Origin of the sequence: Thalassobaculum sp. OXR-137 (assembly GCF_034377285.1) — a bacterium.
Taxonomy (GTDB): domain Bacteria; phylum Pseudomonadota; class Alphaproteobacteria; order Thalassobaculales; family Thalassobaculaceae; genus Thalassobaculum.
Genome location: NZ_CP139715.1, coordinates 4,080,104 through 4,134,910, shown reverse-complemented (window position 1 = coordinate 4,134,910; position 54,807 = coordinate 4,080,104). Strand labels below are relative to the sequence as shown.

The following is a 54,807-nucleotide window of genomic DNA, read 5'->3' as shown; positions in this document are numbered from 1 at the left end:
AGGTCGGCCGCGAGATGTTCGACCGCGAAGCGTTCCAGGAACTCGACTATCGCCGCATGTTCGGCCAAATGGCCAAGTGGGTGGCGCAGATCGACGATCCGGCGCGCATTCCGGAATATGTCAGCCGTGCCTTCCACGTCGCCACCTCCGGCCGGCCGGGTCCGGTCGTGCTGGCGCTGCCCGAGGACATGCTGACCGAGCGGGCGGAGACCGGCGATTTCGACCGCTACAAGCGCACCGAGCCGCATGTGGGCGCCGACGACATGGCCCGCTTCCGCGATCTGCTGTCCAAGGCGAAGAAGCCGCTGGTGATCGTCGGCGGCGGCGGCTGGGACGCCGGCGTGGCAGCCGACGTGGCGCGGTTCGCCGAGGCCAACAACCTGCCGGTCGGCGCCTCTTTCCGCTGCCAGGACTATCTCGACAACCGGCATCCGAACTATGTCGGCCATGTGGGCATCGGCATCGATCCGAAGCTCGGCGCCCGGGTCCGGGATTCCGACCTTCTGATCGTCGTCGGCTCCCGCCTGGGCGAGATGACCACCAGCGGCTACACGCTGCTGGAGATCCCGCGTCCGCGCCAGGGCCTGGTCCATGTCCATGCCGGCTCGGACGAGCTGGGACAGGTCTATCAGGGCGATCTGCTGATCAACGCCAGCCAGCGCAGCTTCTTCAAGGCGGCCGCCGCCATGGAGCCGGTCGACAGCTCTGCCTGGGCCGAGGATACCAAGGTCGCGCGCTCGGAATACGAGGCCACCCGCGCCGTGCTGCACGGGCCGGGCGACGTGCAGATGTCGGAAATCGTCAAGTATCTCGACGAGAACCTGCCGGAGGACTCGATCGTCACCAACGGCGCCGGCAACTACGCCACCTGGGTTCACCGCTACTACGGCTACAAGGGCTGGCGGACCTGCCTGGCGCCGACCTGCGGCTCCATGGGCTACGGCGTGCCGGCCGGCGTGGCCGCCAAGCTGGTGCATCCGGAGCGCACGGTGATCTCGTTCAACGGCGATGGCTGCTACATGATGCACGGCCAGGAGCTGGCGACGGCGGTTCAGTACGGCGTGAACACCATCTTCATCGTGGTGAATAACGGCATGTACGGCACCATCCGCATGCATCAGGAGCGCGAGTATCCGGGCCGCGTCAGCGCCACCGGGCTGAAGAATCCGGACTTCGCGGCGCTTGCCCGCGCCTACGGCGCACACGGCGAGACCGTGACCCGTACAGCCGATTTCGCCGCGGCGTTCGAGCGGGCCAAGGCGGCGGGGACTCCGGCCCTGATCGAGATCCAGGTCGATCCGGAAGCCCTCACCATCGCCAAGTCGCTCTCCTCGATCCGCGAGACTGCCCTGGCAGACGGGCGCTAACTCCCTATTTCTAATACGTCATCCCGGCTCCCGGATCTGATCCGGGGCCGGGCTCTACCCGGGGTGCGGCCGGGACCGCGTACAGAACGGCCCCGATAATCCCGGGAAGCGCCCCGATCACGTCCGGGATCTGCGGGGATGACGGAGAAAATTTCACGGGAGTTCCCATGCGCCTTGCCAACCGAACCGCCATTGTCACCGGTGCCGCCGGCGGTATCGGCAAGGCGATCGCGCTCCGCCTAGCCCAGGAAGGGGCGAGCGTGATCATCGCGGACGTGACCGAGGAACCCCGGGAGGGTGGCCTGCCGACCGTCGATGCGATCTTCGAGGCCGGCGGTACGGCCGAGTTTCTCAAATGCGATGTCACCAGAGCCGAGCACTTCGAGGCCGCCGTCGCCCGCGCCGTCGAGCTGGGCGGCCGGCTCGACATCCTCGTCAACAATGCCGCCATCGGCATCGACAAACCTCTGCACGAGACCTCCGAGGAGGAGTTCGACCGGGTCATGGCCGTCAACGCCAAGGGCGTGTTCCTCGGCTGCCGTGCCGCCGTGCGCCAGATGATGCGCCAGGCGCCGCAGGGCGACGGAGAGGTGCGGGGACGCATCGTCAACATCTCCTCCCAGCACGGCATGATCCGCGCGCCCCACGACTTCGCCTATGGGGTCGGGAAGGCGGCGGTGGTCTACATGACCCGGCAGATCGCCGGCGACTACGCCGAGTACGGCATCGTCTGCAACGCCGTGGCGCCCGGTAAGATCCTGACCGGCAAGTCCGGCCGCGCCATCGCCCCGGAGATGCTCGAATACTCCCACAGCCGCGCCCCCTGGCCGCGTCTCGGCCGGCCGCTGGACGTGGCGAACGCGGCCCTGTTCCTCGCCAGCGACGAGGCGAGCTACATTACCGGCGAGAACCTGATGGTGGACGGCGGCTGGATGGCAAACTGACGCCGCCGACCCACATACCCTGTTCCAACCGACTTGCCTGAACCCCCGAGGATCCCGATGGACCGCGCCGACGCCGCCGTGAAGACCGAACCGAGCACGATCTTCCTGAAGGACTACACCCCGCCGACCCACCTGATCGACACGATCGAGCTGACGATCCGTCTGAACGACGACGTCACCACCGTGTCCAGCAAGCTGGTCGGCCGGCGCAACCCGGCCTCGGGATCGGGTCCGGCGGATCTGTATCTCGACGGCGAGGACCAGGAGCTGGTGTCGCTCACCCTGAACGGCCGGGCGCTGGAGACGGGCGAGTGGCGGCAGAAGCCGGAGGGGATCGTGATCCCCGGGCTCGCCGGCGACTTCACGCTCGAGGTGGAAGGCCGGATCAAGCCGCAGGACAACACCCGCCTGGAGGGCCTGTACAAGGCCGGCGGCATGTACTGCACCCAGTGCGAGGCGGAAGGCTTCCGCCGGATCACCTATTTCCCCGACCGGCCGGACGTGATGGCCGTCTATACGGTGCGGATCGAGGCGGACAAGGCGCGCTATCCGGTGCTGCTGTCCAACGGCAACCGGATCGAGACCGGTGACCTGGACGAGGGGCGCCACTTCGCCGTCTGGCACGACCCGTTCCGCAAGCCGGCCTATCTCTTCGCCATGGTGGCAGGCGACCTGATGGTCGACCGGGACAGCTTCACCACCCGCTCGGGCCGCGAGGTCGCGCTGGAGATCTATGTCGAGCCGGGCAACGAGGGCCGCACCGGCCACGCCATGGATTCCCTCAAACGCTCGATGGCGTGGGACGAGGAGGTCTACGGGTTCGAGTACGATCTGGACATCTTCATGATCGTAGCCGTTTCTTCATTCAATATGGGAGCAATGGAAAATAAGGGATTGAATATATTCAACGATAAATTCATCCTGGCCGATCTCTCCACGGCGACGGACGCCGACTTCCAGCGTATCGAGGCGATCGTCGCCCATGAGTATTTCCACAACTGGACCGGCAACCGCATCACCTGCCGCGACTGGTTCCAGCTCTCCCTGAAGGAGGGGCTGACGGTCTTCCGCGACCAGGAATTCTCCGCCGACACCCATGACCGCGGCGTGAAGCGGGTCAGCGACGTGCGCCTGCTGCGCGCCGCCCAGTTCCCCGAGGATGGCGGCCCGACCGCCCACCCGGTGCGCCCGGACAGCTATATCGAGATCAACAATTTCTACACCGTCACGGTCTACGAGAAGGGGGCCGAGGTGGTGCGGATGATCCACTCCCTGCTCGGCGCCGAGGCCTACCGCAAGGGCATCGACCTTTATGTCGAGCGCCATGACGGCCAGGCGGTGACCTGCGACGATTTCGTCGCCGCCATGCAGGATGCCAGCGGCGTCGACCTGACCCGCTTCAAGCGTTGGTATTCCCAGGCCGGCACCCCGCGCGTCTCCGCCGACTGGACGTATGACGAGGGCGCGCGGACCCTGACCCTCGACCTCGCCCAAGTCACCGACCCGACCCCGGGCCAGCCGGACAAGCAGCCGGTGGTGATCCCGGTGCGCACCGCGCTGATCGGCGAGAACGGCCAACGCCTGCCGCTGACCGTCGACGGGGATGAGGCCGGCGACGAGACCGTGCTTGTGCTGGACGAGGCCGAGCGCAGCGTGACCTTCAGCGACGTGCCCAAGGGGGCAGTGCCCTCGCTGCTGCGCGGCTTCTCCGCCCCGGTGAAGCTGACCGCCGCCTGGAGCGATGCCGATCTCGGCTTCCTGGCCGCGACCGACGACGACCCGTTCTCGCGCTGGGAGGCGCTGCAGACCCTCGCCACCCGCGCCATCCTGGCTATGGTCGAGGCGCATCGCGCCGGCCGGGCGATGTCGCTCGACGCGGCGGTGGTCTCCGCCGTGCGCGACGGGCTGGAGGATGCGCGGCTGGAGCCGGCCTTCCTGGCCGAACTGCTGGCCCTGCCGGGCGAGTCGATGCTCGGCCAAGCCATGGATGTCTGGCATGTGGACGCGGTGCACGAGGCGCGCGAGGCAGCGATCCGCACCCTGGGCGACACCCTGTTCGACACCTGGCTGACGCTGTACGACCGGCTGTCCGGCGAGACCGCGTCCGACGATCTCTCCACCGCCGCCATGGGCCGCCGGGCGCTGCGCAACCGGGCGCTCCAGTATCTGGTCTCCTCCGGCCGGCCGGAGGGACTGGCGCGGGCGGCGGCGCAGGCCAAGGCCTCCTCCATGACCGACGTCATGGGCGCGCTGGTGGCGCTGAACGACACGGACTGCCCGGAACGCACCGAGGCGATGCAGGCGTTCCACGACCGCTGGCAGGACAACCCGCTGGTGCTGGACAAGTGGTTCACCCTGGAGGCGTCCGCCTCCCTGCCGGGCACCCTGGACCGGGTGAAGGAGCTGCAGTCCCATCCGCGCTTCGATCCGAAGAACCCGAACCGGATCCGCGCCCTGGTCGGCGGCTTCACCATGGGTAACCCGGTGCGCTTCCATGCCGGCGACGGCTCCGGCTATGCCTTCCTGGCCGACGAGGTGCTGCGGATCGATGCGCTGAACCCCCAGATCGCCTCGCGCCTGTGCCAACCGCTGGTGCGCTGGCGCCGGTTCGACGGCGAGCGGGCCAAGGCGATGACCGGTGCCTTGCGCCGGATCGTCGAGCAGCCCACTCTGTCGAAGGACGTCTTCGAGATCGCCTCGAAGGGCCTGTCCTGAGATCCGCTCTCCCGTGAGGACCCCGCCATGACCGGACGCATCATCGTCATCAATCCGAACTCCACCGACGCCGTGACGCAGGCGATGGACCGGGCGCTCGATCCGTTACGTATGGCCGGGGCGCCGGAGATCGAGAGCGTGACCAACACCAACGGTCCGGCCGGGATCGAATGCCAGGCCCATGCCGACGACGTGTCCCGCGACATCCGCCGGATCATCGCCGAGCGCGACGCCGACGCGGCCGCCTTCGTCATCGCCTGCTTCTCCGACCCGGGCATCTACGCCGCCCGGGAGGCGACCAGCCGGCCGGTCTTCGGCATCGCCGAGAGCGGGATGCTGACCGCCATGTCCCTGGGGGCCAAGGTCGGCGTCATCGCCATCCTCAGCCGCTCGGTGCCGCGCCACATGCGGTATTTCCGCGGCATCGGCGTGGAAGGCCGGGTCGCCGGCGACCGGGGCATCGAGCTCGGCGTCGTCGAACTCTCCGACGAGGCAAAGACATTCGAGCGGATGGTTCAGGTCGGCACCACCCTGCGCGACACCGACGGCGCCAATGTCCTGGTCATGGGCTGCGCCGGCATGGCCCGGTACCGCGAGCGCTTGTCCGACCGGCTCGGCATCCCCGTGGTCGACCCGACCCAGGCGGCGGTCTCCATGGCGATCGGAGCGGTGATGCTGCGCCAGACCAACGGTCTCGCCGCCGCCCCGGCCATGGCCGCCGAATAAGGATCGGCGCCCGGTGCTCGCCGATCACGGCCGCTACGCCTATTCCTCCATCGAGACCCGCGACGCCCCGGACTGGCCCGGCGGCAAGCGGCTGGCCGTCTATATCGCGCTCAACGTGGAAGTCTTCGGCTTCGGCGAGGGGCTGGGGGCGGAGCTGGCGCCCGGCGCGTCTGCCGGCATCCCCCAGCCCGACGTCCTGAACTACGCGTGGCGCGACTACGGCAACCGGGTCGGCGTGTGGCGGCTGCTGGACGAGTTCTACCGGCTGGAGCTGCCGGTCAGCGTGCTGGCCAACAGCGAGACCTATACGGCCGCACCGGGCATCATGGAGGCGTTCCGCAAGCGCGGCGACGAGGTGGTGGCCCATGGCCGCACCAACTCGGAGCGCCAGGGCGTGCTGGACGAGGCGGGCGAGCGGGCGCTGATCGCCGAGACCACGCAGGCGATCGAACGCGAGGAGGGGCAGCGGCCCAAGGGCTGGCTCGGCCCCTGGATCTCCCAGAGCCGCACCACCCCGGATCTGCTGGCCGAGGCGGGCTACGACTATCTGCTGGACTGGTGCCATGACGACCAGCCGGTCTGGATGGCGACCCGCGACGGCGGTCGGATCCTGTCGGTGCCCTATCCCCAGGAACTGAACGACATCCCGGCCGTGGTCGCCCGCAAGGTCGAAGGCCGCGCCTTCGCCGAGATGATCATCGACGGGTTCGACGAGCAGTTGGAACAGTCCAGGAAGCAGCCGCTGGTGCTCGGGATCGCGCTGCACCCGTATATCGTCGGCCAGCCCCACCGCCTGCGGCCGCTGCGCGCGGCGCTGGAGCACATAGCCCGGCATCGCGACGACATCTGGCTCTGCGAGGCGGGAGAGATCGCCGCCCATTGGCGGGAGCACGCGGGGTAAATAAACCCTCGACCTCGCCCTGAGCAGCGCCCCGGCGTAAAGCCGGGGAGCGTGTCGAAGGGCATTGAGGCCACGCGCGAGGTCCCGGCCCGCCCCCGGATCAAGTCCGGGGCCGTCCGGGATGACGGGATTGGACTTTCATTTTCATCGTCATCCCGGCGAACTCCGGGCTCGACCCGGAGGTCGGCCGGGACCCAAAGACGCGCAAGGCCCTTCGACACGGGCCTCCGGCGCTGCTCAGGGCGAGGTCAACAAGCGGGAAGGGGCCTAGGGGCGTGCGCTACCCGAACGCCTTGAACGTGATCAGCGTGAAGGTGTCCTTTACCCCGGGCAGGGTCTGGACCTGTTCGGTGACGAAGCGGCCGATATCGTGGTCGTCGCCGAGATAGCACTTCATCAGCAGGTCGTATTGGCCCGAGGTCGAATACACCTCGGAGACCTCTTCCACGTCGAGCACCGCCGCGTCGGCCACGTCATAGGCCTTGCCGAGCTCGCATTTGACCTGGATGAAGATGGTTTGCATGTCGGGTCACCGCGCGTTGCCGTCCGCCGTCGAACCGGGGCGACCGCAGGATCGGTCAGCGGCCGGTTCGAATCAAGGGGCGGAACGGAAGAGGCCGTCTTGACGGGAGGACAGGGAAGGGCGGCTCAGCCGCCCATCGCCTTCTTGGGCACCGGGCGCAGCAGGAACGCCGGCACATCGTCGCCGAATCCGACCACGCGGGAGCTGTCGTCCCGGCCGCCGCGACGGCGGTTGTCCGGGAACTGTTCGACCACGCCGCCACCGGTGACCGCGTTGGACGGCGTCCGGCCCTTGGCCGCGACGGGGTCCTTCACGCCAGAATCCCTGGTGCCATGGTCCCTGGCACCGTGTTCCTTGCCGCCGTGCTCCTTCGCGACGGGGGCTTCCCGGGCGGGAGCCGCCTCGCGCTGGGGAGCGGAGTCCTTCGCCCCGGACTTGCGCCCGCCGCGGGACCGGCGCGAGCGCTTCTCGCCCTCGGCCTTTTCCTCCGGCGCGCCCGCATCCTGGACGGCCTCGGGCTTCGCCTTGGCGCCGCCGCCGGACCGGCCCTTGCCACCCTCGACCGGGTTGCCGTCGGCATCGATCTCCGGAATGTCCTTCTTGATCAGGCGCTGGACGGCGGCCAGGAACTTGGCGTCGTCCGACGTGGTCAGCGTGAAGGCGCGTCCAGTCATCCCGGCCCGGCCGGTGCGGCCGATCCGGTGGATGTAGTCCTCGGCATTGGAGGGGACGTCGAAGTTGAAGACATGACTCAGCCCCTTGATGTCCAGGCCGCGTGCGGCGACGTCGCTGCACACCACCATGCGGGCTTCGTTGTTCTTGAACTTCTTCAGCGTCTCCATGCGGGCCGGCTGGGTCATGTCGCCATGCAGCTGAACCGCATCGAAGCCATGACGCACCAGCGAGCGGTGCAGGACGCCGATGTCGCGCTTCCGATTGCAGAAGATCAGCGCGCTTTCGACATTCTCGCGGTTGATGATGTTCCGCAGAACGTCCCGCTTGTCCTTGGGATCGCAGCGCACCAGGTGCTGCGCGACCGTGTCCGCCGTGGAGGTCGGCGGGGCGACGGTCACTTCCTTCGGGTTCATCAGGAACTTGTCGGCGATCCGCTTGATCTCCGGCGCCATGGTGGCGGAGAAGAACAGCGTCTGCCGGATGGTCGGCAGCAGCGACACGATCCGCTCGACATCGGGAATGAACCCCATGTCCAGCATGCGGTCGGCCTCGTCGATCACCAGGACCTTGACGTCGGTCAGCAGCACCTTGCCGCGCTCGAAATGGTCGAGCAGGCGGCCTGGGGTGGCGATCAGCACGTCGACGCCGCGATCCAGCTTGGATTCCTGGTCGTCGAAGGAGACGCCGCCGATCAGCAGCGCCATCGTCAGCTTGGTGTTGGCGCCGTATTTCGTGAAGTTCTCCGACACCTGGGCGGCGAGTTCACGGGTCGGCGCGATGATCAGCGACCGCGGCATGCGCGCCTTGGCGCGGCCTGCCGACAGGATGTCGATCATCGGAAGGGTAAAGGACGCCGTCTTCCCCGTACCGGTCTGCGCGCATCCGAGGACGTCGCGGCCCATCAGGACATAAGGGATCGCCTTTTCCTGGATCGGGGTCGGGGTGGCGTAACCGGCGGCTGTAACCGCCTCAACGATCTCGTCCGAGAGGCCGAGATCGGCGAAAGTTTTTTTTGTATCTGACATGTCGGCTTAGGTTGTGGACTCTTCCGGTATAACCCCGGTCGAGATGCGAGCGGACTATAAGGACAAAACCTTTCATGTCAATCCAAGAGACGCTGAAAGGCGCGGATTCACTGGACATTGTCCGATTTAGTCATCGGCGATGCCCGGCTGAGTCTTGTTTCGTTCTTCTCATCGACGCTCAGGCCCGTTTGGTTCCGGCGATTTCGCAGGGCGAGGCCGTGGTTTCGGCCATGGATCGCCTGGTCCGTGCCGCCGGGATTCTGGGCGTCCCGGCCTATGCCACCGAGCATTGTGCGGACGCCATCGGGCCCACGGTTCCGCTGCTGGCCGACCGGATCGGGCGGGAGCGGATGCTGGCGAAGCGTCACTTCGACGCGACCCGGGCGCCCGGCCTGACGGACCGCCTGGCGGAGCTGGAGCGCCCGGTCGCCGTCGTCGCCGGGGTGGAGGCGCATGTCTGCGTCGCCCAGACCGCGCTCGGGCTCGGCAGTCTGGGCTGGCGTGTGGCGGTGGTTGAGGACGCCTGCGGCAGCCGCCGGCAGGACGACAGGGAGGTCGGACTGGCCCGGCTGCGGGCGGCGGGGGCGGTGCCGGTGACGGTGGAGGCGCTGATCTTCGAATGGCTGGGGAGTGCCGATCACCCCGCCTTCCGCGAGGCGCTGGGGATCGTCAAGGAGGGCTGAGTCAGAGAACCCCCGCCTCCAGGCCGGCGGCCAGGTACAGGCCGAGCTCGCGGGCCTGGTCGAGGAAGGTGTCGTCCCAGTCGCCGCGGCACAGCAGCGGCTCCTGCACCGCCTTCCAGCGCAGCCCGGTGACGATCGTCTCCACCCCACGCCGCGTGCCGGTCCCATCATGGCCGGCGCGGATATACAGCGCGTAGGGCCGGCCCTGGGTCTCCTCCAGGCAGGGGTAGTAGCAGCGGTCGAAGAAATCCTTCAGGGCGCCGCTCATGTAGCCCAGGTTTTCCGTCGTCCCCAGGATGATCGCGTCGGCGGCCAGCACATGCTCGGGCGTGGTGTCGAAGGGGGAGAGAACCACCACCTCGACCCCGTCCACCTCCTCGCTGCGCGCCCCCTCGACCACGGCATCGCGCAGCCTCCGGGTGTTCGGCGAGGGGGCATGGGCGACGATCAGCAGGCATTTGCGGTCGGTCATGGTCGACGGCATTGCATCACAGGGCCCGGAAGGTCAACGTGTCGTCGCCCGGTTACCCGAAACGGGATCATCGCTCGGGCGCTGGGGGGAGATTCTCACCATGACATACTGCCTTGGCATCCTCCTGCCGGAGGGCCTCGTGCTCGCTTCCGATTCCCGCACCAATGCGGGGGTCGACCAGATCGCCACCGTGCGCAAGCTGTCGATCCTGGAAGATCCGGACAAGGCGGTCATCGCCCTGCTGTCCGCCGGCAACCTCGCCACCACCCAGACCGTGATCACCACGCTGAAACAGGCAGCCGGCACCGGCACGCCGGAGCGCGACCTGTTCCTGCACAATTCCATGTTCGACGTGGCCCAGACGGTGGGCAACCTGCTGCGCCGGATCCTGGAGCGCGACGGGCCTTATGTGGAGCGGTTCGGCGATCCGAACGGGACGTTCCTGCTGGCCGGCCAGATCCGGGGCGAGCCGCCGCGGCTGTTCCAGGTCTACTCCGCCGGCAATTTCGTGGAGGCGACCCCGCGCAACCACTATCTGCAGATCGGCGAGACCAAATACGGCAAGCCGATCCTCGATCGCGCCCTGCGCTTCGACAACAGCCTCGCCCGGGCGGCCAAACTGGCGCTGGTGTCCTTCGACGCGACGATCCGCAGCAACCTGTCGGTCGGCGCGCCGATCGATGTGCTGTGCTACCACACGGACAGCTTCTCGACCCGCAACCTGATGAAATACAAGAACAGCGACCCGTATTTCCTGGATCTGAAACAGCGCTATTCCGACGGCATCCAGGCAACGGTCGATGCCCTGCCGGAGCCGAGGCTCTGCCCGGATCCGTGACGGGAGCGCCATTTACCTTTTTCTCATCGTCGTCCCGGGTCGGCGCGCAGCGCTGAGCCCGGGACCTGGGTCCACGCGGATGAGCCCTGGTCCCGGCCAGCGCTCCGCACTGCCGGGATGACGGGGTAAAAGGTGAGGGCCTGTACACCAACGAACGAACACACCTCCCAGACTGGTTTGGCTTCCTGGACCGCCGGCGTTATTGTCCCGCGCTGCGTAACCTGACGGGCTTTCCCACGTGCCGACCGATCCTTCGTCCGAAACGCTCGTCGCCGAGCCCTGGAGCGACTACGCCCTGCTGGACAGCGGCGAGGGCCGCAAGCTTGAGCGCTTCGGGTCGCGCATCCTCGACCGGCCGGACAGCCAGGCGCTGTGGGCGCGCAGCCAGCCGGCCGATGCCTGGGCCGCCGCCGATGCGCGGTTCACCGGCGGCAAGGACGAGGAAGGCCAGGGCAACTGGGACATCCTCAAGCGCCATGCCGACAGCACCTGGCCGCTGACCTATGGGGAGGTGCGCTGCGAGGCCCAGCTCTCCGGCTTCCGCCATGTGGGCATCTTCCCCGAGCAGCGGGTGCATTGGGACTTCATGGCCGAGCGGGTGGGGGCCGAGTTCAGCCTGCTGAACCTGTTCGGCTATACCGGCCTCGCCTCGCTGCTGCCGGCGGCGAAGGGCGCGAAGGTCACCCATGTGGACGCCTCGAAGAAGGCGATCGCCTGGGCCCGCGCCAACCAGGAGGCGTCGGGCATGACCGAGGCGCCGGTGCGCTGGATCTGCGACGATGCCGCCCGCTTCGCCGCCCGCGAGGTCCGGCGCGGCAACCGCTACGACGGTATCGTCCTCGACCCGCCGAAATACGGCCGCGGTCCGAAGAATGAGATCTGGCGACTGGAGGAGCAGCTGCCGACCCTGCTCGCCGATGTGCGGGCGATGCTGGACGGCGGTTCGTCCTTCATGGTTCTGACCGCCTATGCCACGCACCTGTCGGCCATAACCCTGCGCCGTCTGGTGGAGGATGCGATGGCCGGGCTCGGCGGCGCGATCACCCATGGCGAGATGACGATCCGGGAGGAGGGCAGCGGCCGCCTGCTGCCGACCTCGCTCTTCGTGCGGTGGGACCGCCATGGCTGATACGTCACGGGCTGATCTCGTCGTTACCAGTTCCGCCAATCCCGAGATCAAGGCGGTCAAGGCGCTGGCCACCAAGAAGGGACGGCAGCAGCAGAACGCCTTCGTGTCGGAAGGCCTGCGCCATGTGGTGGAGGCGGCCCGCGCCGGCTGGGTGATCCGCCGGCTGATCGTCGCCGACAAGCAGGCACCGAGCCCGGTGATGGACGAGGCACGCCAGGCTTGCCTGGACGCCGGCGGCCGGGTGATCACGGTCAGCGGCGAGCTGATGACCCGCATCGCCAAGCGCGACAACGCCCAGAGCGTGATCGCCGTGATCGAGCAGAAGACCAGCCCGCTCTCCGCCGTCACGCCGGAGCCGGGGGCACTCTGGGTCGCCTTGGAGAGCGTGCGCGATCCGGGCAATCTCGGCTCGGTCATGCGCAGCGCCGACGCCTTCGGGGCCAAGGGCGTGATCCTGGTCGGCCACACGGTCGATCCGTTCTCCATCGAGTCGGTCCGCGCCACCATGGGCGCCATCGTCAACGTGCCGCTGGTGCGCTGCGACGAGGCGGCGTTCCTGGACTGGCGCAAATCCTGGCCGGGCCGGGTCGTGGGAACCCATCTGGCCGGACCTCATCGGCCCGAAGGCCTGCGCGCGCCCACGCCGACGGTGCTGCTGATGGGCAACGAACAGGCCGGGCTGCCGACCGAGATGGCCCGGGCCTGCGACACCCTGGTGCGCATTCCCATGCGGCCGGGTGCGGACAGCCTGAACCTGGCGGCGGCGACCGCGATCATGCTGCACGGCCTCGCCGGCGGGGCTGGGGGGCTGGAGTAGGATGGCCAAGCGCCCGCACCCCGCCGACCAGCGCCGCCGCGACGCGTTCCTGGCCCGTGCGGCCTCCGTGTGGGAGGTGAAGCCCTACGAGGCCGAGCGTCTGGCCAGCGGCGGATTGCGCTCCAGTGTGCGGATCAATCCGTTGAAAGCGCGTCCTGTCAATGAGATACGGGCCGATCTTGAATCGCTGACCGAGGTCGAGCCGATTTCCTGGTGCCCCAACGCCTTCCACATCCTGGGCGACCGCAAGGCGGTGACCGAAAGCGCGATCCATGCGGCCGGCGAGGTCTATGTGATGAACGCCTCGTCGCTGATCCCGGGCCTGGCCATGGACCCGCAGCCGGACGAGGACATCCTCGACATCTGCTCCTCGCCCGGCGGCAAGGCGGCCCATATCGCGGCACTCACCGGCAACAAGGCTAGGCTGCACGTCAATGACGGGATCAGAGCACGTCTGAAGAAACTACGGGAAGTCATTGATTTATTGGGTGTTGAGATCACCGACATGACGGAAATCCAGGGCCAGTACCTGGACAAGTTCCTCGACGCCGCCTACGACCGCATCCTGCTCGACGCCCAGTGTTCCGGCGAGGGCATGGCCGACCTGTCGCGCCCCGACGCGCTGAAATTCTGGACCCCGGACCGGATCGAGAAGATGAGCCGGCTGCAGCAACGCATGCTGGTCGCCGCCTTCAAGCAGCTCCGCCCCGGCGGCGTGCTGGTCTACTCCACCTGCACCATCGCGCCGGAGGAGAACGAGGCCCCGGTCGACCATCTGGTCAAACACAACGAGGACGCGGTGATCGAGCCGATCGGCGTCGACGTGCCGGAGGGGCGGCCCGGCCTCGCGAAATGGGAGGGGCGCAGCTACCATCCGGACCTGCGCCATGCCATGCGGGTGGTGCCGAGCGACTTCCTGGAGGCGTTCTTCGTCTGCCGGATCCGCAAGCTTCCCCCCGGCGAGCTTCCCCCCGGCGAGCTTCCCCCCGGCGAGCTTCCCCCCGGCAAGCTTCCCCACGGCGAGCAGCCCACTGGAGAGACGGCATGATCGAGCTGGTGGCCACACCGATCGGCAATCTGGAAGACCTCAGCCCCCGCGCCCGCGAGGCCTTCGAGAAGGCCGACGTGGTGGCGGCGGAGGACACGCGGCGCACCGGACGGCTGCTGCAGGCGGCCGGGCTGAAGAAGCGGATGGTCGCCTATCACGAGCACAACGAGCGCCACATGTCCGCGACCCTGGTGGAATGGGCCGGGCAGGGCCAGCGGATCGCGGTGGCGACCGACGGCGGCACGCCGGGGGTGAGCGACCCGGGCTTCACCCTGGTGCGCGCGGCGGCCAGGGCCGGGGTGGAGATCACCATGGTGCCCGGCCCGGTGGCCTTCGTGATGGCGGCGGTGCTGTCCGGCCTGCCGGTTCACGGCATCACCTTCCGCGGCTTCCCGCCGAAGAAGTCGGGCCAGCGCCAGCGCTTCTTGGAAGTGGACATCGCCAGCCCGCACACCCTGGTGCTGTACGAGAGCCCGCACCGCATCGGCAAGCTGGTGGACGCGTGTCTGGAGGTCTATGGCGACCGACCGGCGGCCCTGGCGCGGGAGCTGACGAAGCTGCACGAGGAGGTGGTGCGCGGCCGGCTGTCGGAGATCAAGGCCTTCCTCGACGGCCGCGGCACCCAACCGACCGGCGAATGCTGCCTGGTGATCGCCGGGGCCGAGGTCGCGGCGGACTGGTTCGAGGCGGAGTAGAGCCCTTCGACACGCCCTTGGGGCTGTTCAGGGAGAGGTCAATATTTTCATATACTTATCGACCTCACCCTGAGCAGCGCAGGATGTAATCCGGAGCGTGTCGAAGGGCCGGCCGGCGCCGTTATAGTATCGGCAGATCCTTCAGGATTTTGGGCAGCCACGGGTGCGCGGTCACCAACCGCTGATAATCCTCCGCCGCTTGCGACGCCCCCATCTCCTCGGCACGCCGGTAGAGCAGGGCGGCAGTCCTCAGATCCGGTGGGGCAAGATGGGGACCGTTCTCCACGATTTTTCCGGCAAGATGTGCCCCGTCCGCGCTTCCGTTTGCCGTCGATCGAGCGGCCCAGTAGAGGCCTTCCAACTCCAGCTTCCGGTTTCCACCGGGGTCGTGGGCGAGGGAGACGGCGAGGTGATACTGGGCTTCGGGTACGTTTGAATCTGCCAGAAACTGGAGCGCCTTTCGCGCTTCCAACCTGATGGCGCTATCTTCGGAAAGGGCTTCCGCGGCGAGGGTCTTAAGTCGGCCGTCATCTTCGTAGATCGGCGCAGGTACCCCGATCTCGCGGAAGCTGTGCCCGGTCGTCTCATCGGTGGCCACGCGCGTGTTGAACGAGGTAGTCTGAGTTGTCGGATCCCACTCAATGTCGATGAAGAAGTCGGCCACTCTGTCGCAGGCGCGCACGGTCCAGACTTCCCTTGTGGTGGTGATTCCCGGCGCGGAGTCCAGAAACTGCGTCGGCTGCGAGTTCATGATGATGGGATATGGGCAGTCCTCGCGCTCAGTGATCCTTCGAACGGCGGCCGTCAACTGGTCATGGAGGACTGTCTTTAGTCGGTAGGACGATGCGGATCGGCCGGGCACCACAGCCAACACGATGGGCGTCGCCTGTGGGTGTGCGATGATCGAGAATTTGGCTCTGAAGCCGTCGTCAGGACACATCGCGAACCGGTAGTCGACAAACGTGTGCCAGACCCCGGATACCGGCCAAACACGGCCATCGACGAACTGAGCATCCGCTGGACCGACAATTCCGAACTCGACCTTGGCGCTGCCGCTGAAACAGCCGCCACCCATCAGGCCTTTTTGCAGGAGGGCGGCGGACCAGAGAGCTGTGCGATAGTCGGACCGCGCTACCAGTTTCTCAAAGCGGTCTGGGGTCTGGTCGGTATGAGCTGCAGGCGACAGGACCAGAAGGGCGGTAATCATGACGCCAACTAGGCGCCAAGACCTGTGCACGGCCGCGCCAGGTCTCAAGGTCCGAACCGGTGCGAGAAAATCTGGTGAAAAGCGCATCAAAATGCAGCCCAGAGTCGAGCGTTTCGCTGAAAAGTACCGCGCTGGTGCGGTTCATGCCATGGCGGATCGAAGTTTATGGGCTGGCGCTTTCTGTCACTCCACTCGCTCTACCCTATTGAACCTTCCCCGGCCTTGCGTCGGGGGCCCCGCCCGACGTGGGCCATTCTCCTGATCGATCTGCACTGTCGGATGGGTAGGCCCCGGCACAAGGCCGGGGCGGGGTTTGGCGAAGGTGGTGTGTACGACGGTCCCGTGAACCGGTTGGCCAGGGAGCCGACTTCGGAACGATTTCCTGGGTCCCCCGTTAGCAGAAGGTACCCGCGCCCATCGTGCCACCACCGCGACCGTCCATGCTCTCCTGGATCCAGAACAACTCCCAGCTCATCAGCGTCGGCGTGAACGCGGCGATGGTGCTGATCTGGCTGGTCTATCTGCGGCTGTTCATCCAGACCATCCGCAAGAACGAGCGCTCCTCGATCCTCATCACCCGGGGCGGCGGCCAGCGGGCCAGCGCCCATTGCATGATCTGCAACATGAGCGCGCAGATCGTCTATGTGATGAGCGTCACGGTCACCATCCGGTCTGACAGCGGAAATTCGACCCACGCGATCACCGACGTGCGCCGGCCGTCGGATACCGGCAAGGGCGGCGACGTCCGCGAGCACACCCATCAGGGACCACTTGAGTCCGGAGAGATGATGGATCTGGGCTCGTTCGAGAGTGTCCTAGAGCGCGCCTATGACAGCGCCGGATCCGGCTCGCTCGACCTGGAGACCGGCCACTACAGCGTCGAGATCCTTGTGATGGCGCACTATTCCTCGGAGAACCTGCCGATCGCCGCGACCCGCAGCTTCGACATCCGGCCGGACGGAGACGACCCGCTCATCGTCCCGACCAGCCCACGCACCCGTCAGATCCGCTCCAACCGCGAGCGCAAACGCCTATGGAACACCCTGCGCGACGAGCTTTATGCGGAGTAGGGGCCGCCAGGTTGGAGCATACCGGTCATTTTCCGGGATCAGGTCGGGTCCAGAACGCGAAACCCGGTACCGCGGCGTAAAACGTGTCCAGGTTCGGATAGGCGCCGCTGAACGCGTCGTACGCGCCCACCCCTTTCGGGAGCTTCCGCGAGGCGGAGTAGGGGCAGGCTGCGCGTCAGAACGCCGGATGGTCCTCAAGGACCGGGGCTAACCAGGGGTATGTCGAGGTCACTCGTTCAAAATCTTGGGTACCGTCTGCAGATCCTAAAGCCGCCGAGCGTTGATACATCAGCGCAGCGGCACGCAGATCTGGCGGGGCTTTGAAGGGGCCCATCTCCATGTACCAGCCGGCCAGACGTGCGGCCGCGGCATTACCGTTCGCCGTGGCGCGAGCTGCCCAGTAAAGTCCTTCCAGATGGAACGAACGGTTGTGCTCCGGATCCTTGGCCAAAGCGGAGGCCAGAAGATACTGCGCCTCCGCGATATTCTCATTTGCCAGGTATCGAAGGTCGTTTCGTGCGTCCTGCACCTGCTCGTGGTCGCCGGAAACAGCTGTATCGAAGAGCTCCTGGAGCTGGCCGTCGTCAATATAGATCGGGTGCGAGATCGCTACCTCACGGGAGACGGTGCCGGTGGACAGATCGATATTCACGCGCAGATCCGATGTTATCTCGTCAGTGTCCGGGTCGATCGTCAGGTCGATATGAATATCGGTCTCTCGTCCGCAGGCCCTTACCGTCCAACTCTCCGTCCAGGTGAGATGCTTTACAGGTCCCTTGGGGATTGAAACGCCGGTAAGGCTGGACAGCCCTTGTGTGATCCGAGAGTTGGTTATCTGCGCAATCTCGCAGTCTTCCCGGTGCATTATCCGGCTAGCAAATGCGATTACGTCGTCTCGGAGAGATTGCTTCAACGGGTAGCTGATTTCGGACTCGCCCGGCACCGTGGTGACCAGGAATGGCGCGCCTTCAGGTTGGGCAATGACGGCGATGTTGGTCCTGAAGAGTTCTCCGCAGCGTTTGTACGCGATGATGGCGTCCCAGGTTCCAGATACCGGCCACACCCGACCCTCGGCGAACTGAAGGTCGAGCGGGTAATAGGATCGGATACGGGCGTCGAGGTTTCCTTGAAAACAACCGCGGCCAAGCAACCCCTGTTGAAGGAGTGCTGCGGATATCATGGCGAATTCGTAGCCGGGCAGATCTACTGTGGCTGAGAAGCGCGGGTCCAGTTGTTGAGCGTAAGCCGACGAGGGAAGGCATGAGAGAGCGGTAACCAGCGCGATCACAAGGTGTGCTGGTCCGCCAGCGGCCCAACTATTCCGCGGCTTCCGCCATCGGGGACAGATCGTAGGCTTTCGCCAGAAGCTCATACGACTTCATCCGTGCCTTGTGGTCGTGGGTAATTGTTACAACCACGGCTTCATCCACGCCATAGCGCGCCAACACCGCATCCAGCTTCTCACGGACCTGGTCCGGGGTGCCGACGATGTTGCGGCGGCGGTGGAAAGCCGCGCGCTGACGCTCCGACTCGGTGAACTCGTAGTTCAGGGCCTCCTCCGGCGTCGGGATCGGGGTGATATGGCCCTGATCCAGCCGCACACGCCACAGATCGCGCGACGCGGCGTGATACTTCGCCTCCTCCTCGGTCTCGGCGCAGATCACGAAGACGCCGATATTGGCCTGGGGGTCGGCCAGGGTGGAGGAGGGCTGGAACCGCTTCTTGTACATCTCCACCACCGGCTCGCCGCCCTCGGTGATGAAATGGGCGAAGGAGAAGGCGGTGCCGAAATGGGCGGCCGCCTGGGCGCCCTGATCGCTGGATCCCAGCAGCCAGACCGGCGGCGAGGTGGGGCCGGCCGGTTGGGCGGTGACGCCGCGGAACGGGTGATCGTCCTCCAGCTTGCCGTCCATCCAGTCCATCAGGTCCTGGACTTGGCGCGGGAAATACTCGATCGGGATCGGATCGCGGACATAGGACAGGGCGCGGGCGGTGCGCTGGTCGGAGCCGGGGGCGCGGCCGATGCCGAGATCGATCCGGCCCGGATACATGGTCTCGAGCATGCGGAAGGTCTCCGCCACCTTCAGCGGCGCGTAGTGCGGCAGCATCACCCCGCCGGAGCCGACCCGGATCCGTGACGTCTCGTTCGCCAGCCGGGTGATCAGAATCTCCGGCACCGAGCCGGCGAGGCCTTCCGACGAATGGTGCTCGGCCACCCAGTAGCGGTGGAAGCCGAGCCGGTCGGCCAGCCGGGCAAGCTCGATGGTTTCGGCGACCGCATCGCCGGGCGTCGCACCGGCGCGGATCGGGGACTGGTCGAGAACGGAAATCAGGGGCATGGCACCGGTCGGGCTCTGTGGTCGATAATCCTATGGTGGGGGTAGGGTGCGCCGATGCCAACCGGTGCGCCGGCACGAGTGTCGTGAAACGCCGGCCCGAGATGCCGTAATGGTGATCGGCCGTGTCGTTCCGGATGCCTGGACGCGGTCGCCCGGTCGCCTCATGTTCTGGCAACTTCCGTCGGTTAGCGGCGGCGGGCAAACACGATATCCTACGGAAGGATCCCATGGCGCTGTGGCATGACCGGGCCGGACGGGTTTCGGGGCTGAAGATCGCGACCCTGGTCGCCGTGTCGGTACCGGCACTTCTCCTGGCCGTCGATACGCTGCTCGGCGGTCTCGGCCCCCGGCCCTACGACGAGGCGATCCACCGCAGCGGCGACTGGGCGATCCGCATCCTGGTCGTCTCGCTGGCGGTCACGCCGGCGATCCGGATCCTGACCTATCCCCGGCTGATCTCCATCCGGCGCATGCTCGGGGTCAGCGCGCTTTTCTACCTGCTGCTGCATTTCGGTCTCTACATCGCGGATCAGGGCTTCGATATGGGCAAGGTGGCCAGCGAAATCGTGTTGAGGACCTACCTGACCATCGGCTTCGTCGCCCTGGCGATCATGGCGGCGCTGGGGGCCACCAGCTTCGACGGCATGGTCCGGCGCCTGGGGCGGCGATGGAACCAGCTTCACAAGCTGGTCTATCTCGCCGCGCTGCTGGCGGCGGTGCATTTCTTCATGCAGACCAAGATTCAGGCGTTCGAGGCCAGCCTGATCGCCGGCTTCCTGCTGACCCTCGGCCTCTACCGGCTGGCGGCGAAGCGGCGGCTGGCGCTGACCTCTCCGCTGGTTCTCGCCGGCATCGCGGTTCTGGGCGGTCTGCTCACCGCCGGAGCGGAAGGACTGTGGTTCTGGGTCGGCACCAGCGTGCCGCCCCTGCGGGTGCTGGAGGCCAACCTGATGCTGCCCGACACGATCCGGCCCGCCTGGTGGGTGCTGGCGGCGGGGCTGGCCGTCGCGGTGCTGCCGGTCCTGCGCAAGGCGCTCAAGGGCGGGGCCGAGGCGGGGATCCGGCGAACCGCCTGAGGGGCGTCGGGCAGCGCGGGGGGACACGGCGCGTCTATCGCCTGCGGCGACGACGGATCTAAACTGCGCCCATGCGCATGACCGGCTCCACGACAGGCTGGGCCGCTCTCGGCGTGCTCGCCCTCTGCTTCCTGCTGAACGCCCTGGCCCGGGGAGCCGGTGAGACCTACGCGGTCTTCCTGCTGCCGATCGGACGGGAAACCGGCTGGGACCGGGCCGACCTGACGTCGGTCTACTCCGTCTACATGCTGGCCAACGGCCTGGCCTCGCCCTTTGTCGGGGCGGCGTTCGACCGGTTCGGCGGCCGCGCGCTCTACGTCTTCGGGCTGCTCTCGCTCGGCGGCGGGTTCTGGCTGGCCGGGCATATGGAGCAGCTGTGGCACCTGTCGGTGACGGTTGGGATCATGGGCGGGCTGGGCATCGCGTCCCTGGGCATGATCCCGGGCTCGATCCTGATCAGCCGCTGGTTCGACGGCCGCATGGGCACCGCCATGGCGGTCGCCTCGACCGGGCTCGGCACCGGGACGCTGATCCTGGCGCCGCTGGCCCAGGTCATGGTGGACGGATTCGGCTGGCGCGGCGGCTACGGGATGCTGGGGGGCGCCATCCTGCTGCTGGCCCTGCCGGTCGGCCTGCTGCCCTGGCGACGGATCACGGCGGGCATCGTCCAGCGGGCGCCGGCCACGACCGCCTCGGGCCTGCCTTCCGAAGGGTTGGCGCGGGCGATCCGGTCGCGGCCGTTCTGGGCCCTGTTCTGCGCCTTCTTCTTCACCGCAATCGGCGGATACGCGGTCGCCCTGCAGACCGTCGCCTATCTGGTGGAGCACGGCTTCGCGCCGATCGAGGCCGCCGGCGCCTTCGGAGCCGCCGGGATGCTGTCGATCGTCGGCATGCTGGTGGTCGGGGCCGCGGCCGACCGGTTCGGCAACCGGATCACGGTGAGCGTCAGCTACGTCAGCACTCTGCTGGGGATCGTCTCGCTGGCCCTGGTCCAGGTCCATCCGGGGTTCGCCTTCGTCGTCGGCTTCGTGATCTTCTTCGGCGGATCGATGGGCGCGCGGGGACCGGTCATCTCCACCCTCGCCGCCACGATCTTCAGCGGGCGCGGCATCGGCGCGATCTACGGGACCATCACCACCGGGCAGGGGCTGGGCGCGGCGATCGGGACCTGGATGGCCGGTTTCCTGCACGACGCCACCGGCGGCTATACGGTCGGCTTCGTGACCTCGAGCGCCTTCATTCTGGCGGCGATGGTGGTGTTCTGGGTGGTGCCGGAGCTGGCCACGCGGCGGCGGATGGCGAAGACCCCGGAGGAGACTCACTCGTAATGGGAGACCGCCATCAGCATGTCGACCGTGACGCCGTCGGCGGCAAGCGGCAGGACGAGGGACTTGAGGGTGCGGTGCGAGCGGCCGGTATTGCCCAGATCGTCCTGCAGAATGCGCGGCTGGCAGTCCCTGACGACCTGGTCGAGGACCAGATGCACGCGGAGCAGGCGCGCCTCGTCATACAGATCCTCGAACCAGCGCCCGGTGCCGTCCCGGTTGCGCATGTCGACGATGCCGGTCCCGACCAGCCGGTGGCGGTAGCGCAGCGCCCCGCCGTCGCGATGCACTTCAATGAGGTTGATCCAGGGAAGCAAGGATCGAGGCATCTCCAGTGGATCGATATCCTGGCGCGACGGGACTAGGCCGACCCCCGGCTTTCGCGCCGACCAAAAGGCATAGGCAGCCATATGTTCGGGCGCGGCGAGGTCCAGATCGACGGGCCAGTTTTGGTCTCCATCCATTTGTGGTGTCCGTGCCAAGTGACTCGATGTGCCAAGGGCTGACATACGACCGTATGCAAAAGTCGCGCGTCAACTGAAGTTTGTGTTGTATCGCACACCCTATGATAATTTTCGACTTTTAGAAAGTTAACGATTCGGCGGACACCCGTTCGGTGTGTTGATCGCCGCCCGTGTCTGCGCCACGCTGTCGATCCCGCCTCGAGCCCCTGCCTCGACACCCCGTCCTTCCGTATCCGGAGCCCTCCCATGACCGACATCGCCTTCGCGTCTGCGCATGACCTCGCCGCCAAGATCCGTACCAAGGAGATCGGGGCGCGGGAGCTGCTGGAGCACTATCTGGCGCGGGTGGAGAAGTACAATCCGGCGCTGAACGCGATCATCGCCACCGACTATGACGGCGCGCGCAAGGCGGCCGACGAGGCCGATGCCGCCCTGGCGAAGGGCGAGATCGCCGGCCCGCTGCACGGCGTGCCGATGACCTTCAAGGAGAGCTACGACGCGGTCCACATGCCGACGACCTGGGGGCTGGAGCACCTGGCGAAGAACGTCCCCGATGTGGACAGCGTGCCGGTGGCCCGCATGAAGGCCGCCGGGGCGGTGGTCTTCGGCAAGACCAACGTGCCGGTTCTGCTGGCCGACTGGCAGAGCTTCAACCCGGTCTATGGCAGCACCAACAACCCCTGGGATCTGAGCCGCACGCCGGGGGGATCGTCGGGCGGATCGGCGGCGGCGCTGGCGGCCGGGCTGACCGGGCTGGAGGCCGGCTCCGATATCGGCGCCTCCATCCGCAACCCGGCCCACTACTGCGGCGTGTACGGCCACAAGCCGACCTGGGGCATCCTGCCGCCGCGCGGCCACGCGATGCCGGGCACCATCACCCCGTCCGACATCTCGGTGATCGGTCCGCTCGCCCGCTCGGCCGAGGATCTGGAGATCTCGCTCGACATCATGGCCGGGCCCCACGGCCTGGACGCCGCCTGCTGGACCCTGACCCTGCCGGAGGCCACCCAGCGCGAGCCGGGCGACTTCAAGGTCGCGGTGGTGCTGGAGGACCAGAACCTCGATCAGGACACGGTGCTGACCGACGCCCTGCAGAAGGCGATCGACGCGCTGGCGGCCAAGGGCATGAAGATCGTGTCCGGCGCGAAGCCCGCCTTCGACACCAAGGAGGCGCACAGCCTCTATATCCGACTGCTGCGGGCGGCGACCTCGGGCCGGGTCAACGACGAGGAGATGGCCAAGCAGCACGCGCTGCTGGCCGAGTTGGGCGCCGACGACGACAGCTACATCGCCGAGATGGCGCGCGGGAACACCATGCTGCACCGCGACTGGATCAAGCTGAACAACCGCCGCAACCAGATGCGCGAGACCTGGCAGGAGCTGTTCGAGGAGGTCGATCTGCTGCTCTGCCCGATCGCCTCCACGACCGCCTTCCCGCACGACCAGGAGGGCGAGCGCATCCACCGCAAGATCGTGGTGAACAACAAGCAGGTGCCGGTCACCGACCAGCTGTTCTGGGCCGGGTATACCGGTGCCTTCAACCTGCCGAGCACGGTGGCGCCGGTGGGCCTGGCGAGCGACGGACTGCCGGTCGGCCTGCAGATCGTCGCCCCGCACGGCCACGACAAGCGGGCCATCGCCTTCGCCAAGATGATGGAACGCGAGATCGGCGGCTTCATCGCGCCGAAGGGGTACGAGTGATCCTCTGAGGTGAGGAAAGCGGGCGCCAACCAAGCGCCCGCTCCTCGGTCAGCCCAGCGCCCGTTCCAGATCCGCGATGATGTCCTCGGCCGTCTCCAGGCCGACGGAAATCCGGATCACATCGTCGCCGGCGCCCGCCGCCGTGCGCTGCTCCTCGGTGAGCTGGCGGTGGGTGGTGCTGGCCGGGTGCAGGATCAGCGAGCGGGTGTCGCCGATATTCGCCAGGTGCGACAGCAGGCGGCAGCGCTCCACCACGGCCATGCCGGCGTCGTAGCCGCCCTTGACCCCGAAGGTGAAGACCGAGCCGGCCCCCTTCGGCAGGTAGCGCTCGGCCAACTGCTTGTACTTGTTGCCCGCCAGCCCGGCATAGCTGACCCAGGCGACCTTGTCGTGCGCCGCCAGCCATTCCGCCACCTTCTGGGCGTTGGCGACATGCCGCTCCATGCGCAGGGCCAGGGTCTCGATGCCGGTGATCGTCAGATAGGCGTTCATCGGCGCCATGGTCGGCCCCAGATCGCGCAGACCCACCGCATGGCCGTAGGTGGTGAAGGCGAGGTCGCCGAAGGTCTCGTAGAAGGTCAGGCCGTGATAGGCCGGCTCCGGCTGGGACAGGGACGGGAACTTGTCGTTCTGCGACCAGTCGAAGGTGCCGCTGTCGACCACCGCCCCGCCCATGGCGTTGCCGTGGCCGGACAGGAACTTGGTCGTGGAATGCACCACCAGATCCGCCCCGTGCTCGATCGGCCGGCACAGGTAGGGGGTGGCCATGGTGTTGTCGATGATCAGCGGCACGCCGGCTTCCTCGGCAATGCGGGCCAGGGCCGCGATGTCGGTGATCACGCCGCCCGGGTTGGCGAGGCTTTCGGCGAAGATCGCCTTGCACCTGTCCTGCATGGCGGCGGCGCGGACCGCGTCCAGATCCTCGGAATCGACGAAGTCGCAATGCCAGTCGAACTTCTGGAAGGTGCGGCCGAACTGGGTGATCGAGCCGCCATAGAGCCGGCGCGAGGCGACGAAGCGGTCGCCCGGGCTCATCAGCGCGAACAGCGCCAGCATCTGGGCCGCATGGCCGGAAGACGTGCAGGTGGTGCCGCGTCCGCCCTCAAGGGCGGCGATCCGCTCCTCCAGCACCGCGACCGTCGGGTTCGACAGGCGCGAGTAGATGTTGCCGAAGGTCTGCAGGTTGAACAACGAGGCGGCGTGATCGGCGTCGTCGAACACATACGCGGTGGTTTGATAGATCGGCGTGCCGCGCGCGCCGGTGGCCGGATCCGGCGAGGCGCCGGAATGCACCGCCATGGTCTCGAAACCCTTGGGGATGAAACCGTCGCCCACGTCGCTCTGCTTCGACACCTTGTCGGAACGTCCCGGCATGCGTCGCTTGGAGGAGATCACCCGGCTGTTGAAGCCGTGCCAGCCGAGCTCGCCGAACAGGCGGGAGAACTCGATCTTCGGGCAGCGGTCCATGATCACGGTCAGGCCCGCGGCCTCGGCCCGGTCGGCGGCCTCGTCGTTGCGCACGCCGAGCTGCATCCACACCACCTTCGCACCGTGCTCAATGGCGGCATCGGAGATCGGTCCGGCGGCGGCGGAATTGCGGAACACGTCGACCATGTCGACGGTCTCCGGCAGGTCGGAGAGGTCGGCATACGCCTTCTCCCCCAGGATCTCGCCGCCGGCACCCGCCACTTTCGGGTTCACCGGATAGACCTTGTAGCCCTTCTGCTGCAGGTACTTCATGGCGAAGTGAGAAGGCCGGTTCCAGTTGTCCGACGCCCCGACCATGGCGATGGTCTTCACGTCGCGCAGGATGTCGCGGATCAGATCGTCGTCGTAGACCAGCCCGCCATTGGCGTCGGTCGCGCGCTTCGGGTCGATTTCGGCCATGGGGTTATTCTCCCTTCCAGACGGGGGCGCGCTTCTCGATGAAGGCGTCGATGCCTTCGCGGGCGTCGCGGGCGAGCATGTTGCGGGTCATCACCGCGCTGGCATAGGCGTAGGCGTCCTCCATCGGCTGCTCGAGCTGCCGGTAGAACGCCTCCTTGCCGATGGTCAGGGTCAGCGGCGATTTCGACGTGATCTTGGCGGTCAGAGCCTCGACGGCGGCGTCCAGCTCCTCGGCCGGGACCACCTTGTTCAGCAAGCCGGCGGCCTCGGCGGTGGCGGCGTCCAGCGGTTCGCCGGTGACCAGCATCTCCATCATCTTCTTGCGCCCGACATTGCGGCTGATCGCGACCATCGGGGTCGAGCAGAACAGGCCGATATTCACGCCCGGCGTGGCGAACTTGGCAGTGTCGGCGGCGACGGCCAGGTCGCAGGCAGCGACGAGCTGGCAGCCGGCGGCCGTGGCCATCGCATGGACCTTGGCGATGACGATCTGCGGCAGCCGGTTGATCGCCATCATCAGCTCGGAGCATTGCTCGAACAGCGCCTTGAAGAACGGCTCGCCGTCGTTCTCGCGCACTTCCTTAAGATCGTGGCCGGCGCAGAAGGCAGGTCCGGCGGCCGCCAGCACCACCACCTTGACCGTGCGGTCGTCGGCGATCGCGGCGAGCTCGCGCTGCAGCTCGGCCATCAGGGCGCGCGACAGGGCGTTGCGCTGCTTCGGCCGGTTCAGGGTCAGGGTGGCGACGCCGTCATTGTCCTCGCGGACCAGGATGGGCAGGGCGTCGGTGTCCGGCGTCTCAGCCTGGGGCAGGGCCATGGCTGTCTCCCTCGGTACGTTCTGAGCGGTCTTCTTGGACCCCACAATGCGCCCGCGGGTCCGAAATTCAAGGGGGCTTTCCCGTCACCACCGATCCCTAGCGGACGTCCAGCAGCAGCAGCACGCCGGCCACGGTCAGGACCGACAGGCCGGTGGAGATCAGGATCGCCGTGGTCGACTGGGCGATGGCCGACTGGTAGCGCTGGGCCATCAGGTAGACGTTGATCCCGACCGGCAGGGAGGCCAGCAGCACCGCCACGTCGCGCCACAGAGTCTCGACCTGGAAGACATGGGTGGCGAGCAGCCAGACAAGCAGCGGATGCAGCGCCAGCTTCAGCACCGTGCCGACCGCCGCCTGCTGGACGGCGCCGGCGATCCGGTAGGCGGCGATGGACGCCCCCATGGCGAAGACCGCGCAGGGCAGGGCGGCACGGCCGAGCGTGCTCGCCAGGGTATCGACGACACCCGGCAGCTTCAGCCCCGCCAGATTGACCAGAACGCCGAGCAGCAGGGCGATGATGATCGGGTTGGTGACCAGACCTTTGGCGACGTTCACCGGCAGCCGGCGCATTTCCTGGCGAGCGCCGATGCCGATCTCGGCCTGGATCGTGACCACGGAGAGAAGCTGCCAAGAATGGAAGGCGATGATCAGGAACAGCGGCAGAGTCGCCGCGTCGCCGAAGGTGGTCAGCACCAGCGGCACGCCGAGCATGACCGTGTTGGAGAAGGCGCCGGTCATCCCGGCGATGGCGGGTTCGGCGCCGGTTCCCTTGAACAGGTAGCGGTTGATCAGGGTGCCGGCGGTCCAGGCGATATAGCCGCCGCCGAAATAGGAGATCAGATATCCCCACTGGATCGTCGCCGGCAGATCCGTCGTCGCCATGGTGCGGAACAGCATGGCCGGGATCGCATAGTCGAACACGAACCGCGACAGGCCCTTGGTGGCGTCGTGCGGGAACAGCCCGGTCCGGGCAGCACCATAACCCAGGGCGACGATGCCGAAGACCGGGACGATAATCTCGAGAAGGATCTCCATGACACGGGCTTACGGCGCGCCGCGTCCCGGCGCCAGATGCTAATCACGCGTTGACGGGCTTTTACCCCACGCGCTACCGACTCTAGGAATGCGCGAAGGATAAAAAAGAAACCAGGGAGGCTCACCATGCCGCATCTCGAGATCGCCGAGGGCGAAAGCCTGTATTACGAGCACACGCCGCCGACCGATCCGTCGGGCAAGACCTTCGTCTTCGTCAACGCCCTGACCGGCAGCTACACCATGTGGGAGGCGGCGATCGCGCCGGCCCTGCGCAAAGCCGGCCACGGGACCCTGGTCTATAATTTCCGCGGCCAGGCCGAGAGCCGCACCGCCCCGACCACCCGGCCGACACCGGTCCAGATCGTCGACGACCTGGACCGGCTCTGCGACGAGGTCAGGCCCGCGCGTCCGGTGCTTGTCGGCCTGTCCATCGGCGGCCTGTTCGCCGCCCAGGCCTACGCCAAGGGGACGCGGGCGGACGGCATCGTCCTGATCAACACCCTGCGCAAGCCGACCGAGCGGCTGGAATGGATCAACACCGCCATGGCCCATGGGGTGGCGGCGGGAGGGTTCCGGCTGATCATGGAGCTCAATCTGCCGATGCTCGTGAACCCGGACCAGCTCGCGAAGATGCGGGCCGACGTGCAGACCGGCGCGCCTTATGCGCCGATCGATCCGGCCGATGGCGGCTATCGGCTGATGGTCGAGTCGGTGGCGACCGACTGGAACTTCCCGTGGGAGAAGCTCGACATTCCGGCGCAGATCTTGGTCGGTTTGCACGATCGGGTATTCTACGTCGCCGAGGATGTCGAGGAGCTGGCCGCGCGGATTCCGCGGGCGTCGCGCGTCGATTTCCGCGATGCTGGACATCTGATTCCGATGGAGCGGCCGGGCGCCTTCACCGAGGCGCTGCTGGACTTCGCGAAGACCGTCTAAAGGGGAGACCGCCTTGGTCTGGAAACCGGCGCTGGTAATTTTCGATTGCGACGGCGTGCTCGTGGACAGCGAGCCGATCGCCACCCGCATCATCGCCGCCGCCCTCACCAAGGCGGGCCTGGAGATGAGCGGGGAGGCCGCCCTGCACCAGTATCTCGGCGGCAAGCTGACCCGCATCAAGATCCGGGTGGAGGAGGATTTCGGGATTCCGCTCGGCGATGGCTGGGTCGAAGGGATCTACGAACAGCAGTTCGCCGCCTTCCGGGCCGAGCTGAAGGCCATTCCCGGCATCGTGGAGGCCCTGGATGCGCTGGACCTGGCCGGCATCCAGTACTGCGTCGGCTCGAACGGCCCCTTGTACAAGATGGACGTCTCCTTGGGGGTCACCGGCCTGCATGAGCGGCTGGAGCACCGGATCTTCTCCGCCGACATGGTGCCGGAACCGAAGCCGGCGCCGGACCTGTTCCTCCATGCGGCGGCCAGTTTCGACGTGCCGCCGGGCGACGTGGCGGTGGTGGAGGACAGCCCGCCCGGCGTGCGGGCCGGGGTGGCGGCCGGCATGCGGGTCTTCGGCTACGGCCGGGATTCCGGCGTCGACCGGCTGAAGGAGGCCGGCGCCCAGGTGACCTTCGAGAACATGGCCGACCTTCCGAAACTGCTCGGCGTGGGTGCCTGAGCGGCGGACCCGGCCGGCGGATACCGGCCGGATCCTCTTCTGATCCTACTTCTTCGGCACGAAGGAGCCGTGGCCGGCCCGCCAGATGTCGGGGCGGCAGCGGACATATTGCGCCGGGTACTCGATCTGCACGCCGAGCGCCTGCGCGGCGTGCCAGGCCCAGCGCGGGTCGTCCATCGCACCACGGGCGACCGCGACCATGTCGGCCTTGCCCGACGAGACGATCTCTTCGGCCTGGACGCCGTCGGTGATCATGCCGACGGCCATGACCGCGATGCCGACCTCGTCCTTCACCTTCTCGGCGAAGGGCACCTGGTAGCCCGGGCCGACGGTGATCTTCTGCGCCGGATCGTTGCCGCCGGAGCTGACGTCGACGAAGTCGCAGCCGGCCTCCTTCAGCGCCTTGCAGACCTCCACGGTCTCCTCGACGGTCAGGCCGCCCTCGACCCAGTCGGTGGCTGACAGACGCATGCCCATGGCCTTGTTCTCCGGCCAGACCGCGCGGCAGGCCTTGAACACCTCCAGCGGGAAGCGCATCCGGCCCTCGATGGAGCCGCCATAGCCGTCGTTGCGGGTGTTGGACAGGGGCGACAGGAACTGGTGCAGGAGGTAGCCGTGGGCGCCGTGAACCTCGGCGACCTCGAAGCCGACCCGGTCGGCCCGCTTGGTGCTCTCCACGAACTGCTGCTTGACCATTTCCAACCCGTCGGCATCCAGCGGCTTCGGCGCCGGCCAGTCGCCGTAGCCGCGATCGGACGGGCCGAGGGTCTGCCACGGGTTCTCGCCCGGCTGCAGCGGGCCGCCGCCGTTCAGGGGGATGCGGTTGGAGGCCTTGCGGCCGGCATGGGCGATCTGGATGCCCATCACCGAGGTGCCGTACTGGTAGCAGAAATCGACGACCCGCTTGAGCGTCCGCTCGTTCTCGTCCGACCACAGGCCGAGGCAGCCCGGGGTGATGCGGCCCTCCGGCGACACGTGGGTCGCCTCGGTGATGACCAGGCCGCCGGCACCCATGGCGAATTGGCCGAGATGCATGAGGTGCCAGTCATTGGCACTGCCATCTTCGGAAACGTACTGGCACATCGGCGCCACCACGATACGGTTCGGCAGAGTGACGTCGCGCATCGAGATCGGCGAAAACAGTTGGCTCATGGGGTCCCCTCTGGTTGTCCTGTCAGGCAGGCCGGGGGACGGTAACGGGTCGCGCCAGGGGGAGGAAGTGCCATGACGGCAAAAGTGTCTGTCGCCGAAATGAACCAGGTTCTGCAGGAGGACCTGTCCTTCATGGGCAATCTGGGCGCCCGGTTCGAGGAGATCACCGACGGCTACGTGGTCGCCCGGTTGCCGTATTCCGATCTGCTGCTGCGGCCCGGCGGGACGATCAACGGCCCGGCGATGATGGGCCTGGCGGACGCGGTGCTCTATGCGGTGGTGCTGTCGCGCATCGGCATGGTGAAGCTGGCGGTGACCACCAGCCTGACCGCCAACTTCCTGCGCCGGCCCAAGCCAGGCGACCTGATGGCGGTCGGCAAGCTGATCAAATGCGGCCAGCGCCTCGCATATGGCGAGGTGCTTCTCCATATAGACGGTAGGGATGACGACCCGGTCTGCCATGTGACCGGCACCTACTCGATCCCACCGAAAGAGGACCGGCCCGGCGGTTAAGGGACGGCCAAAAAAGGGAGCGCGCACAGATGAGCCATCCGATCACCCTCTCCAGCGGCGCCGTGAGCGTCGTTGTCGAGCCGGCCTTCGGCGGGCGCATCACGGCGTTCCGCCACGGCGACACCGATATCTTCGCGCCGGTCCCGGCCGACGGATCGCGCGACCTCGAAGCACCCGCCTCCTGCGGCTGCTTTCCGCTGGTGCCCTGATCGAACCGGATCCGCGACGCCCGGCTGACCGTCGAGGGCGAGACCGTCGAGCTGACACCGACCGAGTTGCCGGCGGGCCATGCGATCCACGGCCACGGCCTGCGCCGGATCTGGGAGGCGGAGAGCGACGGGTCGACCCTGCGCATGCATTACGCCCACGAGGCGGGCATCGGCGGCTGGCCCTGGCCCTATCGTGCCGCCCAGGTGATTGAGATCGACGACGCCGGCATGACCGTCACCCTGTCCGTGCTCAACTCGGGCGAGGGGGCGATGCCGGTGGGGCTGGGCTTCCATCCCTATTTCCCGCAGACCCCGGGCACCCGCCTGACCCTGCCGGTCGCCACATCCTGGCCGCCGACCGAGGCGGAGAAGTTTCCCGTCGCCGGCGGCCAGCCAGTGCCGGCCGCGCTCGACCGGCGCGAGGAGGGGCCCGTGCCCATGGGCCTCGACCAGGGCTTCGGCGGCTGGGAGAAGACCGCCCGGATCGCCTGGCCCGAACGTCGGCTGGCGCTGACCATGACAGGCGAGGGGCCGCTGGATCACGTCATCGTCTATACCCCGGAGCATAACCGGTATTTCTGCGTAGAGCCGGTCACCCATGCGATCGACGCAGCGAACCTGACGGAACTTCAAGGGGTTGCGGATACCGGCCACGCCATCCTTCCGGCCGGCGCGGAGTTTTCGGTATGTCTGCGGTTTACGGTCGAGGTAATATAATACCTCATTCCCAACCGCACTGAAAAAACGGCGTTTTTCCGCTTGATTCCGGACCGCTTTGCACGGCATAAGGCGCGCTCCGTCGGAGGCGGGCCGTATCCCGTGCCGACTCCAGATTTCCATGAACCGGGTCTTGTGCCAGTTGCACGGGGCCGATCGAGCGAGGGGACCGTCATGCGGACCTATTCGGCAAAGCCGAGCGAGATCGAGAAGAAGTGGGTTGTGGTCGATGCCGAAGGGCTCGTCCTCGGCCGGCTCGCTTCGATCATCGCGAACTACCTGCGCGGCAAGCACAAGCCGACCTTCACCCCGCACATGGACTGCGGTGACAACGTCATCGTCGTCAATGCGGAGAAGGTCAAGCTGACCGGCAACAAGATGACGCAGAAGCAGTACTACTGGCACACGGGCCATCCGGGCGGCATCAAGTCCCGCCGGGTCGACCAGGTGCTGGCCGGCGCGCATCCCGAGCGCGTGATCACCAAGGCGGTGCAGCGGATGATCGCCCGCGGCCCGCTCGGCCGTCAGCAGATGTCCAACCTGCGGGTCTATGCCGGTGCGGAGCATCCGCATGAGGCGCAGCAGCCCCAGGTGCTGGACGTTGCGGCCATGAACCCGAAGAACGCGAGGTAAGCGATGTCGATGGAAACCGAGACCACGTCGACGGATGAGGCCCAGGGCCTCGACAAGCTGGCCGAGCTGCAGGCTGAGACCTCGGCCGCTCCGGCGGAGCCGGTGGTCGACAAGTTCGGTCGCTCCTACGCGACCGGCCGCCGCAAGAACGCGATCGCCCGTGTGTGGGTGAAGCGCGGCCAGGGCATCATCACCGTCAACGGCAAGCCGTCGGCCGAGTATTTCGCCCGTCCGGTGCTGCAGATGATCATCGACCAGCCGTTCGAGGCGGCCGAGCGGACCGGTCAGTTCGACGTGTTCTGCACGGTGACCGGCGGCGGTCTGTCCGGCCAGGCCGGTGCGGTGCGCCACGGGATCTCCCAGGCCCTGACCCTCTTCGAGCCGGGCCTGCGCCCGACCCTGAAGAAGGGCGGCTTCCTGACCCGCGACCCGCGCATGGTCGAGCGTAAGAAGTACGGCAAGGCCAAGGCCCGCCGCAGCTTCCAGTTCTCCAAGCGCTAAGGCGGTCTGGAGCCGGGACTGCGGTCCCGGACGACAAAAGAATTTGGGAAAGCGCTGTCTTCGGGCAGCGCTTTTTCGTTATCTGGTGCATGATCCCGCCGATCCTTCGATGCCGCGCCGTCGTAAAGGGCGGCCGATCAGCGACTCACACGGAGACTTCGCGGTGCTGGACCTCAGGGTCGTTGCCCACATCCTCGGATGGGTGATGATTTCCATCGCGGTGATGCTGCTTGTACCCGCGGTGCTGGACTGGGCTCGGGAAGATTCGGACTGGCCGGCCTTCGTGGTCGCCGCCGTGGTCTCTGCCCTGTTCGGCGCCTTGATGATTCTGGCCAACACCGCGCCGGAGCGGCCGGAGCTGAACCTGCGCCAGGCCTTCGTGCTGATCGCCTCCGGGTGGCTCACGGTCTGCCTGTTTGGCTCGATCCCCTTTATGGCCTATGGGCTGTCGGTCACCGACGCGGTGTTCGAGACCATGTCGGGCATCACCACGACCGGATCGACGGTACTCACCGGGCTCGATTCCATGCCCGAGGGGATCCTGCTGTGGCGGGCGATGCTGCACTGGATCGGCGGTATCGGGATCATCGCCATCGCCGTGATGATCCTGCCGTATCTGCGGGTCGGCGGCATGCAGATCTACAAGATGGAAACCTCCGTCCACGAGGGCGAGGCGGCCTCCTTCACCAGCCGCATCCTGCTGCGGCTCTCGATGGTCTATGTCGGCCTGACGGTGCTGTGCTTCGCGGCCTACTGGGCGCTGGGCATGAGCTTCTTCGACGCGGTGACCCATTCGATGGCGACGGTCTCCACCGGCGGCTATTCGACCCACGATTCCTCGTTCGGCCATTTCCAGTCCGCCTGGCTGCAATGGGCAGCGATCCTGTTCATGATCAGCGGCGCGATCCCGTTCATCCTGTTCGTGCGCGCGACCCAGGGCAATTTCCGCGGCCTGATCAAGGACGAGCAGGTGCGCGGCTTCCTCGGCTTCCTGGCGGTGTTCAGCGTGCTGACGGCGTTCTGGCTGATGACCCGCGACGACGCGCTCGGCTTCGGCAAGGCGCTGACCCTGACGGCGTTCAACATCACGGCCATCGTCACCACCACCGGCTTCGCCACCACCGACTACACCCTGTGGGGCACCGGGGCGGTCGGCCTGTTCCTGCTGCTGATGTTCGTCGGCGGCTGTTCGGGATCGACCTCGGGCTCGATCAAGATTTATCGCTACCAGGTGCTCTGGCTGTTCGTGCGCGCCCATCTGAAGCGCCTGTTCTCGCCGCGCCGGATCATCGTGCTGCGCTACAACGGCAAGACCCTGAGCGAGGACGTGCCGCTGTCGGTGCTGGCCTTCCTCGCGGTGTTCATCGCGACCATCGCGATCTTCACCGTGGTGCTGAGCTTCCTCGGACTGGACCTGGTCACCGCCTATTCGGCCTCCATCACCGCGATCTCCAACGTGGGTCCGGGGCTGGGGCCGATCATCGGGCCCAGCGGGACGTTCCAGTCGCTGCCGGATGCCGCCAAATGGGTGCTCGTCATCGCCATGCTGGCGGGCCGGCTGGAGGTTCTGGCGCTGCTGGTGTTCTTCGACCGGGACTTCTGGCGGGCCTAAGCGGTGTGCCACTGGGAGTGCTGCTGTCTCGGCCGCTTGCTTGCACCCACCCTTAGCCCTCGCCCAGAGCAGCCTCCGCGATAGCGGGGGCGTGTCGAAGGGCCTGCTTCAGAGTGGCTGAGGTCGTCCTTCGACACGCTCCTTCGGAGCTGCTCAGGCCGAGGTCGGTAGAGAGGGTATCAAAGAAGCCGGGGAAGTGGCGATCCGCTTCCCCGGCTGTCGGACGATCTCAGAGGCCGAGCGCGTCGATGTCAGCGGCGCTGTGGCGCTCCTCCAGCTTCTCGTTGTCCTCGCCGCGCACGCGGTTGACCACGCGGCCGCGCTTCACGCCCTTGCGCTCGGCGAGTTCGTTGGTCCAGCGCTGGACGTTCTTGTAGGAGGCCACGTCCAGGAACTCGCCCGCATCGTAGAGCTTGCCCTGGGCGAGCTGGCCGTACCAACCCCAGATGGCCATGTCGGCGATCGTGTATTCGTCGCCGGCGATGTACTGGTTCTCGGCGAGCTGGCGCTCCATGACGTCGAGCTGGCGCTTGGTCTCCATGGCGAAGCGGTTGATCGGATACTCCCACTTGTCCGGCGCATAGGCGTAGAAATGGCCGAAGCCGCCGCCGAGATACGGCGCGCTGCCCATCTGCCAGAACAGCCAGTTCATGGTCTCGGTGCGCTTGGCCGGATCCGTCGGCAGGAAGGCGCCGAACTTCTCCGCCAGGTAGAACAGGATCGAGCCGGATTCGAAGACCCGGATCGGCTTGTCGACGCTGCGGTCGAGCAGGGCCGGGATCTTGGAGTTCGGGTTGATCCCCACGAAGCCGCTGCCGAACTGGTCGCCGTCGCCGATCTTGATGATCCAGGCGTCGTACTCCGCGCCCTTATGACCGGCGGCCAGTAGCTCCTCCAGCATGATGGTGACCTTCACGCCGTTCGGGGTGCCGAGCGAGTAGAGCTGTAGCGCATGCTCGCCGACCGGCAGCTCCTTGTCGTGGGTGGCGCCGGCGACCGGGCGGTTCGTGCTGGCAAAGCGTCCGCCGTTTTCCTTGTCCCAGGTCCAGACCTTGGGCGGCGTGTAGGACGGCATGTCGTTCATGAAGCTCTCCGTTGGTGTGTCTCTAGGGACAAGGCAGGCTGTCCGGTTGTCTGTGTCGGGATCCGGTCCCGGTGCAGGCGATCTGGCTCGACGGGCGCCGGATTACAACCCACATCGCGGCGCGACAGTAGTCGCTCTCGCGCAACGGTGTAGGTCCGTGCGGGGCAGAATAGGGGGCTTGCGGATCAGAACACCCCGAGAATGAAGGCGGAGAAGAGAGCGTAACGCACGGTCTTGGCGATGGCGACGAGGATCAGGAAGATCCACAGCGGCTCGCGCATCAGTCCGGCGGCGAGCGTGAGCGGGTCGCCGATGAACGGCGCCCAGCTCAGCAGCAGCGACCAGTATCCGTATTTCCGATACCACTGCGCGGCCCGTTCGAGCTGCTCGGGCGAGGCGGGAAACCAGCGCCGGTCCTTATACTTCTCGATCTGCCAGCCGATGGCCCAGTTGATCACCGATCCGAGCGTGTTGCCGACGCTGGCGACGATCACCAGGGCGACCACGGAATAGTCGTCTCTGAGAATCAGACCGGTGAGCAGGAATTCCGATTGGATCGGCAGGAACGTGGCGGCGCCCAACGAGGTCAGGAAAAGGCCGCCATAGACGACGATCAAACTCATGCAGTCCCGCTCCGCTCTCCGATGCAGGGGGATATGGCGCGGATTGCCGAGATGTCACCGTCATGCGTCAGGCGGTCGCCCGGATCCCGAGCTTCCTGGACCGGGCGATCCAGCCGTCGATCTTCTCGGGCGTGGCGGTCTTCACCGGGCCGAACTGCACCGCCCGCCGTGTCTTCACCCCGCAGAAGCCGAGGATCTGGTGGCGCATGACCCGGCGGCCGGGGCGCCAGTAGATCAGCGTGTCGAGCAGCGGCGGAGTATCGGAGGTGATCATCACGTCGGCGGTCTTCCCGGTCAGCAGCTTGTCCCAGGCGAGACCACGCCGGTGGTACTTGAAGGCGAAGCCGGGGGCGAGCGCCCGGTCGATCACCGACTTCGCCTTGGTCGGCATCGAGCCCCACCAGTAGGGATGCACGACCAGGATGTGGTCGGCCCAGGCCACCGCTTCCTGCCAGGCGATCAGGTCCGGCTCCAGCGGCGGGGCATCGGCCCCGTAGCCGTCGGTGTTCAGATCGAAGGTCATGGCGCTGAGATCCATGCGCCGGACCTCCGACCCGGTTTCCTGGGCGCCGGACTGGTACGCGTCGGCCAGGCCCTTGCACAGGGAGTCCGCCTTGGGATGGGCAACCCAGATGAAGATTCGTTTGCTCATGATCGGCTCCGGTCGAGAGAGGTTTACACGGTGTCAATTGACATGATGTCAAATATGGCTAGGTTGACGCCATGTCAAGTGCCCAGCCCGATACCCGCGAACGCATTCTCACCGCCGCCTGGTCCCTTCTGGAGGAAGGCGGGGGCCGAGGCGTCCGCATGGCCGATGTGGCGCGGCAGGCTGGGGTCAGCCGCCAGGCCGTCTATCTCCACTTTCCCAGCCGCGCCGAGCTGCTGATCGAGACCACCCGCTATATCGATGCGGTGAAGGACGTGGAGGGGCGGCTGGCCGAGTGTCGGGCGGCGGTCGGCGGACGGGCGCGGATGGAGGCCTTCATCCGTGCCTGGTGCGGCTACATCCCCGAAGTGCATGGGGTGTGCGGCGCGTTGCTGGCCATGCGCGACAGCGATGCCGAGGCGGCGGCCGCGTGGGACGACCGCATGGCGGCCCTGCGCGAGGGTTGTGCGGCAATCGTGCAGGATCTGACCGCCGACGGCGACCTGCACCCGGACCTGGATGCCGACGAGGCGACCGACTTGCTGTGGACCCTTCTGTCTGTCCGGAACTGGGAGCATCTGACCGGCGACCGCGGCTGGTCGCAGGAGCGCTACGTCGCGGCGATGCAGAGGATGTCGCAGCGGGTGCTCTGCGCGGATTAGGCCGATTGCTCCGCGCGCACCGCCTGCCAGGCAGCCTCGCTGCAGTCCCGCGTGCCCCAGGCGAGGGCCGGGTCCGGCGACAGCGGGGCGTCGGCCGCCAGAGCCGGCATCAGGCCGAACATCAGTGCGAACCCGGCCCGCCAGGTGTGATAGCGCAGCGCCTCCTCGGTCATGCCGGGGGTGATGGGAAAGCGCTGAACCGACAGGATCGGCCCGGAATCGACCGGCAGGGTCATCACATGGGCGGTCACCCCATAGGCGTCGACCCGGTCGCGCAGCGCGAATTCCAGGGCCCGCTTGCCCGGATATTCGGGCGGGGCCGGATGGATATTCACCGGCTCGAGCGACATCGCATCGAGGTAGCGCTGCGGCACCACCACGTCGCTGTAGAAGGCGACCAGCCGCCCCGGCCAGGGGCGGTCGGCGTCGAACGGCTCGAACAGCCGGTCCAGGGCGGCACGGCTGGAGACGAAGAACACCGTGTTCGGAAGCCCGCGCGCCGCCGACAGGGTCGAGATCGCGGCGGCGGAGACCATATCGGTCAGGAGCGCGATGGGCGCGGCGGTCACGGCCGGCCTCCGTCCAACCAGCCCTCGCCCCACCGGCCCGTCACGATCTCGCCACTTGGGCAATGAAGGCTGACGGTCAGTTCGGCTACAGTGCGCCTCAAGAAGTCTTGCATTGGAGGAAACAGATGCCCGCCCTTATCCGACCCCATCACGGCCAGACGCCCCGCGTGGCGGCAGGCGCCTTCATCGCCGAGACCGCCGTGCTGATCGGCGAGGTCGAGATCGGCGAGGACGCCTCGATCTGGTACGGCACGGTGCTGCGCGGCGACGGCCGGTCGATCACGGTCGGCGCGCGCACCAATATCCAGGACGGAACCATCGTCCACATCACCTCCGACCGGTTCGCGACGGTGATCGGGTCCGGCATCACCATCGGCCATGGCGCCATCATCCACGCCTGTACGCTGGAGGATGACAGCTTCGTCGGCATGGGCGCTACCGTGATGGACGGTGCTGTGGTTCAGCGCCACGGCATGGTGGCCGCCGGCGCCCTGGTCACGCCGGGCAAGGTGGTGCCGACGGGCGAGCTCTGGGCCGGATCGCCGGCGAAGAAGATGCGCGACCTCACCGATGCCGACTTCGCCCAGATCCACCGCTCGGCCGAGCATTACTGCGAACTCGCCCGCAGCTACATGGTCGGACGGTGAGCGGCATGGCGCGTCTTATACTCGGTCTCGCGGTCGTCCTGACGGTGTTCGGCGCCCGGAGTGCCGCCGCCCTCGACAAGGATCCCGTGACGCTGGTGCGCCTGAACCCGGCGATCGTCGCCTGGTTCGCCGATCCGGACCTCCTGCTGCGGGAGGACCCGCTGGAGATGGAGATCTACGATCCGAAGGCGGACAAGACCACGGCGACCGACCCTGTCGACACCTGCGCCGACCTCGAGGCGAAACAGGCCGAGGGCTACTACGCCGGCACGACCATCGGCATGGCGCGGGAGACCGTGGTCAGCGACGTCTGCCGCCTGGGCCAGCGCTACGCCACGGCGACGTTCGAGGCGACGGAGTCGCCGAAGCACACTCTTCATGCCGACGTGCTGGATCTGTGGTCGGCGTGGTTCCAGCTCGCCGTGTCCGCCAATGTGTCGGACGCCGTGCGGGACGCGGTCGACCGCGGCGTGTCTCTGGGCGCGTTCCGCGAGCCGTCGCTGGCGAACTGCGGGCCCCGGGCCGTGGAGCGAAAGGACCCCTGGACGATCACTGCTGCCAACAAATGCGATGGGCTCTATCTCTCGGTCGTCGGCGAGGAATATACCGGCTCCGGCAAGATGCGGCCGATCGTGTTCTACCACCTGAACGCCACCGGCGGGTCGCTGCGCACGGGCGGCTATGTGGCGGTCGCCCCGCATCCCGCCTCCGGTGTGTGGACCCCGCTTCAGTTCCTGTCCCGCTAGGCCGGCTGCGGCCGCGGGGCGGCGATCGGCGGAACCAGCAGGATCGCGGCTAGGACCAGGCCGGAGGCGGCGATCTCCCGCACGCCGACCGTCTCGCCGAAGGCCAGCCAGCCGAGCGCGATCATGGTCGGCAGCTCCACCGCGCCCGCCGCGGAGCTCCGGCCGGGGCCGATCTTCGGCGCGGCGATCGTATAGACCATCTGCGGAATCAGCGCGGTCACCAGCCCCATCGCCAGCAGGGTCAGCCAGACGCCGCCGTCGCGGGGCACGAAGGCTGCCGGATCGGTCAGCGCCACCAGCGGGGCGAGGCCGATGACGCAGCCGACCATGGCGCAGGCGAGCTGCTCCATCGAGGTTAGGCGGGGCGTGAGGCAGGTCAGAACCACGATGATCAGCGCGAACATGATCGGCGCCGGCAGCGAGAGGACCAGCGCCCAGGACGCGCCGCCGCCCGTGCCGCCGCCGGCTCCGCCCTCGAAGATCATCAGGGCCGCCGCCAGCACCAGGGCGCAGCCGCCCCAGGCCCGCAGGGTCGGCGTCTGCCGCGCCAGCATCCAGGCGAGCAGCAGGGCGAAGACCGGATAGGTCATGTAGACCAGCCCGACCATGGCGACCGACTGGGTCTCCAGGGCCTCCAGATAGCTGACCCAGCCGATCCCCATCATGATCCCGGCGCCGAGCATCCGCAGGGCGTCGCGGCGCTTCTCCCTGGCCAGCGGCAGGAACGGGAACATCACCAGGGCGCTGGAGGCGTAGCGGAAGAAGCCGATCGAGGCCGCCGACATGCCGGCGTCCTGCAGCAGCCGGGCGAACAGCGGCACCATGCCGAAGCTCACGCAGGCGGCGATGACGGCGAGCGTGGCCATGGGCGGAGTGAGCCGGGGCGCGCGCAGGGGAAGGGAGCGGATCAGGGTCATGCGCCTCCACATAGAGGCGGTCGGATTAATCGAAAATTTCCAAATTTTCATCGCCGTCATGAAATGATTTAATACCCGCATGATCCCCCGGCTCGGCACCAACCACCTGTCCCTGCTGATCGCCCTGAAGGAAACCGGGAGCGTGGCGGCGGCCGGAATCCGCCTCGGTATCACCCAGTCGGCGGCGTCCCACCGGCTGCGCGAGGCCGAGCGTCGGCTGAACACGCCGCTGGTGCGCCGCAGCTCCACCGGCGTGACCCTGACCGAGGAGGGGGAGCGGCTCTACGCCTTCGCCGACCGCTTCCTGCGCGAGCTCGGCCGGCTGGAGCAGGATATCGAGACCGCCCGCTCCACCGGCCGCGACCTGGTCCGGTTCGGACAGGCGACCTACAGCCGCTTCCATTGGCTGCCTGACTTCCTCGCCTTCCTGGAGCGGCGCGACCCGACGCTTTCCTGCGACCTGTCGGTCGGGGCGACCGCGCGGCCGCTCGGCTGCCTGCAGGAGGGCTCGGTGGATGTCAGCACGGTCTTCGGCAAGCCGACCGCGTCCCGGCGCTTCAAATGGCACTGGCTGGGAAGCGATCCGGTGGTGGCGGTGATGGCGCCCGACCACCGGCTGGCCGGCGAGGCCTGGGTCGACTCGTCGATCCTGGCGGAGGAGCGGCTGTTCACCTATCCCTTCTCCAGCGATCCCGGCTTCGAGTGGGAGACCCTGGTCGGCCCGCCGTCGACGCCCTATCGCAGCGTCACCACCTTGCCGACGCCGGAGGCGGCCATCGACCTGCTGCGGGCCGGCTACGGCGTGGCGCTGTTCAGCCGCTGGGCGACCCGCCCGGAACTGGCCGACGGCACGCTGATCGCCAAGCCGCTGGGGCCCGAGGGGCTGTCATTGGACTGGTGGGCCGTGACCCGGGCCGACGATCCGCCGGACGCGCCGTCCAACCGGATGGTGGCGGCTTGGCTCGACTGGTCGGACTACGCCCATCGCGGCTTCGACACCCTGTCGTTCGATGCGGCGACGGGTGTCATGCGCAAGCCGGAGGGCTGACCGGCAAGACGGGTGGTTGCTTTTGCCGCCGCCAGAGGCTTGTCTCTGGCGCTCTCTCCGGGCGCCCCCCAGCTCAGCGGTTCCATGACCCTCGTTCTGTTCTCCATTCTCTGGAAGACCCTCGCCACCGCCTCGGTGATCATCGCCGCCGGCCGGCTCGCGCGGCGTCTCGGACCGCTGCTGACCTCGGTGCTGATCACCATGCCGTTCAACGCCGGTCCGGGCTTCTTCTTCGTCGCCCTGGATCAGGAGCGGCAGTTCATCGCCGAGGGCGCGCTGATGGCGTTCGGCGTGACCGGGATCATCCTGATCTACTGCACCGCCTGGGTGCACGCCGCGCGGCGGTTCAATTTCGTGGTCACCTCGATGCTCGGCATCTGCGCCTGGCTGGTCTGCGTCCTGATCCTCGACTCCCTGACGCCCTCGCTCACGGTGGCGGCCTGTACGGTGGCGATCGGCGCGGTCGCAGCCTATGTCCTGCGCCGGCGCGACATTCCCAAGCCCGTGGCCCCGCCCTCGGCGGCCGGATGGCGTTTCGCCATCGTGCGTGGGCTCGCCGCCGGCATCGTGGTGGCGACCGTCGCCACCGCCAGTCCCTGGCTCGGCGCCCACTGGTCGGGGATCCTGCTTGCCTTCCCGACGACGCTGCTGGCCTCGACCTGGATGCTGTGGGGCCATTACGGGCGCGACTTCACCGCCGCCACCATGAACGCGGCCCAGCCGTCCCTGGTGGTCTATGGCTGCTTCTGCCTCGCCCTCCACCTGCTCGCCGGACCGATGAACGGTGTGGCCGCCGTACTCACCGCCTTCGCCCTGTCCGGAGTGGTGGCCGGCCTCTATGCCGCCGTGCTGATGCGCCTCTCCAGGCGATAGAGCACGATCGCTCCGGGCGGGTTCGAGCCGGAGCGGGAATCGTCCTCCATTCTCTTCCAGAACGCTTGGGCCATTGCCGCCGCGCCGCAAGCGGTGCTCCAATGTCGGCCTCAGCAACCAATCGAACCAGAACGCTCTCGGGGGAAGACCATGGGTCACGTGACGACCGACGACGGTGTGAAGCTGTACTTCGAGGAGGTCGGAGAGGGCACGCCGATCGTGTTCGTGCACGAATATGCCGGCGACTGGCGCTCGTGGGAGCCGCAGATGCGCCATTTCGGCCGGCGCTACCGTTGCATCACCTATTCCGCCCGCGGCTACGCCCCGTCCGACATTCCGGAGAGCCCGGACGCCTATGGCCAGGACCGGGCACGGGAGGACATCCGCTCGATCCTGGACGGGCTCGGCATCGACGCCGCCCATATCGTCGGCCTGTCCATGGGCGGCTTCGCCACCCTGCATTTCGGCTTCCACCATCCCGACCGCGCCCTGTCCCTGACCGTGGCCGGCTGCGGTTACGGCGCCGATGCGGACCGCCGCGAGCAGTTCCGCAAGGAGACCGAGGCGACGGCGGACCGGATCGCGGCCGAGGGCATGGACGTGGTCGGCAAGGCCTATGCCATCGGCCCGACCCGGGTGCAGTTCGAGACCAAGGACCCGCGCGGCTGGAAGGAGTTCGAGACCCAGCTCTGCGAGCATTCCACCCTGGGCTCGGCCAACACCATGCGCGGCGTGCAGGCGCGCCGGCCGTCGCTCTACGACCTGGTCGAGCAGATGAACGCGCTCACCGTTCCGACCTTGATCGTGAACGGCGACGAGGACGATCCCTGTCTCGACGTCGGCAATTTCATGAAGCGGATGATCCCGTCCGCCGCCCTGTCGGTGCTGCCGAAGACCGGCCACACCATGAACATCGAGGAACCGGCCCTGTTCAACGCGGTGGTGGAGGATTTCTTCCACACCGTGGAGTGCGGGCGCTGGACGTTGCGCGATCCGCGCTCGACCACCGGTGCCATCATCACGGCGGGGCCGGTCAACGACAAATAGGGGAGGCTGCCGACATGGCGGACAAGCTGGAAGGACGGGCGGCGATCGTGACCGGGGCCGCCCGCGGCATCGGCCGGGCGATCTGCGAGGCCTTCGTGGAGGAGGGGGCGGCGGTCTTCGTCGCCGATCTCCACGGCGGCGAGGCGGAAGCCCTGGCCGCGTCCCTGGTGGAGAGCGGCGGCCGGGCGGCCGGCGGCTATTGCGACGTGCGCTCCTCCGACAGCGTCCGCGATGTGGTCGAGCAGGCGGCCCGCGCCTTCGGCGGGCTCGACATCCTGGTGGCCAACGCGGCGACCATGACCCCCAAGGCGACCATCGAGACCCTGGCGGAGGAGGACTGGACCCAGGCGCTGGCCGTCAACCTTACCGGCGCCTTCCACCTGTGCAAGCACGGCATCCCGCACCTGAAGCGGGCCGGCGGCGGGTCGATCATCCTCACCGCCTCGCAGATGGGCCGGGTGGCGCGGGCCGGCAGCACGCCGTACTGCACGACCAAGGGCGCGCTGATCCAGATGGCCAAGGGCATGGCGCTCGACCATGCGGAGGACGGCATCCGGGTGAACACCCTGTCCCCCGGCGGCACCGCCACCGAGCGCATGACCTCGCAGTTCGGCACCATGGAGGAGGCGGAGAAGCAGTGGGGGCTCGCCATGCACCCGCTCGGCCGCCTGGGCCAGCCGTCGGAGATGGGCCGCGGGGCGGTGTTCCTGGCCAGCGACGATTCCAGCTTCATGACCGGCGCCGATCTGCTGCTCGACGGCGGCTACAGCGCACGGTGAGAGGCGGGGGCACGGAAGCGGCCCTGTAACCACCTTATCGTCTTCCCGGCCTTGCGCCGGGATCCAGACATCTGCCAGGCGGAGCGACGGAGAACGTTCTGCGGCGCCCCGGTTGATCCAATTCTAGGTCCCGGCGCAGGGCCGGGAAGACGGAGTGAGCGTATGGCGGCGACATGTGTTCGTGGTATGTTCTCGTCGTACCACCTCTTCCAGGAGCGCCGACGTGAAGCTGTATTCCGGTCCCCTCAGCCTGTTCTCCCGCAAGGTCGAGATCGCCCTGGCGGAGAAGGGCATCGCCCATGACCGGGAGGTCGTGACCTTCAGCCAATCCAAAGGCTATGCGCCGAAGCACCCGGCGGTCCTGGCCGGCAACCCGAAGGGCCAGGTGCCGGTGCTGGTCGACGGCGACCTGACCCTGTTCGATTCCACCGTGATTCTTGAATACCTGGAGGAGGGTTGGCCCGCGCCGGCGCTGATGCCGGCCGACCCGAAGGCGCGGGCGCGCTGCCGGATGCTGGAACTGACCGCCGACGAGATCCTGCTGAAGCCGCTGTCGCGGCTGATGTTCCGCACCGAACCGGCGCGCCAGGATCCGGCCGAGGAGGCGGCGCTGGAAGCAAAGGCGGCCGTGGCGGAAGAGGAGCTTCTGGCGCTCTACGGGACGCTGGTCGGGGAGCTGCGCGGCGACTGGTTCTGCAGCCGGTTCTCCATGGCGGACATCGCGCTGTTCATGAGCGTGCATTACGGCGTGCGGCTGGGCGGGCCGTCCTTGGACAGTCTTCCGGACCTGGCGCTATGGTATCGCCGTATGCTCGCGCGACCGGCCGTTGCCACGGTCGTAGCGGAGATCGACGAGGCGGACCGGAGGCTTTCCCGGCCGGTGACGAGGAGGATGTGATGGCTGACAGACTGCCGATCCTGGAGCAGCGCCGAATCGAGGCGGAGGTGATCAAGCCGATCTACGAGGAGATGGTCGCCCAGCTCGGCAAGGCGCAGGCCCAGGACATCCTCGACAGCGCGATCAGGAAGGCGGCGATCGCCCAGGGCCGGAGCTTCGCCGCCGAGGCCGAAGGCGGCACCGACCTCGACAGCTTCGCCGATATCCAGAAACACTGGACCGCCAGCGGCGCGCTGGAGATCGAGCCGGTCGACCGCACGCCGCAGACCCTGGACTTCAACGTCACCCGCTGCCGGTATTCCGAGATGTACAAGGCAATGGGGCTCGGCGAGATCGGCCACCTGCTGTCCTGCAACCGCGACGGCACCTTCTGCGAGGGCTATGACCCGCGAATCAAGCTGGAACGCACCCAGACCCTGATGGGCGGCGCCAGCCACTGCGACTTCCGCTACACCTTCGAGGAATAGGCCCTTCGACACGCCCCTGCGGGGCTGCTCAGGATGAGGTCACTAGAATACGTCCGGCATCCGCCGACCTCCGGGTGTGACCCGGAGGTCGGTCGGGATGACGACCATATGAAAATTTAACGGACCTCGCCCTGAGCAGGACCCCGGCGGTCAGCCGGGGGACGTGTCGAAGGGCCGGCCCCGCTGCCTTACGCGACCCGCTCGCCTTCGACCCAGACGCCACGCACCACCGGGCGGCCGTCGATCAGCCGCACGCGGATCAGATCCGCCCGCTTGCCCGGCTCCAGCACGCCGCGGTCGTCCAGACCCGCATGCCGCGCCGGCGTCGCGGTCACCGTCGCCACGGCGCGCGGCACGTCCCAGCCCGCCACATGCTCCACCAGCGAAAAGGCCCCGTGCAGCATGCTCGCCGGCACGTAGTCCGAGGAGATGATGTCGAGCAGCCCGGCCGCCGCCAGATCGCGGGCGGTGATGTTGCCGTAGGAGGACCGCCCCCGGACCAGGTTCGGGCCGCCCATCAGCACCGCCAGCCCATGGGCGCGGCAGGCCTCGGCGGCGACCCGCGTGGTCGGGAACTCGGCGATGGAACAGCCGATCTCGGCCGATTCCCGCACATGCTCCTCCGTTTCGTCATCGTGGCTGGCCAGGCTGATCCCGCGCGCGCGAGCCCAGTCGGCCACCGCCCTGCGCTGACGCGGACCGAGGTCTCGGGAGGCGGCGGTCAGGCGCTCGTAGGCCTCGGCGATCTGCTCCTCGCTCTGGCCGTCCACCTCGCGGCGCAGCCGGTGCCAGACCTCGATATCGGCGGTCTGGCGCTGGCCCGGCGCGTGATCCATGAGCGAGACCAGCCCGATCAGCGCGTTGTCGTCGTAGTCGCTCAACTGATCCAGCACGTCCTCGCCGATCACCTCGCAGCGCAGATGGATCCGGTGGTCGGCCCGCAGCATCCCGGCCTGCCGCGCGTCGACGATTCCCTGGATGATCGGGCCCACATGGGCGGCCCGCAGCTCGCCCTTCTCCGACAGGCCGAGACAGAGCGAATCGTAGACCGTGGTGATGCCCGAGGTGGCGATCTGGCCGTCATGGGCGACGGCGGCGGAGACGGCGTCCCAGAACACCTGGGCGCGCGGCTGGAAATGCTTCTCCACGTTGTCGGTGTGCAGCTCGACCAGTCCCGGCAGCAGGTAGTCGCCGTCGCAATCCACCGCGTCCGGCGGCGCGGCCGGCGAGTCGTCCACGGCGGCGATCTGCGCTCCGTCCAAGGCGAGCGTGCCGTCGATCACGGCATCGGGAAGGACGATCCGGGCATTTCTGAAGACAAGGGACATGGCGGGAACTTGAACGGCCTTTGGGGTGAGTCGAGTATGCGGCGAGGAACCTGGGGGCAAGTTACCTTTATGTGTCGGCGCTGGACAGGAACCCTTGCGTCGCTGCGCCAAGTTCCGTATATACCGCGCTCCGCTGCGGGGGTGCCCGCGGCACCGTGTTTCTATTGGAGTGCGAACGATGGCGGTTCCCAAGCGTAAAACTACCCCGTCCAAGCGGGGCATGCGCCGGGCGCACGACAAGCTGACGTCCGATGCCTACGTTGAGAGCCCGGACACCGGCGAGCTGCACCGGCCGCACCACATCGATCTGAAGACCGGCATGTATCGCGGTCGCCAGGTGATGAAGGTGAAGGAGCGGGTCTGATCCCGGTCCGACGGCGTTCACCGAACGCCGGCTCAAGACTTTGAACGAGCCTCGATGCCCCGCATCGGGGCTTTTTCACGTTGACCCCAAGGCACCGGGATTCCGGCGCCCCGAGTGTCCGTGAAACGAATCTCCAGGCGATGCGCATCGGCAGGCGTTGTCGGCCGTAGGGCAGGCGTGTAGGACTGTTCTCGAACCTGCACCAAGGACCGCGTTCCCATGGCCATTACGCTGGAAACCAGCAACGTTCTCCTGCTTCTGGTCCAGGCGCTTCTGTATTTCGGCGTCATGGGCGCGCTCTTCTGGGCGCGGCGCCGGGTCGGACTCGGCGTGTTCCTCTGCGCGCTCGGGGTCATGCACTTCCTGGAGACCTATCTGGCGGCGGTGTTCTACATCCAGCTGCCGTTCGGGATCATCTCGCCGGGCTCCACGATCCTGTTCTCCGGCAAGCTGCTGATGATCCTGCTGCTGTACATCAAGGAGGACGCCGCCACCGTGCGTCAGCCGATCTACGGCCTGCTGATCGGCAACTTCCTGATCGTCGGCCTCGTGATCGTGCTGCGGAACCACGAGGTCGTGCCGGCCGTGCCGGGCCGCGAGCCGAACATCGCCTTCGTGGACGAGATGGGCTGGCTCATGGTCTGGGGCACGACGCTGCTGTTCCTCGATGCCATTGGCGTGATCCTGCTCTACGAGCATCTGGGACGCTGGCTGCGGAACCGTCAGCTCATCCGGATCTTCCTCGCTTCGGCGGCGATGCTGACCTTCGACCAGCTCGGATTCTTCCTGGCGCTGCACTACGTCACCGGCGCGCCCTGGCACGTGCTGTACGGCGGCTGGGCGGCGAAGATGGGGGCGGCCGTCGTCTTCAGCATTCTGGTCTACGCCTATCTGCGGCTCATCGAGCGCCGCCGGCGGGATCTCACCCCGCTGCAGCTCTCCGACGTGTTCGACACGCTGACCTATCGCGAGCGGTATCTGGACCTGCTGGGCGGCCGCGGCCGCGACCGGCTCACTGGGGCCCTCGACCGCGGGCGATTCGATTCGCTCGGCCACGAACTGACCGAGGCGGCGCTGGCGACCGGCGAGCCGGTCAGCGTGCTTGTGCTGGACGTGGACGGCATGCGCCGGATCAACGATCGCGAGGGCCGGGCGGCAGGCGACGTGATCCTGCGCGACCTGACCCGTCTGCTGAACCGGACGCTCGGCGACGGGCGCTGCCATCTGTTCCGCCACGGCGGCGACGCCTTCGCCATCGTCGCCCTGGGGCTCGATCACCCCACATCCGTCGATCTGGCGGAGCTGCTGCGCCGGACCGTCGCCCGGGCCGATCTGTCGGACCACGGCGCCATCGTGACGGTCAGCATCGGCGTGGCCAGCGGGCCGGAGGACGGTCGGGATCTGGACGGGATCTGCGCCACGGCCGAGGCCCGGCTGCGAGACGCCAAAGGCGCGGGCCGGGACCGGGTGATCGGCCGCGACGGCGTGGCGGTAAGCTGAAACGACAAGGGAAGGGGTCGGTCCGTTACCCGGGCCGACCCCCAACCACTCTAGGTCATCTCCACGTCGTTCACGCCCTTGGAGCGGGCGGTGGCGACGATGTCGTCCCAGGCTTCGGCCGCCAGCGGAAGGCCGGTCTTCAGCCGCTCCGCCATGACCATCTTCTCCTTCTCGCCCGGGATCAGCACATGGCCTCCGGGCTCGGTCGGTCGGGCCGACTTCACGAATTCCACGTAGTTGCGGACTTCCTCGGCGAAGGGGTGGCCCATATGGGCCGGCACGCCCGTGACCGCCTCCAGGTTCACGTAGATCGAGAACATGCCGTTGCAGAACGGCCGATTCTGCTCCTCGCCCAGCGCACCGGCGGTGCCGGAGCCGGTGAGGGCGCCGGCCATCATCTCCATCAGGAAGTTCATGCCGAACCCCTTGTGGTCGCCGAAGGCGCGCAGGGCGCCGGGGCCCCTGGACGGGTCGGGATACTGGCCCGGTGGGGTCTCGCCGTAGAGCGGCTTCGGATCGCTGGTGATCGTGCCGTCGGCATCGACCAGCGAGCCCGGGGGCAGCGGCTTGCCGCCCTTGAGCGCCACCAGCGCCTTGCCCTCGGCCACCAGCGAGGTGGCGAAGTCGAGGATGATCGGGTCGTCGTCCGGCATCGGGATGCCGGCGCAGAACGGGTTGGTGCTGCCGCGCCGGTCCACGCCGCCGAACGGCGCGACGATCAGCGAGCCGCGGACGTTGACCATGTGGATCGACACGATGCCTTCCGCCGCCGCCCGCTCGGCCCAGTCGCCGATGCGGCCGAGATGGCCGGAGTTCCGCAGGGCGGTCATGGCCACGCCGTGCTGCTTGGCCTTGGCGATGCCGATATCGACGGTCTGCTCGCCGATGCTCTGGCCGAAGCCGAAGCGGCCGTCGATCACGGCGAAGCTCGGCTGGTCAAGCATCACCTCGATGTGCTGGTTCGGGACCTGGCGGCCGTCGTCGATCCACTGCACGTAGCGCGGCACGCGGATCACGCCGTGGCTGTCATGGCCGCGCAGGTTGGCGCCGGCGAGGCGGGTGATGATGGTCTCCGCCTCCTTGGGCGAGCAGCCGCTCGCCTCGAAGGTGGCCTTGCCGACCCGCTCCATCACCTCGACGGGAACGAAGACCTCCTTGCCTTCGCGGCGGACCGCCTTCGAGGGGGCGGAACTCATCGATCGCCTCCGCCGAGCTTGCGGAACTCGCCCACGCCGGCGGCCTGGGCGGCGGTGAAAATCCGGACGTCGCTGGCGAGGGTGACGAAGTCGAAGCCCTGCTTCACCGCGTCGGCCATGTAGGCCGGGCTGAGGCAGTGCATCCCGCATTTCAGGCCGGCGGCCTTGGTCTTCTTCAGGACGCCATCGATCACGCCGACCATCTCCGGGTCGGTGTGGTCGAGCGCCGGCGGCTTGCCCATGGAGACGGCGAGGTCGCCCGGGCCGACATAGATGCCGGTCAGATTCGGGGTCGCCAGGATCGCGTCCAGGTTCTCCACCGCCTGCACCGTCTCGATCATCGCCAGGGTGACGATCGTGTCGTTGGCCTGGTTGAAATAGTCCGGATAGATCAGCCCGGCCCGGGTCGGACCCGAGGAGCGGTACCCGCGCGGGGCGTACTGGCAGGCGCCGACGAAGCGGGCGGCCTCCTCGGCGGTGTTGATCATCGGGCAGATGATGCCGAGCGCGCCGCCGTCGAGCAGCTTCATGATGATGCCCGGCTCGTTCCACGGCACCCGGGCGAGCACCGTCTTGCCGTACCCGGTCACCGCCTGCATGAGTTCCAGCGCGCTCTGGTAGTCCACCAGCCCGTGCTGCAGGTCGAGGGTGAGGCTGTCGTAGTCCTGCAGCGCCGCGAACTCCGCGGTCACAGTGGACGGAATGGAGAGCCAGCCGTTGAGCGCGCCGCGGTCGGCTGCCCAGACGTCATGCAGGCGGCTTTTCATGATGTTTCCTCCGGTAGTGGGGGCCTCTTAGCCGAGGACCTCCTTGTTGACGACCACGTCGGGGTCGAGAGTGCCGTCGAAGACCGCCAGAATGTTCTCCACGGTCTGGTAAGAGGACCGCTGCCGTGCCTCCAGGCTCATGCCCGCGGAATGGGGGGTCATGAGGATGTTCGGTTCGCCGAAGAACGGATGGTCGACCGCCGGCTCCACGTCGAACACGTCGAGCCCGGCGCCGACCAGATGGCCGGACGTCACCGCCGCCAGCAGCGCCGGCTCGTCGACGATGCCGCCGCGCGCGCAGTTGATCACCAGCGCGCCGGCGGGAAGGGCATCCATCTCCTTCTTGCCGATCAGGCCGATGGTCTCCTTGTTGCGCGGGCAGTGGACGCTGACCATGTGGCACTCGCCCAGCACCGTGTGGAAATCGGCCACCGGCTCGACCCCCATCGCCCGAATCTTCTCGGGGTCGATATAGGGGTCGTAGCCGAACACCTTCATGTCGAAGGCCAGCGCCCGCTTGGCCAGCCGCGAGCCGATGCGGCCGAGACCGCAGATCAGCAGGGTGCGCCCGGCGAGGTCGAACGCCTCGACCTCGGACCGGCGGTTCCAGGTATTGGCCCGGACCATCGGGTCCAGCACATGCATCTGCTTGGCATGGACCAGCATGAACATCATCGCCTGCTCCGCCACCGACGGGGCGTTGGAGCGCGGCGCGATGCAGAGCGGGATCCGGCGCTCGGTCAGGGCGTCCATATCGACGCTGTCGTAGCCGACGCCATGGCGCGAGACGACCTGGAGGTTGGGGGCGTTGTCGATCACCATGCGGTTGATCTGGGCGACCCGCACGCCGATGCCGTGGGCGTCGGCGGCGTGGCGCTTGATCACCTCGGGGTCGAGGGTGTCGATGACCTCCACCGTGATGTCGTCGCGCCCTTCGAGCAGGGCCATGCCGTGCTCGTGGATCGGGCCGACGATCAGCACCTTCTTCTTGTTCGTGCTCATGGGGCCCGCCTCAGTGGATGTCGGCGGACTGGCCCATGGCGGCCTTGAGCTTGTCGAAGGTGAAGCCGGGGGCGCGGGCCGCTTCCAGGATCACCGCCTCGCGGCGGGTCAGCAGGTCGATGGCGTCCGGCAGCTTCTTCACCGCGTCGGCCGGGATCACGACGGCGCCGTGGCGGTCGGCGTGGACGATGTCGCCGTCATTCACCACCATGCCGAAGATGTTCACCTGGGTCCCGTGATCGACCACATGGACATGGGCGTGGCTCGGCCCGACCTTGCGGGCGAGGAGCTGGAAGCCGGGCGCGCTGGCGTCGAGATCGCGGATCGAGCCGTCGGTGATCACGCCCAGCGCGCCGAGACCCTTGTGGATGGAGGTGTTCACCTCGCCCCAGAACGCGCCGAAGCCGGGCTCGCTGTCGAGGTCCTGGATGACCGAGATCGACGGGGCCGGGCCGCCATTGGCGACATACTCGTAATAGGCCTGGCGCGAGGCGACGTTCTCCGCCGCGGTGCGCTTCGGGGCCACCATCGCGCGGATCGTGGCGGTGCGGGCGTAGCCGCAGATCGGCTTCAGCTCGGGAAAGGCGCAGACCATCACGCCGGTGGTGAAGCCCAGGGCGCGGCGCTCCGGGTTGGTCACTTCCAGGCCGTTGCAGATGGTGGGGGTGTCCCACTCGGTCAGGCGTTCGAGATCAGCCGCCGTGATGTCGGTCATCGTTTCTTCCCTATGAATGCTTTGTCGTTGGTGGTGCCGGGAGGCCCACGCTCTTGCCGGGCACGATGGTGGCCCGAAGCCCGGACAGCGCGCAAGCCGCCAAGGTGAGCTTTTCGCATTGTGGAACACGCCATAGGCTGTGCCGGCGCGGCGAAAGACCGCCGATTGGCACGCGTCCGGGGAGGAGAGACAGGATGGAATTCGACCTGCTGTGTTTCGGCGAGGCGATGGTGGAACTCACCCGCATGGGGTCCGGCGACTACAAGGCCGGATACGGCGGCGACACCTCCAACTGCGCGATCGCGGCGGCCCGGCAGGGGGCGCGGACCGGCTACATCACCGCGGTCGGCGACGACGCCTTCGGCCGGGAACTGCGCGAGCTGTGGCAGGGCGAGGGGGTGGCGACCGACTTCGTGCGGGTCGACTCCGCCGCGCCGACCGGCCTTTACATCATCACTCCCAGCCCGGCGGGACGCGATTTCGCCTATTACCGCGCCGGGTCGGCGGCCAGCCGATACACCGCCTCCGACCTGCCGAGAGAGGCGCTGCGGCGGACGCGGATCGTCCAACTCTCCGGGATCAGCCAGGCGATCGGGCCCGGACCCTGCGCCGCCGGAATGGCGCTGATCGCGGCGGCGCGGGAGGCCGGCTGCGAGGTCGCCTACGACACCAACCTACGGCTGAAGCTCTGGGATCTGGAGACCGCCCGCGAGACCATGCATGCGGCGATGGCCGGCTGCACCGTCGCCCTGCCGTCGATCGACGATTCCCGGGTGCTGACCGGGCTGGAGGATGCCGATTCCATCGTCGACGCCTATCTCGCCATGGGGCCGAGGATCGTCGCCCTGAAGATGGGTGAGGCCGGAGCGATGATCGCGACCGCGAACGAACGGATTCTCGTCCCGCCACATCCGGTCGTGCCGGTGGACGCCACCGGGGCCGGCGATACGTTCGACGGCGCTTTCCTGGCTCAACTTTCAGTCGGCGCCGACCCCGTCGCGGCGGGTCGATATGCCGCGGTCGCCGCCGCGCTTACCACCACCGGATACGGTGCCGTGGCGCCGATCCCGACCGCGGAGCAGGTCCAAGGCCACTTGAGTTAAACCACAGAATTCAGATGGAAATTCCACATCCATTTATGCTTCAAAACAGCAACGGTGAGACGACAACCCCCTTATCCTTGCCAATTGGCAAATGGTCTATTGACATAAACCGGACGTTTTCCGGTAAGGTGTCCGCGATCAATCGATCGTGTTGATCGTGAAATGCGGGCAAAACAAAAAATAATCCGCAATAAAAATAGGGAGGTTACCTCTATGTCGTTGAATATCCTGAAAAAGGCAGGGTTGGCGGTTGCCGCCACTGCGTTCCTGATGTCTGCCGGGGCGGGCGACGCCGAAGCGAAAAAAGTGCGTTGGAAAATGCACTCGGCGTTCGGCACGAACGTGGCGGTGCTGGGTCCGGTCGGCGTGCGTATCACCGACTGGGTCAACAAGATCTCGGACGGCGATTTCGACATCAAGCTGTTCGAGCCGGGCGCGCTTGCGGGCGGCTACGCCTATTACGACCCGATCAGCCAGGGCGCGTTCGACGCCGCCTACGGCACGCCGGGTGCCAACCAGGGCAAGAACTCGGCCTTCGCGTTCCTGTCCACCTGGCCGTTCGGTCCGGGCGCCCTCGAGTTCAATGCGTGGCTGCAGTACGGCGGCGGCGTCGAGATCGGCAAGGAGCTCTATGGCCGCGACGGCATCGAGTACTTCTACTGCGGCATGATCCCGCCGGAGACCTCGGGCTGGTTCCGTGAGCCGATCGAGAACCTCGACCAGCTGAAGGGCCTGAAGATGCGCTTCTTCGGCGTCGGCGCGAAGGTCATGCAGAAGCTCGGCGTGTCCACCCAGCAGCTTGCCGGCGGCGACATCTACCCGGCTCTGGAACTCGGCACGATCGACGCGACCGAATTCTCGATGCCTGCCATCGACCGGTCCTACGGCTTCTATCAGATCGCGAAGTACAACTACTTCCCGGGCTGGCACCAGCAGTCGACGACCAACGAGGTCCTGGTCAACCGGGCCAACTGGGAAAAGCTGGAAGACGTGAAGAAGGCCCAGTTCGAGGTCGCTTGCAAAGCCAATATCGGCGTCGAGCTGGCCGAGGGCGAGGCGCTTCAGCCGGCGGCGATGATCGCCAACCAGAAGGAAGGCGTGACCAACGTCACGTGGTCCGACGAGGTCCTGAACACGCTGCGCGAGAAGTGGGAAGAGGTCCTTCAGGAGGAACTCGCCGCGAACCCCGACGTCCAGAAACTCTGGGACAGCTACACGGCTTTCCACGAGGAGTACAAGGTCTGGGGTGAGATGGGTTACCTCAAGTAAGCCTCACGACGCCTTGTCGGGGACGGTCATGCCGTCCCCGACTGCTCTGACTGCTTAGCACTCGGCGGCGCAAATCGCCGCCGATTCTTTACCGACTGTCAGATTGGGAGCGGCTCGCGCACTTG

Annotated in this window: 57 protein-coding genes (1 of these 57 running past the window's edge); 36 read left to right on the top strand and 21 right to left on the bottom strand. The window is 67.3% G+C overall.

What is annotated here, in order from left to right:
• From T8K17_RS19365 to T8K17_RS19345, 5 genes are all read left to right on the top strand, one after another.
• Positions 1-1,367, top strand: partial view of a thiamine pyrophosphate-binding protein gene (locus T8K17_RS19365; protein ID WP_322331369.1) — the 3' portion only. Its footprint begins 340 nt before the window's first position; the window shows 1,367 of its 1,707 coding nt (coding positions 341-1,707); its start codon lies off the left edge, out of view; the stop codon is at positions 1,365-1,367.
• A 167-nt stretch (positions 1,368-1,534) separates the two neighbouring features.
• Positions 1,535-2,311: an SDR family oxidoreductase gene (locus tag T8K17_RS19360; protein WP_322331368.1), complete on the top strand. Its 777-nt coding sequence runs from the start codon at positions 1,535-1,537 to the stop codon at positions 2,309-2,311.
• Between the two features lie 57 nt (positions 2,312-2,368).
• On the top strand, positions 2,369-5,026 hold the full coding sequence (pepN, locus tag T8K17_RS19355; RefSeq protein WP_322331367.1) for an aminopeptidase N: 2,658 nt from the start codon (positions 2,369-2,371) through the stop codon (positions 5,024-5,026).
• Positions 5,027-5,053: 27 nt separating this feature from the next.
• On the top strand, positions 5,054-5,752 hold the full coding sequence (locus T8K17_RS19350) for an aspartate/glutamate racemase family protein (protein WP_322331366.1): 699 nt from the start codon (positions 5,054-5,056) through the stop codon (positions 5,750-5,752).
• A gap of 13 nt (positions 5,753-5,765) precedes the next feature.
• Positions 5,766-6,653, top strand: coding sequence for a polysaccharide deacetylase family protein (locus T8K17_RS19345; protein ID WP_322331365.1), 888 nt, complete (start codon positions 5,766-5,768; stop codon positions 6,651-6,653).
• A 280-nt stretch (positions 6,654-6,933) separates the two neighbouring features.
• Here the strand turns inward: T8K17_RS19345 and T8K17_RS19340 are convergent, their stop codons facing one another.
• On the bottom strand, positions 6,934-7,176 hold the full coding sequence (locus T8K17_RS19340; protein ID WP_322331364.1) for an Lrp/AsnC ligand binding domain-containing protein: 243 nt from the start codon (positions 7,174-7,176) through the stop codon (positions 6,934-6,936).
• A gap of 125 nt (positions 7,177-7,301) precedes the next feature.
• The gene (locus T8K17_RS19335; protein WP_322331363.1) at positions 7,302-8,876 is read right to left on the bottom strand and encodes a DEAD/DEAH box helicase; all 1,575 of its coding nucleotides are present in this window, start codon (positions 8,874-8,876) and stop codon (positions 7,302-7,304) included.
• Between the two features lie 74 nt (positions 8,877-8,950).
• Here T8K17_RS19335 and T8K17_RS19330 point away from each other — a divergent pair, with 74 nt between their 5' ends.
• On the top strand, positions 8,951-9,559 hold the full coding sequence (locus tag T8K17_RS19330; RefSeq protein ID WP_322331362.1) for an isochorismatase family protein: 609 nt from the start codon (positions 8,951-8,953) through the stop codon (positions 9,557-9,559).
• 1 nt (position 9,560) lies between these two features.
• Here the strand turns inward: T8K17_RS19330 and T8K17_RS19325 are convergent, their stop codons facing one another.
• Positions 9,561-10,031: a flavodoxin family protein gene (locus tag T8K17_RS19325; protein WP_322331361.1), complete on the bottom strand. Its 471-nt coding sequence runs from the start codon at positions 10,029-10,031 to the stop codon at positions 9,561-9,563.
• 100 nt (positions 10,032-10,131) lie between these two features.
• Between T8K17_RS19325 and T8K17_RS19320 the strand changes: the two genes are divergently transcribed.
• The 5 genes from T8K17_RS19320 (at position 10,132) to rsmI (ending at position 14,558) form a co-directional block, all read left to right on the top strand.
• Positions 10,132-10,869 carry a peptidase gene (locus T8K17_RS19320; protein WP_322331360.1) on the top strand — a complete coding sequence of 246 codons (738 nt, stop codon included), beginning with the start codon at positions 10,132-10,134 and terminating at the stop codon, positions 10,867-10,869.
• A 238-nt stretch (positions 10,870-11,107) separates the two neighbouring features.
• A complete protein-coding gene (locus T8K17_RS19315; RefSeq protein WP_322331359.1) occupies positions 11,108-11,998 on the top strand; it encodes a class I SAM-dependent methyltransferase in 891 nt (296 codons plus the stop codon).
• Positions 11,991-12,815 (top strand): RNA methyltransferase, encoded by an 825-nt coding sequence (locus T8K17_RS19310; RefSeq protein ID WP_322331358.1) that lies wholly within the window; start codon positions 11,991-11,993, stop codon positions 12,813-12,815. The genes T8K17_RS19315 and T8K17_RS19310 overlap by 8 nt, the downstream gene beginning before the upstream one ends.
• Before the next feature lies 1 nt (position 12,816).
• Positions 12,817-13,863, top strand: coding sequence for an RsmB/NOP family class I SAM-dependent RNA methyltransferase (locus tag T8K17_RS19305; RefSeq protein WP_322331357.1), 1,047 nt, complete (start codon positions 12,817-12,819; stop codon positions 13,861-13,863).
• Positions 13,860-14,558 (top strand): 16S rRNA (cytidine(1402)-2'-O)-methyltransferase, encoded by a 699-nt coding sequence (rsmI, locus tag T8K17_RS19300; RefSeq protein WP_322331356.1) that lies wholly within the window; start codon positions 13,860-13,862, stop codon positions 14,556-14,558. Before T8K17_RS19305 ends, rsmI begins: the two co-directional genes overlap by 4 nt.
• Before the next feature lie 121 nt (positions 14,559-14,679).
• Here rsmI and T8K17_RS19295 read toward each other — a convergent pair whose 3' ends face one another.
• Entirely contained in the window at positions 14,680-15,765 is a 1,086-nt protein-coding gene (locus tag T8K17_RS19295) for a hypothetical protein (RefSeq protein WP_322331355.1), read from the bottom strand.
• 440 nt (positions 15,766-16,205) lie between these two features.
• On the opposite strand from T8K17_RS19295, the gene T8K17_RS19290 reads away from it, so the two are divergent.
• Positions 16,206-16,835: a hypothetical protein gene (locus T8K17_RS19290; protein ID WP_322331354.1), complete on the top strand. Its 630-nt coding sequence runs from the start codon at positions 16,206-16,208 to the stop codon at positions 16,833-16,835.
• A gap of 175 nt (positions 16,836-17,010) precedes the next feature.
• Here the strand turns inward: T8K17_RS19290 and T8K17_RS19285 are convergent, their stop codons facing one another.
• Both T8K17_RS19285 and T8K17_RS19280 read right to left on the bottom strand, forming a co-directional pair.
• Positions 17,011-18,123, bottom strand: a complete 1,113-nt coding sequence (locus tag T8K17_RS19285) for a hypothetical protein (RefSeq protein WP_322331353.1) — start codon at positions 18,121-18,123, stop codon at positions 17,011-17,013.
• A gap of 28 nt (positions 18,124-18,151) precedes the next feature.
• The gene (locus T8K17_RS19280) at positions 18,152-19,174 is read right to left on the bottom strand and encodes an LLM class flavin-dependent oxidoreductase (protein WP_322331352.1); all 1,023 of its coding nucleotides are present in this window, start codon (positions 19,172-19,174) and stop codon (positions 18,152-18,154) included.
• 227 nt (positions 19,175-19,401) lie between these two features.
• On the opposite strand from T8K17_RS19280, the gene T8K17_RS19275 reads away from it, so the two are divergent.
• Both T8K17_RS19275 and T8K17_RS19270 read left to right on the top strand, forming a co-directional pair.
• Positions 19,402-20,250, top strand: coding sequence for a protein-methionine-sulfoxide reductase heme-binding subunit MsrQ (locus T8K17_RS19275; RefSeq protein WP_322331351.1), 849 nt, complete (start codon positions 19,402-19,404; stop codon positions 20,248-20,250).
• Positions 20,251-20,327: 77 nt separating this feature from the next.
• Positions 20,328-21,578: an MFS transporter gene (locus T8K17_RS19270; RefSeq protein WP_322331350.1), complete on the top strand. Its 1,251-nt coding sequence runs from the start codon at positions 20,328-20,330 to the stop codon at positions 21,576-21,578.
• On the opposite strand, the gene T8K17_RS19265 is transcribed toward T8K17_RS19270, so the two are convergent.
• The gene (locus tag T8K17_RS19265) at positions 21,569-21,985 is read right to left on the bottom strand and encodes a PAS domain-containing protein (protein ID WP_322334986.1); all 417 of its coding nucleotides are present in this window, start codon (positions 21,983-21,985) and stop codon (positions 21,569-21,571) included. The genes T8K17_RS19270 and T8K17_RS19265 overlap by 10 nt on opposite strands.
• 300 nt (positions 21,986-22,285) lie before the next feature.
• On the opposite strand from T8K17_RS19265, the gene T8K17_RS19260 reads away from it, so the two are divergent.
• Complete coding sequence (locus T8K17_RS19260; RefSeq protein WP_322331349.1) at positions 22,286-23,740, top strand: amidase; 1,455 nt, start codon at positions 22,286-22,288, stop codon at positions 23,738-23,740.
• 48 nt (positions 23,741-23,788) lie between these two features.
• On the opposite strand, the gene T8K17_RS19255 is transcribed toward T8K17_RS19260, so the two are convergent.
• From T8K17_RS19255 to T8K17_RS19245, 3 genes are all read right to left on the bottom strand, one after another.
• Entirely contained in the window at positions 23,789-25,627 is a 1,839-nt protein-coding gene (locus T8K17_RS19255) for an O-acetylhomoserine aminocarboxypropyltransferase (RefSeq protein WP_322331348.1), read from the bottom strand.
• A 4-nt stretch (positions 25,628-25,631) separates the two neighbouring features.
• Positions 25,632-26,444 (bottom strand): enoyl-CoA hydratase, encoded by an 813-nt coding sequence (locus T8K17_RS19250; protein WP_322331347.1) that lies wholly within the window; start codon positions 26,442-26,444, stop codon positions 25,632-25,634.
• Between the two features lie 97 nt (positions 26,445-26,541).
• Positions 26,542-27,480 carry an AEC family transporter gene (locus T8K17_RS19245; protein ID WP_322331346.1) on the bottom strand — a complete coding sequence of 313 codons (939 nt, stop codon included), beginning with the start codon at positions 27,478-27,480 and terminating at the stop codon, positions 26,542-26,544.
• Positions 27,481-27,606: 126 nt separating this feature from the next.
• Between T8K17_RS19245 and T8K17_RS19240 the strand changes: the two genes are divergently transcribed.
• Together T8K17_RS19240 and T8K17_RS19235 are read left to right on the top strand one after the other, a co-directional pair.
• Complete coding sequence (locus tag T8K17_RS19240) at positions 27,607-28,416, top strand: alpha/beta hydrolase (RefSeq protein WP_322331345.1); 810 nt, start codon at positions 27,607-27,609, stop codon at positions 28,414-28,416.
• Positions 28,417-28,429: 13 nt separating this feature from the next.
• Positions 28,430-29,092 (top strand): HAD family hydrolase, encoded by a 663-nt coding sequence (locus tag T8K17_RS19235; RefSeq protein WP_322331344.1) that lies wholly within the window; start codon positions 28,430-28,432, stop codon positions 29,090-29,092.
• A gap of 45 nt (positions 29,093-29,137) precedes the next feature.
• Here the strand turns inward: T8K17_RS19235 and T8K17_RS19230 are convergent, their stop codons facing one another.
• On the bottom strand, positions 29,138-30,244 hold the full coding sequence (locus T8K17_RS19230) for an NADH:flavin oxidoreductase/NADH oxidase (RefSeq protein WP_322331343.1): 1,107 nt from the start codon (positions 30,242-30,244) through the stop codon (positions 29,138-29,140).
• Positions 30,245-30,316: 72 nt separating this feature from the next.
• Here T8K17_RS19230 and T8K17_RS19225 point away from each other — a divergent pair, with 72 nt between their 5' ends.
• From T8K17_RS19225 to T8K17_RS19200, 6 genes are all read left to right on the top strand, one after another.
• A complete protein-coding gene (locus T8K17_RS19225) occupies positions 30,317-30,757 on the top strand; it encodes a PaaI family thioesterase (RefSeq protein ID WP_322331342.1) in 441 nt (146 codons plus the stop codon).
• 29 nt (positions 30,758-30,786) lie between these two features.
• On the top strand, positions 30,787-30,966 hold the full coding sequence (locus tag T8K17_RS19220; protein ID WP_322331341.1) for a hypothetical protein: 180 nt from the start codon (positions 30,787-30,789) through the stop codon (positions 30,964-30,966).
• 9 nt (positions 30,967-30,975) lie between these two features.
• A complete protein-coding gene (locus T8K17_RS19215; protein ID WP_322334985.1) occupies positions 30,976-31,683 on the top strand; it encodes an aldose 1-epimerase in 708 nt (235 codons plus the stop codon).
• 174 nt (positions 31,684-31,857) lie between these two features.
• Complete coding sequence (gene rplM, locus T8K17_RS19210; protein ID WP_322331340.1) at positions 31,858-32,316, top strand: 50S ribosomal protein L13; 459 nt, start codon at positions 31,858-31,860, stop codon at positions 32,314-32,316.
• A 3-nt stretch (positions 32,317-32,319) separates the two neighbouring features.
• Complete coding sequence (gene rpsI / locus T8K17_RS19205; protein WP_416153131.1) at positions 32,320-32,817, top strand: 30S ribosomal protein S9; 498 nt, start codon at positions 32,320-32,322, stop codon at positions 32,815-32,817.
• 163 nt (positions 32,818-32,980) lie between these two features.
• A complete protein-coding gene (locus T8K17_RS19200; protein ID WP_322331339.1) occupies positions 32,981-34,429 on the top strand; it encodes a TrkH family potassium uptake protein in 1,449 nt (482 codons plus the stop codon).
• Between the two features lie 229 nt (positions 34,430-34,658).
• On the opposite strand, the gene yghU is transcribed toward T8K17_RS19200, so the two are convergent.
• The 3 genes from yghU to T8K17_RS19185 all read right to left on the bottom strand — a co-directional run bounded on the left by yghU (position 34,659) and on the right by T8K17_RS19185 (position 36,788).
• Positions 34,659-35,513, bottom strand: a complete 855-nt coding sequence (gene yghU, locus T8K17_RS19195; RefSeq protein WP_322331338.1) for a glutathione-dependent disulfide-bond oxidoreductase — start codon at positions 35,511-35,513, stop codon at positions 34,659-34,661.
• A gap of 185 nt (positions 35,514-35,698) precedes the next feature.
• The gene (locus T8K17_RS19190; RefSeq protein WP_322331337.1) at positions 35,699-36,136 is read right to left on the bottom strand and encodes a YqaA family protein; all 438 of its coding nucleotides are present in this window, start codon (positions 36,134-36,136) and stop codon (positions 35,699-35,701) included.
• A gap of 67 nt (positions 36,137-36,203) precedes the next feature.
• On the bottom strand, positions 36,204-36,788 hold the full coding sequence (locus T8K17_RS19185) for an NAD(P)H-dependent oxidoreductase (RefSeq protein WP_322331336.1): 585 nt from the start codon (positions 36,786-36,788) through the stop codon (positions 36,204-36,206).
• A gap of 71 nt (positions 36,789-36,859) precedes the next feature.
• Here T8K17_RS19185 and T8K17_RS19180 point away from each other — a divergent pair, with 71 nt between their 5' ends.
• Positions 36,860-37,447 (top strand): TetR/AcrR family transcriptional regulator, encoded by a 588-nt coding sequence (locus T8K17_RS19180; protein ID WP_322331335.1) that lies wholly within the window; start codon positions 36,860-36,862, stop codon positions 37,445-37,447.
• Here T8K17_RS19180 and T8K17_RS19175 read toward each other — a convergent pair.
• On the bottom strand, positions 37,444-38,016 hold the full coding sequence (locus T8K17_RS19175) for a formyltransferase family protein (RefSeq protein ID WP_322331334.1): 573 nt from the start codon (positions 38,014-38,016) through the stop codon (positions 37,444-37,446). The two genes, T8K17_RS19180 and T8K17_RS19175, sit on opposite strands and share 4 nt — an antisense overlap.
• Before the next feature lie 125 nt (positions 38,017-38,141).
• On the opposite strand from T8K17_RS19175, the gene T8K17_RS19170 reads away from it, so the two are divergent.
• Both T8K17_RS19170 and T8K17_RS19165 read left to right on the top strand, forming a co-directional pair.
• Positions 38,142-38,663 (top strand): gamma carbonic anhydrase family protein, encoded by a 522-nt coding sequence (locus T8K17_RS19170; RefSeq protein WP_322331333.1) that lies wholly within the window; start codon positions 38,142-38,144, stop codon positions 38,661-38,663.
• A gap of 5 nt (positions 38,664-38,668) precedes the next feature.
• Positions 38,669-39,409, top strand: a complete 741-nt coding sequence (locus T8K17_RS19165; protein WP_322331332.1) for a hypothetical protein — start codon at positions 38,669-38,671, stop codon at positions 39,407-39,409.
• Here the strand turns inward: T8K17_RS19165 and T8K17_RS19160 are convergent.
• On the bottom strand, positions 39,406-40,326 hold the full coding sequence (locus T8K17_RS19160; protein ID WP_322331331.1) for a DMT family transporter: 921 nt from the start codon (positions 40,324-40,326) through the stop codon (positions 39,406-39,408). The two genes, T8K17_RS19165 and T8K17_RS19160, sit on opposite strands and share 4 nt — an antisense overlap.
• A gap of 79 nt (positions 40,327-40,405) precedes the next feature.
• Between T8K17_RS19160 and T8K17_RS19155 the strand changes: the two genes are divergently transcribed.
• The 6 genes from T8K17_RS19155 (at position 40,406) to T8K17_RS19130 (ending at position 45,438) form a co-directional block, all read left to right on the top strand.
• Positions 40,406-41,374 (top strand): LysR family transcriptional regulator, encoded by a 969-nt coding sequence (locus T8K17_RS19155; RefSeq protein ID WP_322331330.1) that lies wholly within the window; start codon positions 40,406-40,408, stop codon positions 41,372-41,374.
• An 84-nt stretch (positions 41,375-41,458) separates the two neighbouring features.
• Positions 41,459-42,247, top strand: a complete 789-nt coding sequence (locus T8K17_RS19150; protein WP_322331329.1) for a hypothetical protein — start codon at positions 41,459-41,461, stop codon at positions 42,245-42,247.
• A gap of 150 nt (positions 42,248-42,397) precedes the next feature.
• The gene (locus tag T8K17_RS19145) at positions 42,398-43,294 is read left to right on the top strand and encodes an alpha/beta hydrolase (protein ID WP_322331328.1); all 897 of its coding nucleotides are present in this window, start codon (positions 42,398-42,400) and stop codon (positions 43,292-43,294) included.
• Between the two features lie 14 nt (positions 43,295-43,308).
• Entirely contained in the window at positions 43,309-44,073 is a 765-nt protein-coding gene (locus T8K17_RS19140; RefSeq protein ID WP_322331327.1) for an SDR family oxidoreductase, read from the top strand.
• A 223-nt stretch (positions 44,074-44,296) separates the two neighbouring features.
• Complete coding sequence (locus T8K17_RS19135) at positions 44,297-44,971, top strand: glutathione S-transferase family protein (RefSeq protein ID WP_322331326.1); 675 nt, start codon at positions 44,297-44,299, stop codon at positions 44,969-44,971.
• Complete coding sequence (locus T8K17_RS19130; protein ID WP_322331325.1) at positions 44,971-45,438, top strand: L-2-amino-thiazoline-4-carboxylic acid hydrolase; 468 nt, start codon at positions 44,971-44,973, stop codon at positions 45,436-45,438. The genes T8K17_RS19135 and T8K17_RS19130 overlap by 1 nt, the downstream gene beginning before the upstream one ends.
• A gap of 188 nt (positions 45,439-45,626) precedes the next feature.
• Here the strand turns inward: T8K17_RS19130 and T8K17_RS19125 are convergent, their stop codons facing one another.
• Positions 45,627-46,766 carry an alpha-D-ribose 1-methylphosphonate 5-triphosphate diphosphatase gene (locus T8K17_RS19125; protein ID WP_322331324.1) on the bottom strand — a complete coding sequence of 380 codons (1,140 nt, stop codon included), beginning with the start codon at positions 46,764-46,766 and terminating at the stop codon, positions 45,627-45,629.
• Positions 46,767-46,944: 178 nt separating this feature from the next.
• Between T8K17_RS19125 and rpmF the strand changes: the two genes are divergently transcribed.
• The gene (gene rpmF / locus T8K17_RS19120) at positions 46,945-47,130 is read left to right on the top strand and encodes a 50S ribosomal protein L32 (protein ID WP_028794936.1); all 186 of its coding nucleotides are present in this window, start codon (positions 46,945-46,947) and stop codon (positions 47,128-47,130) included.
• A gap of 219 nt (positions 47,131-47,349) precedes the next feature.
• On the top strand, positions 47,350-48,630 hold the full coding sequence (locus T8K17_RS19115; protein ID WP_322331323.1) for a GGDEF domain-containing protein: 1,281 nt from the start codon (positions 47,350-47,352) through the stop codon (positions 48,628-48,630).
• A gap of 50 nt (positions 48,631-48,680) precedes the next feature.
• On the opposite strand, the gene T8K17_RS19110 is transcribed toward T8K17_RS19115, so the two are convergent.
• Genes T8K17_RS19110 through T8K17_RS19095 form a run of 4 tightly spaced genes read right to left on the bottom strand, consistent with a single transcriptional unit; the run spans position 48,681 to position 52,310 of the window.
• On the bottom strand, positions 48,681-49,826 hold the full coding sequence (locus T8K17_RS19110; protein ID WP_322331322.1) for an Ldh family oxidoreductase: 1,146 nt from the start codon (positions 49,824-49,826) through the stop codon (positions 48,681-48,683).
• Positions 49,823-50,593 (bottom strand): HpcH/HpaI aldolase family protein, encoded by a 771-nt coding sequence (locus T8K17_RS19105; RefSeq protein ID WP_322331321.1) that lies wholly within the window; start codon positions 50,591-50,593, stop codon positions 49,823-49,825. The genes T8K17_RS19110 and T8K17_RS19105 overlap by 4 nt, the downstream gene beginning before the upstream one ends.
• 27 nt (positions 50,594-50,620) lie before the next feature.
• Positions 50,621-51,595 (bottom strand): hydroxyacid dehydrogenase, encoded by a 975-nt coding sequence (locus tag T8K17_RS19100; protein ID WP_322331320.1) that lies wholly within the window; start codon positions 51,593-51,595, stop codon positions 50,621-50,623.
• Positions 51,596-51,605: 10 nt separating this feature from the next.
• Positions 51,606-52,310: an RraA family protein gene (locus T8K17_RS19095; protein ID WP_322331319.1), complete on the bottom strand. Its 705-nt coding sequence runs from the start codon at positions 52,308-52,310 to the stop codon at positions 51,606-51,608.
• Between the two features lie 194 nt (positions 52,311-52,504).
• Here T8K17_RS19095 and T8K17_RS19090 point away from each other — a divergent pair, with 194 nt between their 5' ends.
• Together T8K17_RS19090 and T8K17_RS19085 are read left to right on the top strand one after the other, a co-directional pair.
• Complete coding sequence (locus T8K17_RS19090) at positions 52,505-53,413, top strand: sugar kinase (protein ID WP_322331318.1); 909 nt, start codon at positions 52,505-52,507, stop codon at positions 53,411-53,413.
• 213 nt (positions 53,414-53,626) lie between these two features.
• Positions 53,627-54,682, top strand: a complete 1,056-nt coding sequence (locus T8K17_RS19085; protein ID WP_322331317.1) for a TRAP transporter substrate-binding protein — start codon at positions 53,627-53,629, stop codon at positions 54,680-54,682.
• The last annotated feature ends 125 nt before the right edge of the window (positions 54,683-54,807 follow it).

Bases quoted from the DNA above. Each gene is read 5' to 3' on its own strand.
- T8K17_RS19360 (WP_322331368.1), top strand. From the start codon at position 1,535: ATGCGCCTTGCCAACCGAACCGCCATTGTCACCGGTGCCGCCGGCGGT.
- pepN (WP_322331367.1), top strand. From the start codon at position 2,369: ATGGACCGCGCCGACGCCGCCGTGAAGACCGAACCGAGCACGATCTTC.
- T8K17_RS19350 (WP_322331366.1), top strand. From the start codon at position 5,054: ATGACCGGACGCATCATCGTCATCAATCCGAACTCCACCGACGCCGTG.
- T8K17_RS19340 (WP_322331364.1), bottom strand. From the start codon at position 7,176: ATGCAAACCATCTTCATCCAGGTCAAATGCGAGCTCGGCAAGGCCTAT.
- T8K17_RS19335 (WP_322331363.1), bottom strand. From the start codon at position 8,876: ATGTCAGATACAAAAAAAACTTTCGCCGATCTCGGCCTCTCGGACGAG.
- T8K17_RS19330 (WP_322331362.1), top strand. From the start codon at position 8,951: ATGTCAATCCAAGAGACGCTGAAAGGCGCGGATTCACTGGACATTGTC.
- T8K17_RS19325 (WP_322331361.1), bottom strand. From the start codon at position 10,031: ATGACCGACCGCAAATGCCTGCTGATCGTCGCCCATGCCCCCTCGCCG.
- T8K17_RS19320 (WP_322331360.1), top strand. From the start codon at position 10,132: ATGACATACTGCCTTGGCATCCTCCTGCCGGAGGGCCTCGTGCTCGCT.
- T8K17_RS19310 (WP_322331358.1), top strand. From the start codon at position 11,991: ATGGCTGATACGTCACGGGCTGATCTCGTCGTTACCAGTTCCGCCAAT.
- T8K17_RS19305 (WP_322331357.1), top strand. From the start codon at position 12,817: ATGGCCAAGCGCCCGCACCCCGCCGACCAGCGCCGCCGCGACGCGTTC.
- rsmI (WP_322331356.1), top strand. From the start codon at position 13,860: ATGATCGAGCTGGTGGCCACACCGATCGGCAATCTGGAAGACCTCAGC.
- T8K17_RS19295 (WP_322331355.1), bottom strand. From the start codon at position 15,765: ATGATTACCGCCCTTCTGGTCCTGTCGCCTGCAGCTCATACCGACCAG.
- T8K17_RS19290 (WP_322331354.1), top strand. From the start codon at position 16,206: ATGCTCTCCTGGATCCAGAACAACTCCCAGCTCATCAGCGTCGGCGTG.
- T8K17_RS19280 (WP_322331352.1), bottom strand. From the start codon at position 19,174: ATGCCCCTGATTTCCGTTCTCGACCAGTCCCCGATCCGCGCCGGTGCG.
- T8K17_RS19275 (WP_322331351.1), top strand. From the start codon at position 19,402: ATGGCGCTGTGGCATGACCGGGCCGGACGGGTTTCGGGGCTGAAGATC.
- T8K17_RS19270 (WP_322331350.1), top strand. From the start codon at position 20,328: ATGACCGGCTCCACGACAGGCTGGGCCGCTCTCGGCGTGCTCGCCCTC.
- T8K17_RS19265 (WP_322334986.1), bottom strand. From the start codon at position 21,985: ATGGCTGCCTATGCCTTTTGGTCGGCGCGAAAGCCGGGGGTCGGCCTA.
- T8K17_RS19260 (WP_322331349.1), top strand. From the start codon at position 22,286: ATGACCGACATCGCCTTCGCGTCTGCGCATGACCTCGCCGCCAAGATC.
- T8K17_RS19255 (WP_322331348.1), bottom strand. From the start codon at position 25,627: ATGGCCGAAATCGACCCGAAGCGCGCGACCGACGCCAATGGCGGGCTG.
- T8K17_RS19250 (WP_322331347.1), bottom strand. From the start codon at position 26,444: ATGGCCCTGCCCCAGGCTGAGACGCCGGACACCGACGCCCTGCCCATC.
- T8K17_RS19245 (WP_322331346.1), bottom strand. From the start codon at position 27,480: ATGGAGATCCTTCTCGAGATTATCGTCCCGGTCTTCGGCATCGTCGCC.
- T8K17_RS19240 (WP_322331345.1), top strand. From the start codon at position 27,607: ATGCCGCATCTCGAGATCGCCGAGGGCGAAAGCCTGTATTACGAGCAC.
- T8K17_RS19230 (WP_322331343.1), bottom strand. From the start codon at position 30,244: ATGAGCCAACTGTTTTCGCCGATCTCGATGCGCGACGTCACTCTGCCG.
- T8K17_RS19225 (WP_322331342.1), top strand. From the start codon at position 30,317: ATGACGGCAAAAGTGTCTGTCGCCGAAATGAACCAGGTTCTGCAGGAG.
- T8K17_RS19220 (WP_322331341.1), top strand. From the start codon at position 30,787: ATGAGCCATCCGATCACCCTCTCCAGCGGCGCCGTGAGCGTCGTTGTC.
- rplM (WP_322331340.1), top strand. From the start codon at position 31,858: ATGCGGACCTATTCGGCAAAGCCGAGCGAGATCGAGAAGAAGTGGGTT.
- rpsI (WP_416153131.1), top strand. From the start codon at position 32,320: ATGTCGATGGAAACCGAGACCACGTCGACGGATGAGGCCCAGGGCCTC.
- yghU (WP_322331338.1), bottom strand. From the start codon at position 35,513: ATGAACGACATGCCGTCCTACACGCCGCCCAAGGTCTGGACCTGGGAC.
- T8K17_RS19190 (WP_322331337.1), bottom strand. From the start codon at position 36,136: ATGAGTTTGATCGTCGTCTATGGCGGCCTTTTCCTGACCTCGTTGGGC.
- T8K17_RS19185 (WP_322331336.1), bottom strand. From the start codon at position 36,788: ATGAGCAAACGAATCTTCATCTGGGTTGCCCATCCCAAGGCGGACTCC.
- T8K17_RS19180 (WP_322331335.1), top strand. From the start codon at position 36,860: ATGTCAAGTGCCCAGCCCGATACCCGCGAACGCATTCTCACCGCCGCC.
- T8K17_RS19170 (WP_322331333.1), top strand. From the start codon at position 38,142: ATGCCCGCCCTTATCCGACCCCATCACGGCCAGACGCCCCGCGTGGCG.
- T8K17_RS19165 (WP_322331332.1), top strand. From the start codon at position 38,669: ATGGCGCGTCTTATACTCGGTCTCGCGGTCGTCCTGACGGTGTTCGGC.
- T8K17_RS19160 (WP_322331331.1), bottom strand. From the start codon at position 40,326: ATGACCCTGATCCGCTCCCTTCCCCTGCGCGCGCCCCGGCTCACTCCG.
- T8K17_RS19155 (WP_322331330.1), top strand. From the start codon at position 40,406: ATGATCCCCCGGCTCGGCACCAACCACCTGTCCCTGCTGATCGCCCTG.
- T8K17_RS19150 (WP_322331329.1), top strand. From the start codon at position 41,459: ATGACCCTCGTTCTGTTCTCCATTCTCTGGAAGACCCTCGCCACCGCC.
- T8K17_RS19145 (WP_322331328.1), top strand. From the start codon at position 42,398: ATGGGTCACGTGACGACCGACGACGGTGTGAAGCTGTACTTCGAGGAG.
- T8K17_RS19140 (WP_322331327.1), top strand. From the start codon at position 43,309: ATGGCGGACAAGCTGGAAGGACGGGCGGCGATCGTGACCGGGGCCGCC.
- T8K17_RS19130 (WP_322331325.1), top strand. From the start codon at position 44,971: ATGGCTGACAGACTGCCGATCCTGGAGCAGCGCCGAATCGAGGCGGAG.
- T8K17_RS19125 (WP_322331324.1), bottom strand. From the start codon at position 46,766: ATGTCCCTTGTCTTCAGAAATGCCCGGATCGTCCTTCCCGATGCCGTG.
- rpmF (WP_028794936.1), top strand. From the start codon at position 46,945: ATGGCGGTTCCCAAGCGTAAAACTACCCCGTCCAAGCGGGGCATGCGC.
- T8K17_RS19115 (WP_322331323.1), top strand. From the start codon at position 47,350: ATGGCCATTACGCTGGAAACCAGCAACGTTCTCCTGCTTCTGGTCCAG.
- T8K17_RS19110 (WP_322331322.1), bottom strand. From the start codon at position 49,826: ATGAGTTCCGCCCCCTCGAAGGCGGTCCGCCGCGAAGGCAAGGAGGTC.
- T8K17_RS19105 (WP_322331321.1), bottom strand. From the start codon at position 50,593: ATGAAAAGCCGCCTGCATGACGTCTGGGCAGCCGACCGCGGCGCGCTC.
- T8K17_RS19100 (WP_322331320.1), bottom strand. From the start codon at position 51,595: ATGAGCACGAACAAGAAGAAGGTGCTGATCGTCGGCCCGATCCACGAG.
- T8K17_RS19095 (WP_322331319.1), bottom strand. From the start codon at position 52,310: ATGACCGACATCACGGCGGCTGATCTCGAACGCCTGACCGAGTGGGAC.
- T8K17_RS19090 (WP_322331318.1), top strand. From the start codon at position 52,505: ATGGAATTCGACCTGCTGTGTTTCGGCGAGGCGATGGTGGAACTCACC.
- T8K17_RS19085 (WP_322331317.1), top strand. From the start codon at position 53,627: ATGTCGTTGAATATCCTGAAAAAGGCAGGGTTGGCGGTTGCCGCCACT.